The organism is Micromonospora sp. URMC 106 (assembly GCF_051386395.1).
Taxonomy (GTDB): Bacteria; Actinomycetota; Actinomycetes; order Mycobacteriales; family Micromonosporaceae; genus Micromonospora.
This window is the reverse complement of sequence record NZ_JBPQTP010000021.1, coordinates 1-56103: the sequence shown is the minus strand read 5'-3', so window position 1 is coordinate 56103 and position 56103 is coordinate 1. Positions and strand designations below refer to the sequence as shown.

Here is a 56103-nt window from a genome sequence, read left to right as displayed (position 1 = left end):
GCGCCGCCGCGGACGTCAGATGCTGCGCCGCAAGCGGTGTCCGAACGCACACGAGAACCGTACGCACAGTGGTCTCCTCTCCGCCCACGAGCAGACCACGGCCGAGTCGGGTCGCGAGGAGGTTCCCGGCAATCCTCCGAACTTTTCCGACAAGTAGGGCATAAGCCGCGAGTTGACCGAGGTTTTCGATCACAGAAGTGTGAGCCGGGGAAAGCTCGGGTAGGGAGCATCCAGGCCGGAAACGGCGCGCCTGCGCGGATCGCCGCCCGGACGCCGATTCACGTGGATCTGCGCGGTGCCGCGCGGGAGGAGGGGTGCTGATGTCGAACGTACGTAGACTGCCCGGACCCATCGTCGACCTCTGGGACTGGCAGCGGCTCGGTGCCTGCCGGGGCCGGGACAGCGCGCAGTTCTTCCACCCCGACGGCGAGCGCGGCTCGTCGCGCCTGCGCCGCGAGTCCGGCGCCAAGGCCGTCTGCCGCGCCTGCCCCGTCCGGGCCGAGTGCGCCGCGCACGCCCTCTCCGTCCGGGAGCCGTACGGCGTGTGGGGCGGCTTCAGCGAGTCGGAGCGGCTGCGGCTGCTCGCCGTCGGCTGGGAGGACCTGGCCGACCGCCGGCAGACGCGGGTCGACGTCGCCCGGCTGGAGGCCCGCCTGGGCCGGCCGCACAAGTCGACCGTCCCCGCCCAGCGCAAGATCGCCTGAGCCCGCGCCCGAGGACCACACCGACGCCGCGCCCCCGCCCCGGGGGGCGCGGCGTCCGCGTGTCCGGATCAACGGACGGCGGCCTCCGGTTCACGGACGAGCAGTCGCAGCCCGAAGCCGGCGACCCAGACGAACAGCGGGAACACGGCCACCCGTTCCATTCCGCCCACCCCGAACCCGGCGTCGACCCCGGCCAGGAACAGCACCGTCCCGGCCAGTCCCGTGACTCCCAGCGCCAGGCTCAGGCCACGCGTCTGACCCAGCACGGTGCCCCGACCGGCCAGCGCCGCCGCCAGCAGGCCGCCGTTGCCCACCACGAAGATCAGCAACGCGCCCAGGACGTGATTGTCCTCGTTGACGTCCGCCGGGTACGCCCCGGCCAGGACGTAGCCACCGCCGGCCGCGAGGACCGCCGACTGGACACACCGGGTCGCCGCGCCGCGCCCGAGCGCCGACCAGGTGAGCAGGACCCCGAGCGCCAGCAGGACGCCGGTGGCGACAAACGCCCCGTTCATCAGGTGGTGCCACGGCGAGCAGACCTCCCGCGGCCGGGCGGGATCCCACCACCCGCAACCGACGTTTCCGAGGTCGCTGATGTTGTGCGTGGTCCAGCGGTACGGCGGATGTCGCCAGGCCCGGCCGACGGCCACGTTGGCGACGAGGAAGAACGGCGCGACGAGCAACCAGCACGCGGCGCCTCGACGGATCGAAGGCATGCGTCCATCCCACCGCCAGCGGGCGCGGCACGCACTGGGCCTGGGTGGTGGTTCGGGGTGGGGCTGGGCATACCTCCGCCCGAGGCCCCACCCGCGACCGCGGACGGCCGCGCCCGACCGACACCGGCCGCGCAACGCACAGGGCGCGCCGTCGGCGAGGACGGCGCGCCCTGTGTCCCAGGTACGGCGAGGGTCAGAAGCCCGGGCCGTGCTGGTGGCCGTGACCGTGCCCGTGGCCGTGACCGCCGGCCGCGGCCGGCTCGGCCTTCTCCGGCTTCTCCACCACGAGGCTCTCCGTGGTGAGCAGCAGGCCGGCGATCGACGCGGCGTTGCTGACCGCGTTGCGGGTCACCTTCACCGGGTCGACGATGCCGGACTTCGCCAGGTCGACGTACTCGCCGGTGGCGGCGTCGAGGCCGTGACCCCACTCCTTGCCGACGACCTTCTGCACCACGACGTAGCCGTCGTGGCCGGCGTTCTGGGCGATCCAGCGCAGCGGCTCGACGAGCGCCTTGCGCACGATCGAGACGCCGACCTTCTCGTCGCCGGTGAAGCCGAGGTCGTCGTCGAGCGCCGGCAGGATCTGGGCCAGGGCGGCACCGCCGCCGGGGACCGTGCCCTCCTCGACCGCGGCCTTGGTCGCGGCGATCGCGTCCTCGATGCGGTGCTTGCGCTCCTTCATCTCGACCTCGGTCGCCGCGCCGACCTTGATGACCGCGATGCCGCCGGACAGCTTGGCCAGCCGCTCGGCGAGCTTCTCCCGGTCCCAGTCGGAGTCCGAGGCCTCGATCTCCTTGCGGATCTGGGCCACCCGGTCCGCGACCTCGCTGGCCTGGCCGCCGCCGTCGACGATGGTGGTGTTCTCCTTGTCGACCACCACGCGGCGGGCGCTGCCGAGCACCTCCAGGCCCACCTGGTCGAGCTTGTAGCCCAGCTCCGGGGCGACCAGCTCGGCGCCGGTGAGGATCGCCATGTCCTGGAGCATCGCCTTGCGGCGGTCGCCGAAGCCGGGGGCCTTGACCGCGCAGACCTTGAGGGTCTTGCGGATCGAGTTGACCACCAGGGTGGAGAGCGCCTGGCCCTCGACGTCCTCGGCGATGATCAGCAGCGGCTTGCTGTTCTGGAGGACCTTCTCCAGCAGCGGCAGCAGCTCCTCGATCGCCGAGATCTTCTGGGTGGTGATCAGGATGTACGGGTCCTCCAGGACCGACTCCTGACCCTCCACGTCGGTGACGAAGTTGGGCGAGATGAAGCCCTTGTCGAACTGGAGACCCTCGGTCACGTCCAGCTCGGTGTGCAGGGCGGAGCCCTCCTCGACGGTGATGACGCCGTCGCGGCCGACCCTCTCCATCGCCTCGGCGATCAGCTCACCGATGGTGGCGTCCTGCGCGGAGATCGTCGCGACGTGCGCGATCGACTCCTTGTCGGCCACCTCGACCGCGCGGCCGAGCAGCGCCTCGGAGACCTTGGCGGCCGCCGCGTCGATGCCCCGCTTGAGACCGGCCGGGTTGGCGCCGGCCGTGACGTTGCGCAGGCCCTCGCGGACCATCGCCTGGGCCAGCACGGTGGCGGTGGTGGTCCCGTCGCCGGCGACGTCGTTGGTCTTGGTCGCCACCTCCTTGACCAGCTGCGCGCCGAGGTTCTCGTAGGGGTTGGTGAGCTCGATCTCCTTGGCGATGGTCACGCCGTCGTTGGTGATCGTGGGCGCACCGAATTTCTTGTCCAGGACGACGTTGCGCCCGCGCGGGCCGAGGGTCACCTTGACCGCGTCCGCGAGGGCGTTGACACCGTGCTCGAGCAGGTGCCGGGCGTCGTCCGAGAAGCTCAGGATCTTCGCCATGAATGTCCCTTCGAAGCGACGCTGCCCCGGCCCGGCGAGCCGGACCGGGGCAACGACACTGATCGGTTGCTTACTTCTCGATGACCGCGAGGACGTCGCGGGCGGAGAGCACCAGGTACTCCTCGCCGGCGTACTTGACCTCGGTGCCGCCGTACTTCGAGTAGAGGACGGTGTCGCCGACCTTGACGTCGACCGGCACGCGGTTACCCTTGTCGTCGATCCGGCCCGGGCCGACAGCGAGGACGGTGCCCTCCTGCGGCTTCTCCTTGGCGGTGTCGGGGATCACGATGCCCGACGCCGTGGTGGTCTCAGCCTCGTTCGCCTGGACCACGATCCGGTCCTCGAGCGGCTTGATCGCAACCTTGGTCGCGGTAGTCACGGGCATACCCTCCTGGGGTACTGGTTTCGTTACCGGACGGCATGCCGACCGGCGTCAATCTGCCACATGCCACCGGGCGGGGCCGTCGTCGCGGGTGCCGGTCCGCCTGGCGTTCAGCGCCCGGACCTGACGGCCCGGAAGCTGGCACCCTCAGGGTGAGAGTGCTAATCGCAGGTTATTCCTCGGCTAGCACTCCGTCAAGGAGAGTGCCAACCCGCCGGGCGGCGCGTCGGGCCGGGCGGCGAGAATGACCGGGTGGACCTCGACCAGCTCGCCGCCCTGCGTACGCCCGAGGGGTCGGCCGCGCTCGCCGCGGCGGCGCGGGTGGCCGGCGGCGATCCGCTGGCCGCGGCGGCCGCGCTCCGCTCGGCCGGGATGCCGCCCGCGCTGGCGGCGGCCGCGCTCACCCAGGCCGAGCTGCGCCGCCGGGCGGTCGGCAAGTTCGGGCCGCCGGCGGCGGGGATGTTCCTGACCCGGGCGGGGCTGGAGCAGGCCACCCGCCGGCCGGTGGCCGACCGGCGGGCCGACCGGTTGCGCGCGGCCGGCGTGCGGGCCTTGGCCGACCTCGGCTGCGGCCTCGGCGCGGACGCGCTCGCCGCCGCCCGGGCCGGCATCCGGGTGTACGGAGTGGAGGCCGACCCGGTGACCGCCGCGATGGCCGCCGCCAACGCCGAGGCGGCTGGGCTGGCCGAGCTGTTCACGGTGGAGTGCGGCGACGCCACGGCCTTCGACGTGGGCCGGGTCGACGGGGTGTTCTGCGACCCGGCGCGGCGCAGGGCGGGCACCGGGCGGCGGATCTTCGACCCGAACGCCTACTCCCCGCCCTGGGACTTCGTCGTCGGGCTGGCCGGGCGGGTGCCGTACACGGTGGTGAAGGTGGCGCCCGGCATCGACCACGCGCTGATCCCGGCGGGCGCCGAGGCGGAGTGGGTGAGCGCGGACGGCGACCTGGTCGAGGCCGCGCTGTGGTGCGGCCGGCTCGCCCGGGTCCCCCGCCGGGCCACCCTGCTGCGCGGCGACGTCGCGCACGAGCTGACCGGCTCCGGCGACGCCGAGGCACCGGTCGGGCCGGCGCGCCGCTTCGTGTACGACCCGGACCCGGCGGTGGTCCGCGCGCACCTGGTCGCGGAGCTGGCCGACGCCCTCGACGCGACGCTGGCCGACCCGAGCATCGCCTACCTCTACGCGGACGCCCCGGCGGCGACCCCCTTCGCCCGCTGCCTGGAGGTCACCGACGTGCTGCCGTTCTCGCTCAAGCGGCTGCGGGCCCTGCTGCGGGACCGCCGGGTCGGACGCGTGGAGATCCTCAAGCGCGGGTCCGCGCTGGAGCCGGAGAAGCTGCGGCGGGACCTGCGGCTGGCCGGCGACGAGGCGGCCAGCCTGGTGCTCACCCGGGTGGCCGGCGCGCCGACGGTGCTGGTCTGCCGGCCGGTCGGATAGGCGCCGGCCCGGCCCGCGTCCGGCGCGCCGCGGCCGAGGCGTCCGGTCCCGTCCCGCCCCGGGGCTTGCGGCCGTCCTCCGCTTTCGCCGCCGCGCGACGCCGGGTTAGCGTGGCGGCCATGGCGGGACAGGGCACTCCGGCGACCGCGCTGCTGGCGAAGCGGAAGGTGACGCACCGCACCCATCCGTACGACGTCTCCCCGGACGCGCCGAACTACGGCGCGCTGGTCGCGGCGGCGCTGGGGGTGCCGCCCGAGCGGCTGTTCAAGTCGCTGGTCGCCGAGGTCGACGGCGCGCTCACCGTGGCGGTCGTGCCGGTGAGCGGCGAACTGGACCTCAAGGCGCTCGCGGCGGCGGTCGGCGGCAAGCGGGCCGCCCTGGCCGACCGCGCGGTCGCCGAACGGGCGACCGGCTACGTGCGCGGCGGCATCAGCCCGCTCGGGCAGCGCAAGCGTCTCCCCACGGTGCTCGACTCCTCGGCGCTCGACCACCCCACCGTGTACGTCTCGGCGGGCCGCCGCGGCCTCCAGGTCGAACTGGCCCCGGCCGACCTGGTGGCCCTGACGGACGCGCGGGTCGCCCCGCTGTCCACCCGCTGACGGGCGGCGGCCGGACGCGCGGGGCGGGTGCGGGGACGCGCGGGGGACGGCCCGCCGGCACGACGGATCCCTCCCCCGCGCCCCGCGAACGGATCAGGCCGCGCCGCGAACCCGGCCGACGTTGATCGTGCCGTTGTCGTCGTAGACCTCGGCGATCCGCTTGGAGACGCTACGCCGCCCCTGGGTGAACATCGGGACGTCGTTGTGCACGCGGACGTGGACGGCGCCGTGGTGCTCCGCGAAGACGTCGACGGGTGCGCCGTCGACGACCTCCGCGCAGATGCGCACGGTGCTCGTGCCGTCGTCCTCGACGTCGATGACGACGACGCCGCGGTCGGTTGGCAAAGGCATTTTGGGACTCCTCCCGATCAGCAGAACCTGTTACTCACATGTGTTCGGACATCACTCCCCGGTGCGAGTGCCGAGCCGGGACGGACGCCGGCCGCCGCCGAACATGACCCGGGTCCACTCGCCGACGTGGCAGAAGATGTCGCAACTGGTGGAGACGCCGAGCTTCGCGGGCACCCTCGACGCGGCGACGTGCCTGGACACCTCGCCCATCGAGTAGACGCTGTCGAGATCACGCCAGAGCGAGATGCTCCACACCGTCCGCTCCCGCCACCGCACCAGCAGCTTGATGCCGAGGAAACCCCTGGCATGGCGGCGGACGTCCCGCTTCACCCGGATGTGCAACAGCAGGACGACCAGCAGGCGCACCAGGTCACCACAGTGGAACCTGGTGATCACCACCTGCCCCTGGGTCGTGTCGGGTTCCAGAGTGGGGGTCACGTAGAAACGACGGTCACCACGAGGGCCACCGCCAGCAGCAGCATCGCCGCTCCGGAGACCCGTCGAACCCGACTCACCCATGCCCGGTCACTCCTTTGCTCGATCTCGGCGGCCTTCCTGGTCAGACTCCAGAGCGTGACCAGGAGGGTCACGGTGAGGGCCGTGACGACCAGCACCAGCGGCGCGGACCCGGGTGCGACGAGCACGACGCCCGCCGTGGCCAACCAGATCAGCGACGTGGTCTTCTGCGTGGTGAAGAGCAGACCAAGGTCGATTCCCCACACCACCCCGAGCGTGCCGGCCGGCAGGGTCCGAACCAGTCGCTGCGGCACCTGTCGCCAGATGTGCGGCGTCCGGTCGAGCAGGTCCAGGACGCCGAACAGCACCGCGAGCGCGACGAGGGCCACGACCCGCCATTCCTCGGGGACCAGTTCTCCGACCGCCGATCCGACCAGGTACACCGGAACGGCGAGGACCATTCCGGCGACGAGTCCGCCGACCGCGAGGCCCGCCAGGAATCGAAGTCCTTCAGGGACGTTCCGCCTCAACATAGGGCTGGCGACCCCAGCCATGGAGAGGCCTCAAGGACTGAGAATCTGCAGCACCGCTCCCGCGATGCCGACGACGAGCCAGACGACCATCGGTGGGCTCAGTTGTACTGGCAGTGGGCGGCGGATCCGGTGATGCTGCCCGAGCTGGTCTTCTTCTCGCAGCAGTTGCAGTGCAGGTAGGCGTTGACCGAGCAGTACCAGATGTACTTGTAGGTGGCCGAGCTGCACGTCGAGTACGAGATGTTCGGTGGGACGTAGACGAGGTTGCAGCACTGGTAGTTGCCGGCCATCGCCGGCGTCGAGCGGGCGAAGACCGCCCCCGACGCCACCAGACCGGCGGCGCCGATCTTGGCGAGGAAGCCTCGCCGGCTACCCCCGCGACGGCCTGTCGCCGTCATTTTCTCCTCACTCATTCCCCACAGCCTCCTTGACCGGGAAGACGGCGGCGCTGAGCGCCGCCATATCGGTGAACAACAATGCCGAAACCAGGCGCCCGTGCCGGAATACCAGCGCCGACGGGCTGGTCATGACGCCCAGTTCTCCAGCCACCCACTCACCGCCCACGTCGATGTGGTGCGGCATTGCCGACAGCTCGTGCCGGTTCATGAAGTCCTCGCCGCGTTCCTCGGTGATCGTCGAGATCAGGACCGCGAAGTCACGCGTGTCGGCCAGGTCGCCGATTTCACCGGCCGCCTTCTCGCAGCTGTTGCAGGAGGTGCTGAACACCAGCACCACCCGCAGGTCCGCGTCGGCGACCTCCGCCAGGCCGGCGGGCCAGTGTTCCGGCCGCGATCCGATCCGGGCCCCGTCGAGCAGCCGGACGGTGCCGCTGCCGCCGCCGGGCGCACCCGCGCCGTCCATACCGCCGGAGCGCGCGTACAGCTCGCCCAGCATCGCGAAGAGCACCACCACGGCGCCCGCGACCACCAGCAATCCGAACCCGAAGAGGTAACTCATCCAGCGATCTCCTTAGTCAGCTCCGCGCCGGCCGGGCGCGTTCGGGGCCGGACCAGGTCGACGACCATGCCGCGCCACAGCAGCAGGGCCATGCCCGCGACGAGACTCGCGGCCACGACGGCCATCCGGTCGGCCGGGAGGGCCGCCGGTGATTCCAGGAGGAGCACGACGCCGAAGCCCACGAGCGCGAGCCCGACGAGGACGTTCCGCGCACCGAGCGGACGGCTTTCGGGGCGACCGAAGCATCCGCAGGGCAACGTGGTCCTGCGCTGCCAACCCACGAGACCGGCCGCCGCGAAGCCGGCCCCCAGGGCGGCGGTCGCCGCCGCGGCGGCCGGGCGGCCGGCCGGCACGAGCAGGGCCGCACCGACGGCGGTCTCGACGACCGCGACCGCCCGCACCAGCGTGAGGGCCGTGCTGCGGCGCACGCGCAGGAGTTCCGTGAAGAGCTGGCGGGCGTGCTTGGGCGTGGCCAGCTTGCCGAGGCCGGAGCAGACGAGGACCGCCGAGACCAGGCAGGTCGACGCGGTGGCGAGGAGCTGGGTGGCGCTCATCGGCGCGACCGGTCGGAGCAGCGTTCAACACGCATGAAGACACCCCCGTGAGCTGCGTCGACAGCGCTCCCATGCGGAGGGAAACGTGAACGCATGTCGATGTATAGCGACCGATCTTCGTGGAACTTCTGCCCTGCGTCAAGAGATCGTCACGGAATGTGTTCCCGCCTGCGGCTACGCCGCCGAACCGTGGGACGACCCGCCCGGAGCGACGACGGCCACCGGGGCACCCCCGCAGGGAAGCGGCGACGGGCGTGTCGGCGGCGTTGCGGAATTGTTACCGCCGCCAACAAACTCCTCCCCCGGCCCTCTTGCGCGTGATGTGTGACGCGGAATACGTTGCCGGGCACAACAAACCGACCACCATCACTCCCCCACCCCCGAAAGGACCCTGCACATGCGCAAGGGCTTCCTCACCCTCGCCGCCGTGGGCCTGCTGGCCACCGGCGGTACGGCCGCCTGTGGTGACGACTCCGGCAGCGACCAGGCCGGCGGCACGAAGAAGGCGAAGATCGGCGTGATCCTCCCGGACAGCAAGTCCTCCGCGCGCTGGGAGAGCGCGGACCGCAGGTTCCTGGAGGAGGCGTTCAAGGCCGCCGGCGTCGAGTACAACATCCAGAACGCGCAGGGCGACAAGTCCAGCTTCTCCACCATCGCCGACGGCATGCTCACCGACGGCGTCACCGCGCTCATGATCGTCAACCTGGACTCCGGCACCGGCAAGGCCGTGCTGGAGAAGGCCAAGTCCCAGGGCGTCGCGACGATCGACTACGACCGGCTCACGCTGGGCGGCTCGGCCGAGTACTACGTCAGCTTCGACAACGAGGCCGTCGGCCGGCTCATGGGCGAGGGCGTCAGCAAGTGCCTCACCGACAAGAACGCGCAGAAGCCGGTGGTCGCGTACCTCAACGGCGCGCCGACCGACAACAACGCCACGCTGCTGAAGACCGGCTACGACTCGGTACTCAAGCCGAAGTTCGACGCCGGCGAGTACGTCAAGGGCCCGGACCAGGCCGTTCCCGAGTGGGACAACGCCCAGGCGGGCGGCATCTTCGAGCAGATGCTGACCCAGACCAGCGGCAAGATCAACGGTGTCGTGGCCGCCAACGACGGTCTCGGCAACGCCGCCATCTCCGTGCTCAAGAAGAACAAGCTCAACGGCAAGGTCCCCGTCACGGGCCAGGACGCCACCCCGCAGGCGTTGCAGAACATCCTCGCCGGGGACCAGTGCATGACGGTCTACAAGGCGGTCCGCGAGCAGGCGAAGGCAGCCGCCGAGCTGGCCATCGCCCTGGCCAACGGGGAGCGGAAGAGCACCGGGCAGACGGTCAAGGACCCGCAGAGCGGCCGTGACGTGGCCTCCGTGCTGCTCGCCCCGAAGGCAATCTACAAGGACAACGTCAAGGACGTCGTGGCCGACGGCTACGTCACCAAGGAGCAGCTCTGCACCGGTGCGTACGCCAAGCTCTGCGCCGACGCCGGCATCAGCTGACCTGACCGCGCGCTCCGCCGCTCACGCGCCGCCCGGCACGGGAACCCGTGCCGGGCGGCGCTGACCACGGGCGGAGCTCAGCGATCCTCCACATCTGGCGAAGGAGACCCCGTGTCAGCGACCCCCCTGTTGGAACTCCGTGGGATCGACAAGAGCTTCGGTCCCGTCCAGGTCCTGCGTGACGTCGACCTCACCGTCCACTCCGGCGAGGTGACCGCACTCGTCGGCGACAACGGCGCCGGCAAGTCGACGCTGGTCAAGTGCATCAGCGGCATTCATCCGGCCGACTCCGGCACCTTCCTCTTCGAGGGGCGACCGGTCAGCGTCAACACCCCGCGGGACGCCGCCGCGCTGGGCATCGAGGTCGTGTACCAGGACCTCGCGCTCTGCGACAACCTCGACATCGTGCAGAACATGTTCCTCGGCCGGGAGAAGCGCAACGGCCTCGTGCTCGACGAGCCGACCATGGAGCAGATGGCCGCCGAGACCCTCGCCGGGCTCTCCGTCCGCACCGTCAAGTCACTGCGCCAGCACGTCTCCAGCCTCTCCGGGGGCCAGCGCCAGACCGTGGCGATCGCCAAGGCGGTGCTGTGGAACAGCCGGCTGGTCATCCTGGACGAACCCACCGCGGCGCTCGGCGTCGCGCAGACCGCCCAGGTGCTCGAACTCGTACGCCGGCTCGCCGACAACGGCCTGGCCGTCGTCCTCATCTCGCACAACATGAACGACGTCTTCGCGGTCTCCGACCGGATCGCCGCGCTCTACCTCGGCCAACTGGCCGCCCAGGTGAAGACCACCGACATCACCCACTCCCAGGTGGTCGAACTGATCACCGTCGGCCGCTCCGGCACCCTCGGGCTGACCACCGAGCCGGCCGCGGGCCGCGACGCCGCCGACCCCACGTCAGGAGCCGTCCGATGACCGACACAGTGGTGAAGCAGCGCTTCCCGGCGGCCGTCACCCCGCCCCCCACCGTCGGGACCCATGTCCGCAACTACCTCGCCCGGGTGCGCGGCGGCGATCTCGGCTCGTTGCCGGCCGTCATCGGCCTGGTCGTCCTCTGCACGGTGTTCGCGATCGTGCGGCCGGTCTTCTTCTCCGCGGGCAACTTCGCCAACCTCTTCACCCAGGGCGCGGCCGTCACCGTGATCGCGATGGGGTTGATCTTCGTCCTGCTGCTGGGCGAGATCGACCTCTCGGCCGGTTTCGCCAGCGGCGTCTGCGCCGCCATCCTGGCCAACGTCGTGACCGTGCTCGGCTACCCCTGGTACGTGGCGGTGCTCGCCGCGCTCGGCACCGGAATGCTGATCGGGCTGACGCTCGGCGTCCTGGTCGCCAAGCTGGGCATCCCGTCCTTCGTGGTCACCCTGGCCGGCTTCCTGGCCTTCCAGGGCGTCGTGCTGCTGCTGATGGAGGAGGGCACCAACATCTCCATCGCCGACGAGGTGATCATCTCCATCGAGAACGACTGGGTGCCGCCGGCGGTCGGCTGGCTGCTCGCCGGCGTCGCGGTCGCGGGTTACGCCGCCGCCCAGCTGCTGCGGCAACGCAAGCGCGCCGGCCGCGGGCTGCAGACCGATCCCGCGGCGGTGGTGCTGGCGCGGATCGCGGGACTGGCCGTCGTCCTCGGCCTGGCCGTGTACGTGCTGAACCAGGAGCGCAGCATCAACCCGCTGATCACGTCGAACCGCGGCATGCCGATCGTCGTGCCCCTGATCGCCCTGCTCCTGGTCACCTGGACGTTCGTGCTGAACCGCACCGCGTACGGGCGGCACCTCTACGCCGTCGGCGGCAACCGGGAGGCCGCGCGCCGCGCCGGCATCAACGTCGACCGGATCCGGATCTCGGCCTTCGTCATCTGCTCCACCATGGCGGCGATCGGCGGCATCATCGCGGCCAGCCGGGACAGGTCGGTCGACCCGAACACCGGGGGCAGTAACGTCCTGCTGTACGCGGTCGGCGCGGCGGTGATCGGCGGGACCAGCCTCTTCGGCGGCAAGGGCCGGATGATCGACGCGGTGCTCGGCGGCGCGGTGGTGGCGGTCATCATCAACGGGATGAACCTGCTCAACCTCAGCTCGGGGCTGAAGTACGTCTTCACCGGACTGGTGCTGCTCCTCGCCGCCGGTGTGGACGCCCTCTCGCGCCGACGGTCCGCCGCGACCGGCACCCGCTGACGACCGCACGACCGGAGTGACGACACGATGCGCGCAGGACCCAGCCAGGACGAGATCCGCCGGCAGAACCTGGGCGCGTTGCTGCGGTACGTGCACGTGCACGGCGCCACCACCCGCGCGGAACTGACCACCACGCTGGGGCTCAACCGCAGCACGATCGGCGCGCTGACCGCCGACCTGGCCGGCGCGGGGCTGGTCACCGAGGGGACGCCGAAGGAGACCGGCCGGGCCGGACGACCGTCGCTGGTCGTCCGGCCCGAGTCGGAGCGGGTGCACGCGTACGCGTACAGCATCGAGGTGGACCGGCTGCGGGCCGCGCGGATCGGTCTCGGGGGCGCGGTGCTCGACCGCCGGGAGCTGGCCCGGCCCCGGGGTCTGACCGCCGCGGAGGCCGCCCCGCTGCTGGCCGGGGCGGTCAAGGAGATGCGGCAGGCCGTGCCGGCGGACGCGGTCTGCGTCGGCGCGGGCGTCGCGGTCTGCGGCATGGTCCGCCGCGACGACGGGCTGGTCCGGCTCGGCCCGACCACCGGCTGGGTGGACGAGCCGATCGGCGCGGCGCTCGGCGCCGAGCTCGGCTGCGAGGTGCCGGTCACGGTCGGCAACGTGGCCGACGTGGCGGCGTTCGCCGAGCACGCGCGCGGCGCGGCGGCCGGCTGCGACAACGTGATCTACCTGTACGGGGACGTCGGGGTCGGTGCCGGCATCATCGCCGGCGGGCGGCGGCTGACCGGGCACGGCGGCTACAGCGGCGAGGTCGGGCACATGGTGGTCGTCCGCGACGGCGCGCCCTGCGAGTGCGGCTCCCGGGGCTGCTGGGAGACCCAGATCGGCGAGCACGCGCTGCTGCGCGCCGCCGGCCGCTCCGAAGCGCGGGGCCGGGACGCCCTGCTGGCGCTCTTCGACGCCGCCGACCGGGGCGACGCCCGGGCGCAGACCGCGGTCCGCCAGGCCGGGGACTGGCTCGGCTTCGGGGTCGCCAACCTGGTCAACATCTTCAACCCGGAGATGGTCATCTTCGGCGGCACCATGCGGGACCTCTACCTCGCCGCGGCGGCCCAGGTGCGCAGCCGGCTCAACTCGATCGCCCTGCCGGCCTGCCTGGAGCACGTCCGGTTGCGCACCCCGAAGCTGGGCGACGACGCGGCGCTGATCGGCGCCGCCGAGCTGGCCTTCGAACGGCTGCTCGCCGACCCGCTCGACGCCGGCTGACCGGCACGCGCCCCCGCCCGCTCCTGGCCAGCCCGGTGGGCGGGCCGGTGAACTGATCGGCCGATCAATCCGTACCAGTGCGGGGACGGGCGGACGACGGGTGCGGCCGCCCGGCCCGGACGTGTCGGCCGGACCGAGGAGGCACCACAGACATGGCACCGCTCAGATCCGCCCGTCGCCGGCACCGGACCCGTCGCCTGGCGGTGCTGCTCGTCGCGATCGCCGCCGGGCTCGGGGTGCTGCCCGGCCTGGCCGTCGCCGCGCCGGTGGGCCAGCAGCTCAACGCCGCGGACGCCGCCCTGCTCAACGGGGTGCGGCTGGCCGGGCTCTGGGAGATGCCGGCCGGGCAGATGGCCGCCGAGAAGGGCCAGAGCGCCAAGGTACGCGAGATCGGCGCCGGCATCGCCACCGAGCACGAGGAGCTGGACCGGCTCACCGTCGAGGCGTCGAACAGGCTCGGGGCGACCATCCCAACCGACCCGACCGCCGAGCAGCGGGGCTGGCTGACCGAGATGCAGAACGCCTCCGGCGCCCGCTTCGACCAGATCTTCGTCACCCGGCTCCGGGTCGCGCACGGCAAGATCTTTCCGGTGATCGGGGCGGTGCGGGCCAGCACCCGGGACCCGGTCATCCGCAAGCTGGCCGAGGACGCCAACAGGTTCGTCCTGCACCACATGCAGATGCTGGAGAGCACCGGGCTGGTCCGTTGGCCGGAACTGCCGCCGGCCGCCCTGCCCGCGCCCGGCAACGACGGCCTGCTCGCCGCCGCGTCCGCCAACTCCGGCCCGCCGATCGGGGTCAGCAGCACGGTGGTCTGGCTGGTCTTCCTCGCCGCCCTGGGCACCGGCGGCATCGCCACCTACCGCATCCTCCGCCGCACCTGACCGCACCGCCGGTGCCGGCACGACCGACGCGGCCGGCGCCAGCGGGGTGGCGCGGGGTCGGCGCCGGCCGTGTCACGTCGGGCGGGCGGCGACGCCGGGTTGGGAACGACGACGGGCGCGGCTACTCGTTCGGCTCCGGTCCCAGCAGCCGGATCTCCTCGATGTCGAGGACCGCCTGCAGGTCCCGCAGCACGATGTCGTCGATCTCGTTCGTGTCCCGCAGCCTGGTGACCTCGCGGCGCTTGTGTTCGAGGACGGCCAGTCGCAGCCGCCGGTCGACGTCCCGGGCCCGCTCCGTCGACCGGCCCTCGTCGGCGGAGCGGGCGTCGTCGAGGTGCTGCTCGTAGTCCGCCCTGATCCGGTCGACCGCGTCGGGCGTGGCGCCGACCCGGTCGGCGACCTCGGGCAGCGCCGCGAGCGCGGCCTCGGTGGCGCGGATCCGGGCCAGGCGCAGTTCGTCGATCCGCCGGGTGTCGCCGACCAGGCCCGCCCACCCGACGACGGCCGGCAGCGTCGTGCCCTGGACCAGCATCGTGGTCAGGATGACCACGGCGGTCGCGAAGATGATCAGGTCACGCTCGTGCACGGGCGCGCCGGTGGAGGTCGTCACCGGCACCGCCAGGGCGGCCGCGAGGGAGACCGCCCCCCGGAACCCCGCCCACCCGGCCGCCGTACGGGCCCGCCAGTCGACCTGCTCGCCCTGCAGCGACGGGCGGCGGTTGGCGACCCGGAAGGCGAACGCCGCCAGATGGACCCAGAGCATCCGGGTCACCACGACCACGCCCGCCACCACCAGCCCGATCGTCAGCGCCCGCGCCATCGACAGGCTGGTCAGACCGCGCAGGGCCCGCGGGATCTGCATCCCGAGGAGCACGAACAGGCCCCCGTTGATCAGGAACGTGGCGAGGTCCCAGAAGGCGTACGCCAGCACGCGGGACCGGGCCCGGACGACCCGGGGGGCGGCGTAGGAGAGCATGAGGCCGGCGACCACCACCGCCAGCACCCCGCTGGCGTGGACGAGCTCGGCGAGGAGGAAGGCGACGAACGGCGTGAGGACACTCAGCCCGCCCTCGCGCAGCGGGTCGTCGAGGCGCCGCCGGATCAGGATGACCGCGCCGCCGACCAGCAGGCCGGCGAGGACGCCACCGACCGACGCCCCGACGAACCGCTCGGCCAGCCCGAGCGGTTCCGGCTCGGCGCCGCCGACGACCAGCCCGACCGCGACGGCGAAGAGCACCAGGGCGGTGCCGTCGTTGATCAGGCTCTCCGCGTGCAGGGTGGTCAGGATGCGGCGCGGCATCCGCTTGGCCAGGCCGGCAACCGCCGCGGCGTCGGTCGGCGCGAGCACCGCCCCGAGCACCCAGGCGGCGGCCGGGTCGACGCCGAGGCGCTGCGCCACCATCGACACCGCGACCGTCGTCGCCACCACCAGCCCCACCGCGAGCAGCGCGATCACCAGGAGGTTGGTGCGGATCTCGCGCAGGCTGGTGGTGATGCTCTCCCGGTAGAGGATCGCCGGCAGGAACAGCAGCAGCACCACCTCCGGCTCCAGCACCACGTGGGACAGCGGCGGCAGCAGCGCCAGCAGCGCGCCCATCGTGATGAGCAGGACCGGGGGCGCCACGCTGTACCGCCCGCCGAGGGTGGTGCCGACCAGCACCGTGACGCCCAGCACCACGATCAGTTCGAGACCGCCCACGTCGCACCCCCGTCACCCGCCGGCCGGCGCCGCGGTGGCGGGTGCGCCGCCCGCCTGCCGCTGGCAACATCGTGGTACGGCACATGGACGCGGCACCGCCGAACCACCGAACGGGTGACGGACCGCGCGGTGTCGGGCCCGGAGCCCCGCCGGGGGGTGACGGAACCCGCGCGGCGTCAGGAGCGGGCGCCCCGCCGGGGTGATGGGCCGCGCGGTGTCAGGAGCGGGCGCCCCGCCGGGGTGACGGGCCGCGCGGTGTCAGGAGCGGGCGCCCCGCCGGGGTGACGGGCCGCGTGGCGTCAGGAGCGGGTGCCGTGCCAGGAGCGCCAGAGAGCCGCGTAGGAACCCCCGGCGGCGACCAGTTCGTCGTGCGGGCCGATCTCGGTGATCCGGCCGTCCTCGACGACCGCGACCCGGTCGGCGTCGTGCGCCGAGAAGAGCCGGTGCGCGATGGCGATCACCGTCCGGCCCCGGAGCACGGCGGCCAGGGAACGCTCCAGGTGCCGGGCGGCCCGGGGGTCGATCAGCGAGGTGGCCTCGTCCAGCACCAGGGTGTGCGGGTCGGCCAGCACCAGCCGGGCCAGCGCCAACTGCTGCGCCTGCGCGGGCGACAGCGCTTGCCCGCCCGCGCCGACCACCGTGTCGAGGCCCTCCGGCAGCGCGTCGGCCCAGTCCAGCGCGTCGACGGCGGCCAGCGCCGAGCGGACGGCCGCCTCGTCCGCGCCCGGCCGGACCATCGCCACGTTGTCCCGCAGGGTGCCGATGAAGACGTGGTGCTCCTGGGTGACCAGCGCGACGTGCGTCCGCAGTTCGGCCAGGGGCAGCTCGTCGAGCCGCCGCCCGGCCACGGTGACCGAGCCGGAGCGGGGCGCGTGCACCCCGGCGAGCAGCCGGCCGAGGGTGGACTTGCCGGCGCCCGAGGGGCCGACCATGGCCAGCTTCTCCCCCGGCTCCGGCACCAGGGTCACCCCGTGCAGCACGTCCCGCCCCTCCCGGTACGCGTACCGGACGTCCCGGGCGGCGAGCTGCCGGTCGGCCGCCGGCCCGGCTGCGTCCGTCGAGTGGGGCCGGGCGGTGGCCGGGGAGGTGGCGTCGGCCACCCCGAGCAGCCGGGCCAGCGAGGCGCCGCCGACCTGCAACTCGTCCAGCCAGGAGAGCAGCCGGTCGACCGGGTCGATCAGTTGCTGCACGTACAGCGTGGCGGCGGTGACCTCGCCGAGGCTCACCCACCCCTTCAGGTAGAACCAGCCGCCGATGATCAGCGTGGCGACCACCGGCAACACGTAGCCGATCTCGGTGACCGGGAAGAACACCGTGCGCAGCCGCAGGGTGTAGCGCTCGGCCGCGTACGACCGGCGGATGTCGGCGTCGGTGCGGGCCCGGCGGCGCGCCTGCTGCCGCAGCGCCTCGGTGGTGCGCGAGCCCTCGACGGTCTCGCTGATCCCGTCGGTGATGTCGGAGTAGGCGGCGTTCTCCCGCAGGTAGCCGTCCGGGGCGCGGCGCAGGTACCACCGGGTGCCGGCCCACAGCAGCGGCACCGCGACCAGGCAGGGCAGCGCGAGCAGCGGGTTGACCAGGAGCAGCGCGCCGACGATGAAGCAACCGGTGACGACCGCGATCAGCGTCTCCGGCACCGCGAACCGGACCGTCCGGGACAGCGCGGAGACGTCCCGGGACGTCCGGGTGAGCAGGTCGCCCGTGCCGGCCCGCTCCACGGTGGCCAGCGGCAGCGCCAGGATCCGGTCGACGAACTCCTCGCGCAGCTCGGCCAGCACCCGCTCGCCGAGCCGCGCCGACGCCAGGTGGGCGAACCGGACCAGCACCGACTGCGCCAGCACGAAGCCGGCGATCAGCAGCGCGATCCGGTCGACGGTGACGCCGGTCGTGCCCCGGGAGATCCCCTCGACCAGGTCGCCGAGCAGCCGCGGCGCGACCAGGCCGGCCGCGGCGGCCAGGGCGTGCAGGCCGAGCGCGACGGCGAGCGGCCTCGGGTGCCGGCGGGCCAGCGTACGGGCGTAGCGCCGCACCTGGTCCGCGTCGGCGACCGGCAGTGCGGTGGCCATCAGTCCTCCCCCCGGCTGACCGTCGCCCGGTAGCGCGGTTCGCCGTCGAGCAGCGCGGCGTGTGTCCCCTCGGCCGTCGCCTTGCCGTCCTCCACGAAGATCACGTGGTCGGCGCGGCTCAGCACGAGCGGGCTGGTGGTGCAGACCAGCGTGGTCCGGCCCGCCCGGGCCGAGGCGAGCCGCTCGGCGATGCGGGCCTCGGTGTGCGCGTCCACGGCGCTGGTCGGCTCGACCAGCAGCAGGGTCTCCGGGTCGGCGACCAGCGCCCGGGCCAGCCGCAGCCGCTGCTGCTGGCCGCCGGAGAACTCGCGCCCGCGCTCGGCGACGACGCTGCCCAGCCCGTCGGGCAGGGCCTCGACGATGTCCGTCGCGCTCGCCGCCGCCAGCGCCGCCGCGATCGCCGCGTCGTCGGCCCGGTCGTGCGGGTCCAGCTCCGCGCGGAGCCGGCCGGTGAACAGGTGGGCGTCGTTGTCGCCCACCAGGATCCGCTCCCGCACCGTGGCCAGCGGCAGCCCGCGCAGCGGTACGCCGTGCAGCGTCGCGTCCGAGTCGACGTACCGGCCGAGGCGGTCCACGATCGCCGACGCGTCCTCGGGCGCGGTCGCGGCGAGCGCGGTGAACCGGCCGGGCCGCACCGTCACGCCGGACTCCACGTCCACCAGCTCGCCCGGGCCGTCCGGCAGGGCCGCCGGGTGGGGCGGGTCGACCAGCTCCGGGGTGAGCCGCAGCAGCCGCACCACGCGCCGGGCGGCGACGTGCCCCCGGGTCAGCTTGTCCACCGCCTCGGTGAGCTGCCGCAGCGGGCTGACCAGGAACGCGGTGTAGCCGTAGAACGCCACGAGCTGACCGGCGGTGATCTCGCCGCGCAGCGCGAACCGGGCGCCGAGCCAGGTGACCAGCACCAGGAACGCGCCGGGGAGCAGCACCTGCGCCGCCTCCAGCAGCGACTCGACCCGGGCGACCCGTAGGCCGTCGGCCCGCAGCGCCTGGGACCGCGCCCGGTAGCGGGCGGAGAGCATCGGCTCGCCGCCGACGCCGCGCAGCACCCGCAGCCCGGAGACGATGTCGCCGGCGCGGGTGGTCAGCGCCCCCTCGGAGTCCCGGTACGCCTGCTGCTGCCGGTGCAGCGGCCGGATGAGCAGCCCGACCACCGCCATCAGCAGCGGCACGCCGAGCACGACGACCAGCCCGAGCGGCACGGACGCGCCGAGCAGGATCACGCCCACGGTCACGATCGCGACGATCGCGCCGGTGCCCCGGGCGGTGATGTCGATCGCCGAGCCGATCTGGCTGATGTCGGCGGTGCCGATGCTCACCACCTCGCCGGCGGCCACCCGGCGGGGCAGCGCGGCGCCGAGCCGGTTCGCCGCGCCCACGGTGAGCTGCACCGTGCGGTACGCGGCGGCGAGGAAGTTGTGCACCGCGCAGCGGTGCCGCAGGATCCCGGCGGCCGCCTGGAGCACGCCCAGCCCGAGCAGCACCAGCCCCCAGGTGACCAGCGCGTCCTCGTCGCGGCGGGTGAGCCCGTCGACGGCCCGGCCGACGGCCGCCGGCACCAGCGCCTGGGCGACCATCCAGACGACGCCGAGCGCGATGCCGACGGTGAGCAGCACCTTGTGCCGCCCGGCCAGCCACACGAGGTAGCGGGTCGCCGAGCGGGTGTCGGGTACGCCGGGGTCGCCGGCCGGTGAGTAGGACATGGCCTGTCGACGCTAGGTGGCGGCCCGGTCGGCCCGCCAACCAATTACCGCTGCGACGTGCCGCACCGCACGTCCCCGCACGTCCCCGCGCGGCCGGTGCTCAGCGGTCGACCTGGGTGAAGTCCCACGAGTGGGGCGCGCGGGCGAGCAGCATCGCGGGCGGCGCCGGCAGCGGGCGCGGGTTGCTGCGCCACTTGGAGATGACCACCACGCGGTGGTCGGTGGAGGAGAACACCTCGCTGGAGAGGTGCATCGGGTCGTGCTCGAACTCCGGCAGCGCGGTGTCGCAGACCCAGGTGATCAGGTCGGCGACGCCGTACGGCTCCGCCCGCGCCTCCCACATCCGCACGATCACGTCAGCCGTCCTCGGGGTTCAGACGCTGACCGTCGTCAGCGGCATGGCGGAGTCGGCGGGCAGGTCCAGCCGGCTCGGCGCGACCCCCGAGGCGACCAGGTGCGAGCCGAGCGCGGCGACCATCGCGCCGTTGTCCGTGCAGAGCTTGGGCCGGGGCACCCGGACGCGGATGCCGTCCTTGGCGGCGCGGTGCTCGGCCATCGCCCGCAGCCGGGAGTTGGCCGCCACGCCCCCGCCGATGACCAGCGTCTGCACGCCGTTGGCCCGGCAGGCGTCCAGCGCCTTGCGCACCAGCACGTCGCAGACCGCCTCCTGGAAGGACGCGGCGACGTCGGCGACGGGCACCGGCTCGCCGGCCCGCTGCCGCGCCTCGACCCAGCGGGCCACCGCCGTCTTCAGGCCGGAGAACGAGAAGTCGTAGCGGTGGGCGGCGAGGTCCTTGGCGGCGGTCAGCCCGCGCGGGAAGCCGATGGCGGCGGGGTCGCCGGCCCGAGCCTCCCGGTCGATGTACGGCCCACCGGGGAACGGCAGGCCGAGCAGCCGGGCCACCTTGTCGAACGCCTCACCGGCCGCGTCGTCGATGGTGGCGCCGAGCGGGGTGACGCCCCGGGCCAGGTCGTCGACGAGGAGCAGGGAGGAGTGCCCGCCGGAGACCAGCAGGGCGATCGCCGGCTCGGGCAGCGGGCCGTGCTCCAGGGTGTCCACGGCGACGTGCGCGGCCAGGTGGTTGACGCCGTAGACCGGCTTCTCGGCGGCGAGCGCGTAGCCCTTCGCGGCGGCCACCCCGACCAGCAGCGCGCCGGCCAGCCCCGGGCCGGAGGTGACCGCGATCGCGTCGATGTCGGCGAGGGTCACCCCCGCCTCCTTCAACGCCCGGTCCATGGTCGGCACGATGGCCTCCAGGTGGGCCCGGCTGGCCACCTCGGGCACCACGCCACCGAACCGGGCGTGCTGCTCGACGCTGGAGGCGAGCGCGTCGGCCAACAGGGTGTGCCCCCGCACGATGCCGACCCCGGTCTCGTCGCAGGAGGTCTCGATGCCGAGGATCAGGGGTTCGTCATTCATCGCTCACATCCTGCGGGCGCCGCATGACCAGCGCGTCGGTGTTGCTCGGTTGGTAGTACCCGCGCCGCACGCCGATCGGCTCGAAGCCGTACGACGCGTAGAGCTTCTGGGCGGGGGCGTTGTCGGCCGCGACCTCCAGCAGGGTGCTGCGGGCGCCGAGCCGGGCCGCCTCGGCGAGCAGCGCCTCCAGCAACGCCCGGCCGACGCCGCGCCGCTGGGCGTCCCGGCGCACCGCGATGTTCTGCACCCACGCCTCGTCGGGCGGGGCCGCGGTGAGCCCGGCGTAGCCCAGCACCGTGCCGTCGTCGTCGGTGGCGACCAGGTAGAAGTGCCCGTTGGCCAGCTCGTTCCAGAACATCGCCGCCGACCACTGCTCGGCGCCGAAGAGGTCCGCCTCGATCGGCAGCACCTCGTCGATGTGCCACCACCGGAACCGCGCCAGCCGGACGCGCGTCACGGCAGGACCGGCTTGCGCGCCGTGGCCGCAACGGCGTCCGGGCGGCGCAGGTAGAGCGGGGTGAGCGCCTCGCCGGGGGCGCCGGCGCGGATCCGCTCGGCGGCCAGGGCCGCCAGCACGCCGGCGTCCGGGTAGCGCGGCTCGGCCCGCACGGGCAGGCCGAGGGCGTCCGCGTACCGGTGCGCGCCGTCGCCGACCGCGACCGTGACGGCCAGGCCGCGGGCGCGCTCGGCGGCGACCGCCGGGGCGGAGACCTCCGGCCCGACGATCCGCTGGCCCGCGCCGTCGTAGACCGCCCAGTAGACCTCCCGGCGGCGCGCGTCGCTCGCCGCCAGCACCGGCTCGCCGGCGGCCGCCGGGTGGCCGATGGCGTCCAGCGAGCAGACGCCGTACGTCGGGACGCCCAGCACCTGGCCCATGGTGGCGGCGGTGACCAGCCCCACCCGCAGCCCGGTGAACGGGCCGGGGCCGAGCCCGGCGACGATCGCCCCCAGGTCGGCCGGGCGGGCGTCGACGTCGGCGAGCACCGCGTCGACCTGCGGGGCGAGCAGTTCGCCGTGGGCGCGGGCGTCGACCGTGCAGCGGTGCGCCCGGGTCGTGACGCCGGCCGCCGTGACCTCCACCAGCGCCGCCGTCACCGCGGGCGTCGAGCTGTCCACCACCAGTACGAGCACGGTAAGCCAGCGTAGTCGCCCCGGTCGTCGGCCCCGGCGACGCGGGTCAGCTCGGGGTGCGGAACTTGCGCCGGAAGGCCGGCAGGAGCCAGGGGCGCCGCCCGCTGATGCGCACCTTGCCGGTGAGCACCGCCCGGGCCTGGCTGATCCGGCCGAACATCATCAGGTTGAGCGTGGCGGGGTCGTGGTCGATCCGGACGTCGGGCCGGGCGTCCGGCTCCGCGAAGGACACCCGGCCCCGGTGCAGGAGCAGCCGGACCGGGGCCGCGTACGCCGAGCGGAACTCGACGACGACCCGCCGCTCGTTCGGCGGCGGGCCGCCGTCGATCAGCCGTCCGTAGCCGTGCCGGACCACGCCGGCCAGGAACAGCTCCAGGAAGAGCACGGCGTGCCGGTTCGGGATCTCCCACGGCAGCCCGGTGGCGCGGGAGATGTCGTGGCCGTGGATGAGCACCTCGTTGACCAGGTGGGCGCAGAGCCCGGCGAGAGGGACCTGCGCCCCGCCGAGCCACGGCACGGTCTCGTCGGGGCGCCGCCCCTCGCAGGCGACCAGGAACTGCTTCACGTCGGTCTGCAACCGGTCGAGCAGGAGCTGCGGGTCGCGCTCGGTGAGGTGGCCGAGCAGCACGTCGTTGAAGTCCGCCACCGTGTCGACGGTGGTCTCGGGAAGCAGCCCGTCGAAACCCGGCACCGGGGGGAGCGGTCGCTCCGGGTCCACCAGGCAGACGTACAACCAGGCGATGCTGCCGACGTGGGTGAGCGTGTCCGCCACCGACCAGTCGGCCGTGGCCATTGCCTCCGGCGGGGCGGCGCGGACCAGATCGACGAAGCGGTCGGTCTGGTCCGCCAGGGCCGTCCGCGCCACCTGCCACCGTTCGTCGCTGACCGCCGCCGTCATCCGCCGCCTCCCGGCTCGCCGACCCGCTGGAGGCAACAGGCTACAGCGGACGGTGACCGCCCGATGACCCGCAGCTTGCGGACTTCGTCAGCCGGCCGAACGCTCCCAGTCGATCGTGGGCAGGCCGGCGTCGGCGAGGGCCTTGTTGGCCGCGCTGAACGGGCGGCTGCCCAGGAAGCCGCGCGGGTTCATCGGGCTGGGGTGCCCCGCCTCCAGCACCACGTGCTGCGGGTTGGTGACCAGGGCGGCCTTCTTGCGCGCGTAGCCGCCCCAGAGCAGGAAGACCACCCGGGAGTCGAGCACGTCGAGCGCGCGGATGGTGGCGTCGGTGAACTCCTCCCAACCGCGGTTGGCGTGCGAGCCGGGCGTGGCCTCGCGGACGGTGAGCACCGAGTTGAGCAGCAGGACGCCCTGCGCCGCCCAGCCGCTCAGGTTGCCGCTGCGGGGCTTCGGCACGCCGAGATCCTCGCCGAGCTCCTTGAAGACGTTGCGCAGCGACGGCGGCACGCTGACGCCCTCCCGCACGCTGAAGCTGAGCCCGTGCGCCTGCCCCGCCTTGTGGTAGGGATCCTGCCCGAGGATCAGCACCCGACAGTCGGCCGGCGCGCAGAGCCGGTAGGCCGAGAAGAGGTCGTCGACCGGCGGGAAGACGGTGCGGGTCGCGTATTCCCCGGCGACGAACTCGGCCAGCGCGGCCGTGCGGGCCGGGTCGAGGTGCGGGGTGAGCACGGCACGCCAGTCCTCGGGCAGCAGCGCCAGCAGGTCCAGGGTGGGGGCGTCGTCGGGCATCGGCAACCTTTCGCCTGTCGGGTCCGTCCCGCGCACTCTAGGCAGCCGGTACGACAGCGCTCACGCGAGGGCCGCCAGGCGCTGCGCCCAGTCGCCGCCGACCGGCTCCAGCTCGACCACCCGGGTGTCGTCGTCGCGCCGGTCGACGCGCACCCGCAGGTGGGCCTCGACCAGCTGCTCGACCAGGCCCTCGCCCCACTCGACCACGGTCACCGACTCGTCCACCGAGGCGTCCAGGTCGAGGTCGTCGATCTCGGCGCGCGGGTCGGCCGCGTCGCCCAGCCGATACGCGTCGGCGTGCACCAGCGCCACCGTGCCGCTGCGGGCCGGGTCGGGCCGGTGTACCCGGGCGATCACGAAGGTGGGCGAGGTGATGTCGCCGAGCACCCCGAGCCCGGCCCCGATGCCCTGGGTCAGCGCGGTCTTGCCGGCGCCGAGCGGCCCGGTCAGCAGCAGCAGGTCGCCGGCGCGCAGCAGCCCGGCCAGCCGCCGCCCGAACGCGCGGGTGTCGTCGACCGTCGGCAACTCGACGACGTGGGTCACAGCGCCTCCAGGAAGCGCGTGAGCGCCTCGTTGACCTCGTCGGCGTGCTCCAGCATCACCACGTGCCCGCTGTCGGAGATCTTGACGAACTCGGCGTGCGGCAGCCGCCGGACGATCTCCTCGGAGTGCGTCACGGGGGTGATCATGTCCTTGTCGCCGACGATCACCAGCACGGGGGTGCCCGCCAGCGCGGCGAGCGCCGGGTACCGGGAGTGGGTCGCCAGCGTGCGCAGGTAGCGGGTCACCGTGTCGGCGGACGTGCGGGAGTTCATCGTCTCCACGTACGACACCAGGGCGGGGCTGGGGTGGCGGGTGCCGAAGCCGTACCTGCGGGTGAGCAGCCAGGCCACGTTGGTGGTGGACTTGCGGGCCCGGTCGATCACCGTGCCGCCGTAGCGGGTGACGTTGCCGACCAGGTGCAGCACCGGCGCGCCGACCCGGCCGAGCAGGGCGGGTGCGACCAGCTTGGTCTCGGCGAGCAGGCCGCCGGAGGTGGCCATCAGCACGGTGCCCACCACCCGGTCGCCGAACAGCTCCGGGAACAGCTCGGCGAAGGCCATGATGGTCATCCCGCCCATCGAGTGGCCGATCAGCACGAGCGGCCCCTCCGGGGCGGTGCGGTCGATCACCTCGCGCAGCGTCCGGCCGAGCGCGGTGAGGTCGTACTCGCCGGTCTCCAGTCGCCCGGACCGGCCGTGCCCGGGCTGGTCGTACGCGACGATGCGGTGCTCGCCCCGCTCGGCGAGCGCCTTGCGCTGGAAGTGGAAGGTGCCCATGTCCAGGCAGAAGCCGTGCACCAGCACCACGGTCGGGTTGCCGGGCTTCGGCCGGGTCGGCTCGACCACCTCGACGTGGATGTCGGTGCCGTCGGGCATCTCCAGCCGGAACGACTCGTCGTACCGCTGGTCGTCGAAGACCTCGGCGGCGTACCGGTCGGTGGGGTCGGACTTGAGCTTGCGGACCAGGGCGCGTTCGGTGGCGACGCCGGCCGCGAGCCCGGCGGCGGCGACCCCCACGGCGGCCAGCGCGCCGACGGCGGCCCTGGCCTGCCCGGAGCGGGGCAGCGGGATCCGGCGACGGTACGTCACGGGCGCTCGCCGTCGTAGACGCGGGGCACCCGGGTGCTGCCGAAGCGGGTGACGATCTCGTAGTTGATGGTGCCGACCGCCTCGGCCCAGTCGTCGGCGGTGGGCTCGCCGTCGGCGCCGCTGCCGAAGAGGGTGACGACGTCGCCGGCGGCCACCGGGTCGTCCCCGCAGTCGAGCACGAACTGGTCCATGCAGACCCGGCCCGAGATCCGCCGCCGCCGGCCGCCGAGCTGCACCGGCCCGCTGTTGGAGGCGTGCCGGGGCACCCCGTCGGCGTAGCCGAGCGGCACCACGGCCAGGTTCGCCTCCCGCTCGGTGGTGTAGGTGTGCCCGTACGAGACGCCGGAGCCGGCGGGGACGCGCTTGGCGAGCATCACCCGCGCCCGCGCGGTCATCGCCGGGCGCAGCCCGTAGCTCTCGCCGGCCACCGGGGAGAGGCCGTAGACGGCCAGCCCGGGCCGGACCAGGTCGAAGTGGGTGTCCGGCCGGGTCAGCGTGGCGGCCGAGTTGGCCAGGTGCCGGTAGCGCGGGCGCAGGCCGGCCTGCTCGGCCATGCCCAGGCCCTCGTGGAAGACGGCGAGCTGGCGGTCGATGGTCGGGTGGCCGGGCGAGTCCGCGTAGACGAAGTGGCTCCACACCCCGACCACCTCGACCAGGCCGTCGGCCTGCGCCTTGGCGGCGGCGTCGAGCAGGGCCGGCCAGTCGGCGACGGTCGCGCCACCACGGGACAGCCCGGTGTCGATCTTGAGGTGCAGCCGGGCCGGCCGCCCGGCGGCGCGACCCGCCGCCACCATCTCGTCGAGCTGGGGCAGGCTCGCGACGCCCAGGTCGACCCCGGCGGAGACGCCCTCGTGCAGCGGCAGCCCCGGCGCGAGGAGCCAGGCCAGCACCGGCGCGGTGATCCCGGCCCGGCGCAGCGTCAGCGCCTCGTCCAGCGTGCAGACGCCCAGCCAGTCCGCCCCGGCGTCGAGCGCGGCGCGGGCGGCCGGGACCATGCCGTGGCCGTAGCCGTCGCCCTTGACCACCGCCATCAGCTCGGCGGCGGTGCCGGCCCGGAGCCGGCTCACGTTCTCGCGGATCGCGTCCAGATCCACCCGCACCTCGGCCTGCCACATGCCCCCAGCCTACTTTCCGCGCTGATCTCCGCGGCCGGGGCCGGCGGAGCCGGCGCCGCCCGGGCAGCCGGGGCGCGGTCAGCCGAGGCGGGCGAGGACCGGCCGGAGGGCGTCGGCCACGTCGGGCGCGGTCACCGGCCCACCCCGGGCCGTCTCCCGGCCGGCCAGCCCGTGCAGGTACGCGGCCGCGGCCGCCGCGCGCTCGGGGGCCAGCCCGGCTGCCAGCAGCGAGCCGAGCAGCCCGGCCAGCACGTCGCCGGTGCCTCCGGTGGCCAGCGCCGGGCTGCCGGTCGGGTTGACGTACGCCCGGCCGTCCGGCGTGCCGATCACCGTGCGGTCCCCCTTGAGCAGCACCACGGCGTTCATCCACGCGGCCAGCCGGAGCGTGGCCCCCACCCGGTCGGCCCCCGGGCTCTCCCCGCAGAGCCGGGTGAACTCGCGGTCGTGCGGGGTGACCACGATCGGGGCGTCCCGCCTGCGCAGCCGGTCCGCGAGCGAGCCGTCGACCAGCAGGCTCAGCGCGTCGGCGTCGAGCACCACGGGCACCGGGGCGGCGAGCACGGCGCGCAGCTCCCCGGCCGCGTCCTCGCCGGTGCCCAGCCCGGAGCCGCACACCCACGCCTGCACCCGCCCGGCGTCGGCGACCCGGCCCGTCGCGATCACCGACGGGTGCCGGTGCAGCACGTCGGCCCGGGCGGAGCCGGCGTAGCGGACCATTCCGGTCGGGCCGGCCAGCGCCCCGGCCACGGAGAGCACCGCCGCGCCGGGATAGGTCGCCGAGCCGGTCGCGACACCCACCACCCCCCGGGTGTACTTCTCCGAGGCCGGGCCGAGCCGGGGCCACCACCCGGCGACGTCCGACCACTCGGTCACGCGCAGCGCCGGGCTGCCGCGCAGCCACGGCTCCAGCCCGATGTCGACCAGCTCCACCTGGCCGGCGAGCGCGGCGGCCGGGCCCACCACCAGGGCGGGCTTCAGCGCGCCGAAGGTGACCGTCACGTCGGCGCGGACGGCGCTGGGTCGCCCGGAGGCGGTCAGCGGCACGTGCCCGGTGTCGACCGCGACGCCGCTGGGCACGTCCACCGCGACCACGGTCGCCGGGGCGCCGTCGCGCCCGCAGTGCCGCACCAGGCTGGCGGCGAGCTGGTCGGCGGTGTCCCGCAGCCCGCCACGACCGCCGATGCCGACGATGCCGTCCAGCACCATGTCGACCGTCGCCGGCGGCCGGTCCACGATCCGCCCGCCGGCGGCCCGCAGCGCGGCCAGCCCTTCGGCGTGCGCCCGGCCGGGGGTGAGCAGCAGCGCCGAGACGGCCGCGCCGCGGCGGGCCAGGTGCGCGCCGGCCAGGAGCGTGTCGCCGCCGTTGTCGCCGGAGCCGACCAGCAGCAGCACCCGGGCGGCGTAGACCCCGCCCCGGTCGGCGAGGAGCAGCGCGCAGCGGCGGGCCAGCCCGGCGGCGGCCCGCTTCATCAGCGTCCCGGGCGGGAGGGTGGCCATCAGTCCCGCCTCCGCCGCGCGTACGTCCGCGACCCGCCACACCGGTCTCACGCCACCGCCCCCGTCCGACGTCCCGGCGCGCCGCGTCGGCGCGCCCCGATCACCGTTCCGCCACCACCATGGCCGAGGCGATCCCGCCGTCGTGGGACAACGAGAGATGCCAGCGGTTGACCCCGCGCTCGGTGGCCGCCGCCGCGACCGTGCCGGAGACGGTCAGCCAGGGACGGCCGTCCGGGTCCGGCACGATCTCGCAGTCGTGCCAGCTCAGCCCGGCCGGTGCGCCGAGCGCCTTGGCGACGGCCTCCTTGGCCGCGAAGCGCGCGGCCAGCGACTCGGGCGAGCGCGGGTTGCCGGAGCTGGTGTAGCGCTCGGCCTCCGTGAAGAGCCGGTCGGCGAGCAGCGGCGTCCGTGCCAGGGCCCTGGCGAACCGCTCGACCAGGACGACGTCGATGCCGACAGCGACGATCACGGGCTCACCCTACCGGCGCGGGCGGCCGCACATTAGCCGCCGGCGCCGGGCGGGGCAACGCCTGTGGACGACGGGTGTACGCCCGCCAGGGCCGCCGTCCACAGGGCGCCCGCCCGGGTGTGGACGCCGCCTAGCGTCCCGGTCGTCGATGTTCCGCGAGGCGACGGGGGGCGAGGATGACCGAGGAGCCGATCACCGTACGACCCGACGCGCTGCGCCGGGCCGCGAGGGCGTTCGACGACGACGCGTACCGGCTGGCGCACGGGCTGGCCGGGGTGACCGGGCTGGTGGTGCCGGCCCCGGAGTGGGCGGCCGGGGCGGCGCTGACCGGTCTGGAGTCGGCGGTGCACGCCTGGTTCGGCGGGCTGGCCGCCCGGGTGGCCGAGACTGCCGGGGCGGTGCGCGCGGTGGCGGAGGCGTACGAGGCGGTGGACGACCGGGCGGCCGGCCGGCTCGCCGCCCTGCCCCGGTGACCGCGCTGGCGGCCGGCGGACACGGGCCGGCACCGACGACGAGCCGAACCGGGCCGACACCAACGACGGGCCGAACCGGGCCGACACCGGCGGCGAGCCGGAACGAGCCGACAACGACGACCGGCGGCCCCCGGCCGGCGCCCGGGCAGGCGGGTCGAGCCGCTGCCGGCCCGCCTGCTCCGACGCCGGCGGCGGGTCGGACCGGGCCCGCCACGCGGCCGGCCCACCCTGCCGACCGGGCGGCGGCCGTGGGCTACCGCCAGCTCTGGGCGGCCGACCCGGGCGCGTGGCGGGCCGCCGGGGCGGCCTGGCGCGGGCTGACCGATCCGGTCGGGCGCCGGGCCGGCGAACTGTCCGCCGACGCGGCGGCGCTGCGCGCCGACTGGTCCGGCGGGGCGGCCGGGGCCGCCGACGCCCGGCTCGCGGCGCTGCGCGCCGAGCTGACCACGGTCTCCCCCGCCCTCATCGAGGTCGACCAGGTGCTGGCCGAGTTCGCCGACCGGCTGGGGGCGGCCAAGGCCCGGCTCGCCGCCGCGGTGACGGCCGCGGACGGCGCCGGTCTGCTGGTCGACCGGCAGGGTCGGGTCTCGGCCGACCCCGCCCGCGCGCCGACCACCCCACGGTCGGGGCAGGTCGCGGCCGGGGTGGGCGCGGCGATCCGGGAGGCGCTGGAGCTGGCCGGGGCCGCCGACCGGGAGGCGGCCGGCCGGCTGGACGCCCTGGCCGCGGCCGCCCGGTCGACGTGGGTCGCCCCGCCGCCGCCCGGCCGACCCCCGCCCGGCGCGGGCCCCACCGCCGTGCGGGCGTGGTGGGCCGGGCTCACTCCCGCGCAGCGCCGGTGGCTGGTGGCGCACGAGCCGGGGCTGGTCGGCCGCCTCGACGGAGTGCCGGTGGCCGACCGCGACCAGGCCAACCGGCTGTTGCTCGGGGCCCGGCGGGAGGAACTGCTCGCGGCGCGTCGGCGGCTGCTGGAGCGGGTGCCCCGCGGGCCGGTCGAGCTGGCCGGGCTGCTCCGGGTCGACAAGGCGCTGGCGGGCCTGGACGCGCTGGCCGGTCGCCTGGCCGCCGGCGAGGCGCCCCGGGCGTACCTGCTGGGGCTGGGCACGGCCGGCGAGGGGCGCGCGGTCGTGGCGCTGGGCAACCCGGACCGGTCGGCGCAGGTGCTGACGTACGTTCCCGGGATGACCGCCGGCCTGGGCGACGCGACCGGCGAACTGGGCCGGGCGGCCCGGGTGCTGTCCCGCTGCGCCGCCCTGGCCCCCGGGGAGGAGACCGCGGCGGTGCTCTGGTTGGACTACGACGCCCCCGACTTCCTGCACGAGGCGGCCTGGCCGGGGCAGGCCCGGGACGCCGCGCCGGCGCTGCACCGCTTCCAGGAGGGGCTGCGGGCGACCCACGAGGGGCCGCCGGGCCGGCAGACCGTGCTGGGCCACAGCTACGGCTCGCTGGTGGTCGGCACGGCGGCGCGCGACCACGGGCTCGCCGCCGACGCCCTGGTCTTCGTCGGCTCGCCCGGGGTGGGGGTCGCGCACGCCGCCGAGCTGCGGCTGCCTCCGGGGCAGGTCTGGGCGAGCACCGCGTCGGACGACGTGATCCGGCTGGCCCGGCCGCCGGACGAGGTGGCCCGGCAGGCCCTGCGCGCCGCGTCGCCACTGACGGTCGCCGGGCCGGGGCGGGAGTTGTGGTTCGGCCACGACCCCAGCCACCCGGCTTTCGGCGGGCACACCTTCCCCAGCGGCCGGCACGGCCACAGCGGCTACTGGGCGCCCGACAACCCGGCGCTGGACGGCATGGCCCGGGTCGTGCTGGGCCGCTGACCGCGACCGTCGACCGGGGCCCGAGGCACGCGCCACCGACCGCGACGCGCGCCGGGCACGTGTCGGGCCCGGCCACCGCGCGGTGGCCGGGGCCGGCGCGACGGCGGTACGGACTACTCGACGGTGACCGACTTGGCCAGGTTGCGGGGTTGGTCCACGTCGTGCCCCCGGGCTGCGGCGATCTCGGCGGCGAGGACCTGCAACGGCACGGTGGTGACCAGCGGCGCGAGCAGGGTCGGCGTACGCGGCACGTAGATCAGGTGGTCGGCGTAGCGGACGACCGCCTCGTCGCCCTCCTCCGCGATCACGATCGTCCGGGCGCCGCGCGCCCGCACCTCCTGGATGTTGGAGACCACCTTGTCGTGCAGCATGCCCCGGCCCACCGGCGACGGAACGATGCAGATCACCGGGGTGCCCTTGTCGATCAGGGCGATCGGGCCGTGCTTCAGCTCGCCGGCGGCGAAGCCCTCGGCGTGCATGTACGCCAGCTCCTTGAGCTTGAGCGCGCCCTCCAGGGCCACCGGGTAGCCCACGTGCCGGCCGATGAAGAGCACGGTCGGCTCGGACCGCAGGTCGCGGGCCAGCTCGCGGACGGGCTCGATGCGCGCCAGCAGCTCGCGCAGCTTGCCCGGCATCTGGTGGAGCTGTTCCACCACGGCGGCCACCTCGTCGGCGAACTTGATGCCGCGCACCTGGGCCAGGTGCAGGCCGATCAGGTAGCAGGCGACGAGCTGGGTGAGAAACGCCTTGGTCGAGGCGACGGCGATCTCGGGCCCACCGTGGGTGTAGAGGACCGCGTCGGACTCGCGGGGGATGGTGGAGCCGTTGGTGTTGCAGATCGCCAGCACGCGGGCCTTCTGCTCCTTGGCGTGCCGCAGCGCCATCAGGGTGTCCATCGTCTCGCCGGACTGCGAGATCACCACGATCAGCGTGGACCGGTCGAGGACCGGGTCGCGGTAGCGGAACTCGCTGGCCAGCTCCACCTCGCAGGGGATCCGGGTCCAGTGCTCGATGGCGTACTTGGCGACCAGCCCGGAGTGGTACGCGGTGCCGCAGGCGACGATGAAGATCTTGTCGACGTCGCGCAGATCCTGGTCGCTGAGGCGGACCTCGTCGAGCATGATCTCGCCGGAGTCGGTGAGCCGGCCGAGCAGCGTGTCCGCGACGGCCTGCGGCTGCTCCTCGATCTCCTTGAGCATGAACCAGTCGTAACCGCCCTTCTCGGCGGCCGAGGAGTCCCAGTCGATGTGGAAGTCCTTGCCGCTGGCGGGCTGGCCGGCGAAGTCGGTGATCTCGATGGTGTCGCCGGTGATGAGGACGATCTGGTCTTGGCCCAGCTCCACCGCGTCGCGGGTGTGCTCGATGAACGCGGCCACGTCGCTGGCGAGGTAGTTCTCCCCGTCGCCCCGGCCCACGACCAGCGGCGAGTTGCGCCGTGCGCCGACGACGGCGCCGGGCACCGCCGCGTCGACGGCGAGCAGGGTGAACGCTCCCTCCAGCCGCTGGCACACCACGCGCATGCCGGCGGCGAGCAGTTGCGGACCCTCGGGGTGGCCGGCGGCGCGCAGGTCGGCCAGCGCGGCGGAGAGCAGGTGCGCGGCGCACTCGGTGTCGGTGTCGCTGGCGAACTGGACGCCGTCGGCCTCCAGCTCGGCGCGGAGCTTCGCGAAGTTCTCGATGATGCCGTTGTGGATCACCGCGACCCGGCCGTCGGGGGCGAGGTGAGGGTGGGCGTTGCGGTCGGTGGGGCCGCCGTGGGTGGCCCAGCGGGTGTGCCCGATGCCGGTGGTGCCGTCCCCGATGCCGATGGGGCTGGCCGCGCAGGACGTCGGGTCCTCGGCGGCCCGCTCGGAGAGCACCTTCTCCAGGTTGGCCAGCTTGCCGGCCTTCTTCTCGGTCAGCAGCTCGCCGTCGCAGACGATGGCGACGCCGGCCGAGTCGTAGCCGCGGTACTCCAGCCGCCGCAGTCCGTCCAGCACGATGCCGAGCGCCGGGCGCGCCCCGGCGTAACCCACGATTCCACACATGTCCCGCAGCCTAACCCAGTTCCGCTCATCGCGCGTGCGCGAAAGCCGGGTAATCGATCACTGAATTTGAGCGATCGGGGCGGACCTGGGCATCGTCCACGACCTCGGACCCCGGTCGCCACGGCGGCTCCGAGCGGGCTGAACCTCCCGACAGGAGCGCGGTTGCGCAAAAGCGCACATACCCGCCATACTCCGACCGCCTGACCGCCCCCACCGCCAGGGAAACGATGTCGACACCGTCCGCAACACCGCATCCCCACGCCCGCCGGCTGCTGCGGACCGCCCGTTCGCTCGCTGTGCTCGCCGCCCTCGTCACGTCGGCCTCCTGCACGGCCGAGGCACCGGCGGCCGCACCCCCGACCTCCGCGCCACCGGCCACCGCGAGCGCCACCCCCGGTCCGAGCTGGCCGGCGACCGTCGTCTACGAGGCCACCGGCACCGGGCCGGCCGACATCGAGTACTACGACGCCGCCGGGCAGTTCCGCCAGCTCAGCGGGAAGAAGCTGCCGTGGCGGCTGAGCTTCGTGAGCGACGGCTCGACGCAGCGGATGGTGGTCGTCACCCAGCGCACCGACGGCGCGCCCACGATGGGCTGCCGGGTGACCATCGGCGGCACGGAGACCGGCCCGCCGAAGATCTCCAACGGCGGATGGCGAGCCACCTGCGCCGGTTGACGCCGCGCTCGCCTCGCGACGCCGCGTCATCCGCGTGGTGCGCCCACGGTCCCGGCGACGGCGGCCCCTAGGCTGACCGGATGACGACGACCGCCGATGTCGACCCGCTGGTGGCCCGGATGCGCCCGTTCGGGACGACCGTCTTCGCCGAGATGTCCGCCCTCGCCGTACGCACCGGCGCGGTCAACCTGGGTCAGGGCTTCCCGGACAGCGACGGGCCGCCCGAGATGCTCGCCGCCGCGGCCGAGGCGCTGCGCGGCGGCCAGAACCAGTACCCGCCGGGCCCCGGCATCCCGGCCCTGCGCGCGGCGGTGGCGGCGCACCAGCGCCGGTTCTGGGGGCTGGAGTACGACCCGGACGGCGAGATCGTGGTGACGGCGGGCGCCACCGAGGCGATCGCCGCGGCGGTCCTCGGGCTCTGCGAGCCGGGTGACGAGGTGGTCTGCTTCGAGCCGTACTACGACTCGTACGCCGCCTCGATCGCGCTGGCCGGCGCGGTGCGGCGGCCCGTCACGCTGCGCCCCGACGCCGACGGCCGGTACGCCTTCGACCCGGCCGCCCTGCGCGCCGCGTTCGGCCCGCGCACCCGACTGGTGTTGCTGAACTCGCCGCACAACCCGACGGGCAAGGTGTTCACCCCCGACGAGCTGGCCCTGGTCGCCGAGCTGTGCCAGGAGCACGGCGCGTACGCGGTGACCGACGAGGTGTACGAGCACCTGGTCTTCACCGACACCGCCGCCGACCACGTGCCGCTGGCCACCCTGCCCGGAATGCGCGAGCGGACGCTGCGGATCTCCTCGGCCGGCAAGACGTTCTCCTGCACGGGCTGGAAGGTCGGCTGGGCGAGCGGCCCGGCGGCGCTGGTCTCGGCGGTGCTGCGGGTGAAGCAGTTCCTCACCTTCGTCAACGCCGCGCCGTTGCAGCCGGCCGTCGCGGTGGCCCTGGCCCTGCCGGACGACTACTTCACCGGCTTCCGCGACAGCATGCAGGCCCGCCGGGACCAGCTCGTCGGCGGGCTGACGGACGCCGGGTTCGAGGTGCTCGCGCCGGAGGGGACGTACTTCGTCACCGCCGACGTCACCGCGCTGGGCGGGCGGGACGGGGTGGAGTTCTGCCGCTCGCTGCCCGAGCGGTGCGGGGTGGTCGCGGTCCCGACCCAGGTGTTCTACGACGACCCCGACGCGGGCCGGCACCTGATCCGCTTCGCCTTCTGCAAGCGCCCCGAGGTGCTGACCGAGGCGGTCACCCGGCTGCGCCGGCTGCCGGGGAGCTGATCCCGCGCCATCAGCCGAAGGCGCGGTCGATCGCTGCCCCCACACTCCGACGGCCCGCCCGCCGGATCGACGAGGCCGGCGAAAGCGATCTCTTCGGCGGCCGCCGGGCCGCTGCGCAGCGACGATCGAGCGGGCGGCCCGGAGCGGCGGCGCAGTGGAGTCGCCCGCCCGCTGTCGAGCTGATGTCGCAGACGATTCGCCGGGTGGGGTCGGTCACCCGTCCTGATGTCGCAGACGACTCAGCTCGACAGGGCGCCGACGGCCCCTGACCGTTCGGGTCAGACCGGCGTGGCCGGGCCAGGCGGGGCCGACCACGCCGGCCGGCCGGATCACGCGGGGCCGACCACGCCGGCCGGCCGGATCACGCGGGGCCGACCACGCCGGCCGGCCGGGTCACGCGGGGCCAGCCACGCCGGCCGGCCGGGTCACGCGGGGCTGGCCACGCGGACCGCGTCGGCGATGCGTTCGGCCGTCTCGCGGGCGACGTCCTCCGTGGCGGCCTCGACCATGACCCGGACCAGGGGCTCGGTGCCGGACGGGCGGAGCAGCACGCGGCCGGTCTCCCCCAGCTCGGCCTCGGCCCGCTCGACCTCGGCGCGCACGGCGGGCGCGGCCGCGCCGACCGTACGGTCGCCGACGGGGACGTTGACCAGCACCTGCGGCAGCCGGGTGAGCACGCCGGCCAGCTCGGCCAGGGACTTCCCGGTCGCCGCCATCCGCGACATCAGGTGCAGCCCGGTCAGCACGCCGTCGCCGGTGGTGGCGTACGCGGGCATCACGATGTGCCCGCTCTGCTCGCCGCCCAGCGCCAGCCCGGACGCCCGCAGCTCCTCCAGCACGTACCGGTCGCCGACCTTGGTCTCGACCAGCCGAATGCCCTCGCGGGACATCGCGAGACGCAGGCCCAGGTTGCTCATGACGGTCGCGACCAGCGTGTCCTGCGTCAGCGTGCCGGCCTCCCGCATGGCGAGGGCGAGGATCGCCATCACCTGGTCGCCGTCGACCTCGTCGCCGTCGGCGGTCACCGCGACGCACCGGTCGGCGTCGCCGTCGTGGGCGATGCCCAGGTGCGCGCCGTGCTCGACCACCGCGGCCCGCAGTGCCTCGATGTGGTTGGAGCCGCACTCGTCGTTGATGTTGAGGCCGTCCGGCTCGGCATGGATGGCGACGACCTCGGCCCCCGCCTCCCGGTACGCCACGGGGGCCACCTCGGCGGCGGCGCCGTTGGCGCAGTCGACCACGACCTTGATCCCGTCCAGTCGGTGCGGCACCGTGCCGACCAGGTGCTGCACGTAGTGGTCGGCGCCGTCGAGCAGGTCGTGCACCCGGCCGACGCCGGCGCCGACCGGCCGCTCCCACGCGGTGGTGGCGTTCGCCTCGACGGCCGCCTCGATCTTCATCTCGATCTCGTCCGGCAGCTTGTGCCCGCCGGCGGCGAAGAGCTTGATGCCGTTGTCGGGCATCGGGTTGTGCGAGGCGGAGAGCATCACGCCCAGGTCGGCCTTGGCCTCGGCGGTGAGGAACGCCACGGCCGGGGTCGGCAGCACGCCCACCCGGACCACGTTGGCGCCGGCACTGGTGAGCCCCGCCACGACGGCGGCCTCCAGCATCTCGCCGCTGGCCCGGGTGTCCCGCCCGACCACGGCGAGCGGGGGATGGCTCCGGTCCGACTCGGCGAGCGTGTGCGCGGCGGCGACCGCCACCGCCAGCGCCAACTCGGGCGTGAGATCCGCGTTCGCGCGCCCGCGTACGCCGTCCGTGCCGAACAACCGGCCCATACCGCCAACCTCCGAAGAAACGGTCCAGGAAAGGCGAACGGCCGGGCCCACCTCCCGTCGAGGGGAGGCGGACCCGGCCGTCCGTCAGTAGTACAACGTGCCGCTGAAGATCAGCGCTTCGAGTACTGGGGAGCCTTACGGGCCTTCTTGAGGCCGTACTTCTTGCTTTCCTTGACCCGGGCGTCCCGGGTGAGGAAGCCGGCCTTCTTCAGCGCCGGACGGTCGTCCGGCTCGCTGACGATCAGGGCCCGGGCGATGGCCAGCCGGAGCGCGCCGGCCTGACCCGTGGTGCCGCCGCCGCGCAGGTTGGCGATGACGTCGAACGCCTCCGGCTTCTCGGCGGTGACCAGCGGGTCCTTGATCAGCTGCTGGTGCACCTTGCTCGGGAAGTAGGCCTCGAGGTCGCGGCCGTTGCAGGTGATCTTGCCGGTGCCCGGCACGATGCGGACCCGGACGATGGCCTCCTTGCGGCGACCCACGGTCTGGATCGGCCGGTCACCACGAGGCGCGCGGGCGACGGGCGCCGGCGCCTCGGTGGCCTCGGGGGCAACCTCGGTGGCGGTGATGTCGGTCATGCTGATTCCTTCGCCCGCGCTCACTGCGCGATCTGCTTGATCTCGAACGGCACCGGCTGCTGCGCGCCGTGCGGGTGCTCGGCACCGGCGTAGACCTTCAGCTTCTTGATGAGCTTACGGCCGAGCTTGTTGTGCGGGAGCATCCCCTTGACGGCGAGCTCGATGGCCCGCTCGGGACGCTTGGTCAGCAGCTCTTCGTAGCCGACCTGCTTCAGACCACCCGGGTAACCGGAGTGGCGGTAGGCGATCTTCTGCTGCCGCTTGTTGCCGGTCAGCGCCACCTTGCCCGCGTTCACGATGACGACGAAGTCGCCCGTGTCGACGTGCGGCGCGAAAGTCGGCTTGTGCTTGCCGCGCAGCAGCGTGGCGGCGTGGGTGGCCAGGCGGCCCAGCACGACATCAGAGGCGTCGATGACGTGCCACTGACGCTCGATCTCACCCGGCTTCGGGCTGTACGTACGCACAGGTCTACCTTGTCTCGTCGTCGGTCTGGGGTCGCGCGCCGAGGTGACCGGGCGCGCACGAACGACCAAGCGTACCTCAGGCGGCACGCCTCTGGATGTCGTACAACAGCAGGCAACGATACCCGCCGCCCCGTCGGCAGGTCAAAACGGGGTGCCGCACGCCTGACCTGCGGCGGAGTCATGGCCCGGGTCACACCCCGGCCAGCCTGCGCGGGCCCGGCCGCAGGTAGACCAACCACGTCACCCCGAAACACACAGCGTAGGCCACGACGAACGCGACATACGCCGCGTCCGCGCTGCCCTGGGTGAGGAACGACTGCCGGAACGCGACGTTCACCAGCACCCCGCCCGAGGCCCCGACCGCGCCGGCGATGCCGATCAGCGCCCCGGTCATCCGCACGGCCCAGCGCTCGGCGGTCGCCGCGTCCCGCCGGCCGGCGTCGACCGCGGCCGTCGCCCGGGCCCGGAAGACCGCCGGGATCATCTTGTACGTCGACCCGTTGCCGATCCCGGAGAAGACGAAGAGCGACAGGAAGCCCAGCAGGTAGAGCCCGAACGACCGCTCCCGGGCGGCGAAGAGCACCAGCGAGGCGCCGGCCGCCATGGCGACGAAGTTCCAGAACGTCACCCGGGCCCCGCCGAGCCGGTCGGCGAGGTGCCCGCCGACGGGCCGGATCAGCGAGCCGATCAGCGGGCCGAGGAAGGTCAGCCAGGCGGCGTCGACCGGGGTCGGGAAGCGCTCGGCGAACTGGAGCTGGAGCACCTGGCCGAAGGCGAAGCCGAAGCCGATGAAGGAGCCGAAGGTGCCGATGTAGAGCAGCGACATGACCCAGGTGTGCGGGTCGCGCGCGGCCTCGCGCAGCGCGCCGGGCTCGTTGCGCGCCGCCGGGATGTTGTCCAGCCCGCGCGCCGCCGCCAGCGCGGCCAACACGATCAGCGGCAGGTAGACCGCCGGCACCAGCCGGGGGTACGCGGCGCCCGCCGTCGCCAGCACCGCCAGCCCGACCAGCTGCACCGCCGGCACGCCGAGGTTGCCGCCCCCGGCGTTCAGCCCGAGCGCCCGCCCCTTGAGCCGTTGGGGGAAGAACAGGTTGATGTTCGCCATGGAGGAGGCGAAGTTGCCGCCGCCCACGCCGGTCAGGCAGGCCAACACCATCAGCGTGGTGTAGGAGACGCCCGGCTCCAGCAGGACGGTCATCGGCACGGCCGGTACGAGCAGCAGCAGTGCGCTGACGATCGTCCAGTTCCGCCCGCCGAAGCGGGCCACGGCCAACGTGTAGGGCAGCCGCAGCACCGCCCCCAACGCGGCGGGCACGGCGGTGAGCAGGAACTTCCCCGCCGGGTCGATGCCGTACTCCGGGCCGAGGAAGAGCACGGTCACCGACCAGAGGCTCCACACGGAGAAGCCCACGTGCTCGGCGAAGATCGAGACCCAGAGGTTGCGCCGGGCGATCGGCGCCCCGGTCGTACGCCAGAACTCCGGGTCCTCGGGGCGCCAGTCGTCGATGCGGCGCCGGCGCCCGGCGGCGGCCGGGGCGGCCTCGGCCAGGGGTGTGGTGGGGGCCAGTGTGCTCACGGCGACTCCTCCTCGTCGGGGTGACCTGGAGGAACGCTAGGAATGCGGGATTACCCCGCGGTGCCCGTCGCGGGTCGGGCCGGAAACGGAGATCGCACCTCGGCCGGGCGGCGCCGGTGAGATGTCAGAGCTGTTGCAGGATGCGCAGCGCCCGCTCGACCCTGAGCATGGTCTCGGTGTCGGCGACGTCCACGCACTCGGTGAACCACTTCTTCATCGGCGAGGAGAGCCGGTCGGGCATCACCACGTACGCGCCCATCGGCACCGCCAGGGGCGAGTCGCGCAGCAGCGCCTCCTCGACCACCTCGGCCACGATGACGATCGGCACGTCGGTGGAGTTGTAGACGTCGGAGCTGATCACCAGCCCGAGCCGTTCCCGGGCGCCGTCGATGCGCCAGACCTCGCCCCTACGCAGCACGCGGGCGACCGCCGAAGAGCACGTCGTCGACCATGCCCACCTCGCGGGCGTCGGCGAGGGCGGCGGATTCGAGGTCGATCCCGGCCCGGCCGACGGCGGCGGCGTGCGCGGTGAAGACCTCGCGCAGCGCCTTCTCCCGGGCCGCCTGGTCCATCCACGCCGACAGGGAGAGCCCTTCGCGCTTGGCGAACCGCCGGGCCTCCTCGATCGTCTCGTCCGAGAACGACAGGGTCACCTTGGCAGTCATGCCGTGCAGACTACCCAGCGGTATGACCGCCAGTCATCCCGCCGGCACCCGCTATTCGCGCCGGCCGCCGAACACGGCAAACCGCCACTGCTTGAAGAAGCAGTCGACGTCGACCAGGCCCGCCTCGGCCAGCCAACGACACTGCTCGGCGACGGGCGCCGGCCGGTCGTACGCCATCCGCCCCTCGGCGGCGGCGATCTCGTCGGCGTCGGAACCGAGCGCCGCGACCCGCGCCAGCCACACCTCGTGGTAGCGCCGGTCCAGGGCGGGCGTGGGGCCGGCGACCTGCTCCGCGTTGACGAAGACGCCCTTGGGGGCCAGCGTCGCCGCCACCCGCCGGTAGAGGTCGCGCTTGCCGGCGTCGTCGAGGTGGTGGATGGCCAGCGCGCTGACCACCGCGTCGTAACGGCCGGCGGGCAGCGGGGCGGCCAGGTCGGCCCGGACCGTGCGGTGCGCCACCCCGCGGGCCCGCAGGTGGTCGGCGGCGACGGCCAGCATGGCCGGCGCGGCGTCGACCAGGGTCAGCCGGATCCCCGGCACCGCCGCCGCGAACAGCAGCGACAACAGCCCGGTGCCCGCGCCCAGGTCCAACACCTCCGGGGTACGCCCCGCGGCGAGCGCGGCCCGCAGCGGCGGCGCGGCCACCTCGACGGCGGTGCCGTAGAACGCGTCGAAGCAGGGCACCAGCCGGCGGCGGGCCTCGTCGTAGCTGCCGGCCACCGCGTCGAACGCCTCGGCCACACCCATGTCTTCTCTCCCAAATTCCGGGAATGTTGTCTCATATTGTAAACGATGCGAGCCGACCGGCTGCCGTCGTGCGGTGTGAGGGGCTCTTGACAGGACCGAAACAAACGAGACCCGGAGCGGAAACCGCCCGCCGGCACGCTTTGCCGACATGACAGACGGTGCACGGGCGACGACTCGGCCGGGGCGGACGCCCCGGGAGGTGGCGACGCACTGCCCGTACTGCGCCCTCCAGTGCGGCATGACCCTGCGCGAGGAGGCCGGCCGGGTGGCGGTGCTCCCCCGGCAGTTCCCCACCAACCGGGGCGGCCTGTGCCAGAAGGGCTGGACCGCCGCCGAACTGCTCGACCATCCCGAGCGGTTGACCACCCCGCTGCTCCGCGACCCGCACACCGGCGAGCTGCGCCCGGCGAGCTGGGACGCCGCCCTCGACCGGATCGTCGCCGGCCTCCGCGCCGTCCAGGACGGACACGGCCGGGACGCGGTCGCCGTCTTCGGCGGCGGCGGGCTCACCAACGAGAAGGCGTACGCGCTGGGCAAGTTCGCCCGGGTGGCGCTGCGCACGAAGCACATCGACTACAACGGCCGGTTCTGCATGTCCTCGGCGGCGGCGGCCGGGATGCGCGCCTTCGGCGTCGACCGGGGCCTGCCGTTCCCGCTGGCCGACCTGGGGCGGGCCGACACGCTGCTGCTGGTCGGCGCGAACCCGGCGGAGACCATGCCCCCGCTGGTGCGCTGGCTGACCGAGCAGCGCGAGCGCGGCGGCCGGCTGATCGTGGTCGACCCCCGGGTCACCGCCACCGCCCGGCAGGCCGACCTGCACCTGCAACCCCTGCCCGGCACCGACCTGGCGGTGGCGAACGCGCTGCTGCACATCGCGCTCACCGAGGGCTGGATCGACAAGGACTACGTGGCCGCCCGCACCACCGGCTTCGAGGCGGTCCGCCGCGGCGTGGCGGGCTGGTGGCCGGCCCGCGCCGAGGCGCTCTCCGGGGTGCCGGTGGCCGACCTGGAGGCGACCGCCCGAGCCCTCGGCACCGCCGAGCGCGTGATCGTCCTGACCGCGCGCGGCGCCGAGCAGCACGCCAAGGGCGTCGACACGGTCACCGGCTTCGTCAACCTGGCGCTCGCCCTCGGCCTGCCCGGCCGCCCCGGCTCCGGCTACGGCTGCCTGACCGGCCAGGGCAACGGGCAGGGCGGGCGGGAGCACGGGCAGAAGGCCGACCAGCTCCCCGGCTACCGGAGGATCGACGACCCGGCCGCCCGGGAGCACGTCGCCGGGGTCTGGGGGGTCCCGGCAGACGAACTGCCCGGCCCCGGCGTGCCCGCTTACCAGCTACTGGACTCGCTGGGCACGCCGGCCGGGCCGAAGGCGCTGCTGGTGTTCGGATCCAACCCGGTGGTCTCCGCGCCGCGGGCCGGCCGCGTCGAGGGCCGGCTGCGCGACCTCGACCTGCTCGTGGTCGCCGACTTCCTGCTCTCCGAGACGGCCGCGCTGGCCGACGTGGTGCTGCCCACCGCGCAGTGGGCCGAGGAGGACGGCACGATGACCAACCTGGAGGGTCGGGTGCTGCGCCGCCGCGCCCTGCGCCCACCGCCTCCCGGCGTCCGTACCGACCTGGAGATCCTCGCCGACCTGGCGGAGCGGCTGGCCGCCGTCGAGCGGCCCGGTGCAGCCGCCCCGGCGGGCCGGTTCCCCACCGACCCGCGGGGCGTCTTCACCGAGCTGCGACGGGCCTCGGCCGGCGGGACCGCCGACTACGCCGGGGTGAGCTGGGAGCGGATCGACGCGCACGACGGCGTCTTCTGGCCGTGCCCGACCGAGGACGGGCCGGACACCCCCCGGCTCTTCGCCGATCGCTTCGCCACCCCCGACGGGCGGGCCCGGTTCCACCCGGTGGAGCACCGGCCGGCGGCCGAGGAGGTCTGCGCCGACTATCCGCTGCACTTCACCACCGGCCGGGTGCTCGCGCAGTACCAGTCCGGCACCCAGACCCGCCGGGTCGCCGCGCTGCGCCGGGCCGCCCCGGACGCCTTCGTCGAACTGCATCCCGACCTGGCCGACCGGCTCGGCATCGGCGACGGCGAACCGGTGCGGGTGGTCTCCCGCCGGGGGGAGTTGCGGGCACCGGCCCGGCTCAGCACCAGCATCCGGCCGGACACCGTCTTCGCGCCGTTCCACTGGGGCGGCGCCGCGCGAGCCAACTCGGTGACCAACGACGCCGTCGACCCGGTCTCCGGGATGCCGGAGTTCAAGATCTGCGCCGTCCGGCTGGAGAGGGTGGAAACGCCATGAGCGAGCGGAGCGAGCGAATCATCGGGCACCGCACGGTCACCACTGATGGCCGACCGGAGCGCGGCGGAGGTCGGTCGTGACCGAACGGGTGGTGATCGTGGGCAACGGGATGGCCGGCGCCCGGCTGGCCACCGAGCTGCACGCCCGGGGCGGGGACCGCAAGGTCACCGTGCTCGGGGCGGAACCGCACCGGGCGTACAACCGGATCATGCTCTCCACGCTGCTCGCGGGCAAGATCGGCGAGGCGGACGTGGAGCTGGCCGAGGCCGCCGGGCAGGGAGTCGACCTGCGCACCGGGGTGACCGTCACCGCGATCGACCCGGCCGCCGGCGCGGTCCGCACCGACGACGGCGACCGCATCGCGTACGACCACCTGGTGCTCGCCACCGGCAGCCGGGCCGTGGTGCCCCCGCTGCCCGGGCTGGAGGGGCCCGAGCTGCCGGAGCGGGTGGTCCCGTTCCGCACCCTCGACGACTGCCGGCGGATCCTCGCCGTCGCCGACGGCGCGCGCAGCGCCCTGGTGCTCGGCGGCGGGCTGCTCGGGCTGGAGGCGGCCCGCGGGCTCGCCGCCCGGGGCCTGGACGTCGGGGTGGTGCACCCGGTGCCGTACCTGATGGAACGGCAGCTCGACCCGGCCGGCGCGGCCGTGCTGGCCGGCACGCTCGCGGGCCTCGGGGTGACCACCCACCTGGCCGTGTCGGCCACCCGGGTGGTCACCGACGCCGACGGGGTCCGCCTCGACCTGGCCGACGGCCGGTCGCTCGCCGCCGACCTGCTGGTCATCTCCTGCGGGGTACGCCCCGACACCGCCCTCGCCGCCGCGGCCGGGCTGGCCGTGGAGCGCGGCGTGCTGGTCGACGACCGGCTGCGCACCAGCGACCCGCGGATCTCGGCGATCGGCGACTGCGCGCAGCACGACGGCGCCCTCACCGGGCTGGTCGCCCCGGCCTGGGCGCAGGCGCGGGTGGTGGCGCAGGTGCTCACCGGCGAGGACCCGCTGGCCCGCTACCGGCCCCGTCCGGTGGTGACCCGGCTCAAGGCGGCCGGCATCGACCTCGCCGCGATGGGCGACCCGGCGGACGGCGGGGCGGGCGAGGAGCTGACCTTCGCCGACCCCGCCCGCGGCACGTACGCCCGGCTGCGCATCCACGACGAGCGGTTGACCGCCGCCATCCTGCTCGGCGACAACCCGGCGGTCGGCACGGTCATCCAGCTCTTCGACCGGGGTCAGCCGGTGCCGGCCGACCGGCGGTCCCTGCTGCTCGGCCGGGCCTTCGGCGCGGCCCCGGCGGCGCCCGCCGCGTCCCCGGCGCTGATGCCGGACGCGGCGACCGTCTGCCAGTGCAACAGCGTCAGCAAGGGCGCGCTGGTGAGCTGCTGGCGTTCCGGGGCCCGGACGGTCGACGCCGTGGTGGCGGCCACCCGGGCCGGCACCGGCTGCGGCGGCTGCCGGGACGCGGTCGCCGGCATCGTCGGCTGGCTCTCCGAGGTGGATTCAGTGGAGGTGACGCGATGAGCGAGCGAATCAGCAGGCTCGGCACACAGCGGAGGGCCGTCATGAGCGCGCGAAGCGAGCGAATCAGCAGACTCGGCGCGACGGTGCCTCATGACGGCACGCGGCGGAGCGGAGGGCCGTCATGAGCGCCGGCAGGCTGGTCGTCGTCGGCAACGGCATGGTCGGGCAGCGCTTCGTCGACGCGCTGCGCGCCCGCGACCCCGAGGGGCGGTGGCGGATCACCGTGCTCGCCGAGGAGACCCGTCCGGCGTACGACCGGGTGCGGCTCTCGGCGTTCTTCGACGGGGTGGGCGCCGAGGAGCTGAACCTGCACACCCCCGACGACGGGGTGGCGCTGCGTCTGGGCGAGCCGGCGACGGAGATCGACCGGGAGCGGCGGGTGGTGCGCACGGCGGCCGGCGAGCACCCGTACGACGCGCTGGTGCTGGCCACCGGCTCGTACGCCTTCGTGCCGCCGGTGGCCGGGGCGACCCTGCCGGGGGTCTTCGTCTACCGCACGCTCGACGACCTGGTGGCGATCCGGGAGCACGCGCGCGGCCGGCGCACCGGCGCGGTGATCGGCGGCGGGCTGCTCGGGCTGGAGGCGGCGAACGCGCTGCGGCTGCTCGGGCTGGACACCAGCGTGGTGGAGTTCGCGCCCCGGCTGATGCCCGTGCAGGTGGACACGGCCGGCGGCGCGATGCTCCGCCGGTACGTCGACGAGCTGGGCGTGACCACCCACCTGGGCGTGGCCACCACCGCCGTGCGGCCCGGCCCGGACGGCACCGTCGCCGGCCTGGAGCTGGCCGACGGCACGGTGGTCGACGCCGACCTGGTGGTGGTGGCGGCCGGCATCCGGCCCCGCGACGAGCTGGCCCGGGCGGCCGGGCTGGCGCTCGGCCCGCGCGGCGGGGTGCTGGTCGACGGCGCCTGCCGGACGGCCGACGAGCGGATCTGGGCGGTCGGCGAGTGCGCGGCGGTCGACGGCACCTGCCACGGCCTGGTCGCCCCCGGCTACGCGATGGCCGAGGTGGTCGCCGACCGGCTGGTCGGCGGGGCGGCCACCTTCCCCGGCGCGGACACCGCCACCAAGCTCAAGCTGCTCGGCGTGGACGTGGCCTCGTTCGGCGACGCGCACGGCACCACCCCGGGCTGCCTGGACGTCACGTTCACCGACCCGGCCACCCGGGTGTACGCCAAGCTGGTCCTCTCCGACGACGCGAAGACCCTGCTCGGCGGGGTGCTGGTCGGCGACGCGAGCGCCTACCCGACGCTGCGGGCCAGCGTCGGCGGGCCGCTGCCGGGTCCCCCGCTGGCGCTGCTGGCCCCCTCCGGCGCGGCGGGCGCGGGGGCCGGCGCCCTGCCCGCCACCGCCCAGGTCTGCTCGTGCAACGCGGTGACCCGCGCCGACATCGACGACGCGATCGCCGGCGGCTGCGCGGACGTGCCGGGGCTGAAGGCGTGCACTCGGGCGGGCACCAGCTGCGGCTCCTGCGTGCCGATGCTCAAGCAGCTCCTCGACGCGGCCGGGGTGAAGCAGTCCACCGCGCTGTGCGAGCACTTCGACGCCAGCCGGCAGGAGCTGTTCGACATCGTCCGGGTGCGCGGCATCCGCACCTTCTCGCAGCTCATCGCCGAGCACGGCCGGGGGCGCGGCTGTGACATCTGCAAGCCGGTGGTGGCCTCGATCCTCGCCTCGCTCGGCACCGGGCACGTGCTGGACGGGGAGCAGGCGTCGCTGCAGGACACCAACGACCACTTCCTGGCCAACCTGCAACGCGACGGCAGCTACTCGGTGGTGCCCCGGATCCCCGGCGGCGAGATCACCCCGGAGAAGCTGATCGTGATCGGCGAGGTGGCCCGGGACTTCCAGCTCTACACGAAGATCACCGGTGGGCAGCGGATCGACCTGTTCGGGGCCCGGGTCGAGCAGCTGCCGCAGATCTGGCGCCGGCTGGTCGACGCCGGCTTCGAGTCCGGCCACGCGTACGGCAAGGCGCTGCGCACGGTGAAGTCCTGCGTCGGCGAGACCTGGTGCCGGTACGGGGTGCAGGACTCGGTCGGGCTGGCCATCGCCCTGGAGCTGCGCTACCGGGGGCTGCGCGCCCCACACAAGATCAAGTCGGCGGTGTCGGGCTGCGCCCGCGAGTGCGCCGAGGCCCGCAGCAAGGACTTCGGCATCATCGCCACCGAGACCGGCTGGAACCTCTACGTCGGCGGCAACGGCGGCTTCCGGCCCCGCCACGCCGACCTCTTCGCCACCGACCTGTCCACGGAGGCGCTGATCCAGCTGATCGACAGGTTCCTGATGTACTACATCCGCACCGCCGACCGGCTGCAACGCACCGCCGCCTGGATCGAGGCGATGGACGGCGGGCTGGACCACCTCCGCGCGGTCGTCGTGGACGACTCCCTCGGCCTCTGCGCCGAGCTCGACGCCGCCATGGCCCGGCACGTCGACTCGTACTCGGACGAGTGGCGGGACGTGCTGGAGGACCCGGTCCGGCTGCGCCGGTTCGCCTCCTTCGTCAACGCCCCCGAGGTACCCGACCCGTCGATCGCCTTCGCGCTCGAACGGGGCCAGCCGGTCCCGGCGGGCCGCGCGCCCGTCGCCGAGGGCCGGCAGCCGGTCGCGCTCGGGATGCCGGAGGTGCGGCGGTGACCACCACGACACTCGGACTGCCGGAGGTACGGCGATGACCATCACGATGACGACGCCCGCCGCTACGCGCTGCTGGACGCCCGTCTGCCCGCTCGACCGGCTGGAGCCCGACCGGGGCGTCGCGGCGCTCGTCGACGGCGTGCAGGTGGCCCTCTTCCGCACCGCCGACGGGCTGTTCGCCCTCGACAACCTCGACCCGGTCGGCGGGGCGTACGTGTTGTCGAGGGGGATCGTCGGCAGCCGGGGCGGGGTGCCCACGATCGCCTCGCCGCTGCACAAGCAGGTGTACGACCTGCGCACCGGGGTCTGTCTGGACCTGCCCGGGGTCGCCGTGCCCCGGCACGAGGTGCGCTGCCGGGACGGACTGGTCGAGGTGCGGCTGCGACAGGAGGGGTGAATGCGCGACGAACTGGCCGGCTTCACCATCGGGGTGACCGCCGACCGTCGGCGGGACGAACTCGCCGCGCTGCTCCAGCGGCGTGGCGCCCGGGTGGTGATCGCCCCGGCCCTGCGGATCGTGCCGCTGGCCGACGACACCGACCTGCGCGAGGCCACCCGCGCCTGCCTGGACCGGCCGCCGGACATCCTGATGGCCAACACCGGCATCGGGATGCGCGGCTGGCTGGAGGCCGCCGAGGGCTGGGGGCTGGCCGAGCCGCTGCGCAGCGTCCTCGCCGACGCGTACGTGGTGGCCCGCGGCCCCAAGGCGCGCGGGGCGATCCGGGCCGCCGGCCTGCACGACCAGTGGTCGCCGGACTCGGAGAGCTGCGACGAGGTGGTCGACCACCTCTGCCGGCGCGGCGTGGCCGGGCAGGTGATCGCCATGCAGCTGCACGGCGAGCGGCAGCCGGAGTGCACGATGGCGCTGGAGGCGGCCGGGGCCACCGTGATCGAGGTGCCGGTCTACCGGTGGGCGCCACCGACCGACCCGGCCCCGCTGCACCGCCTGATCGACCTGGTCGCCGGCCGGCTGGTCGACGCCGTCACGTTCACCTCGGCACCGGCGGCGGAGGCGCTGCTGCGCGCCGCCGGTGACCGCTCCGACGCGGTGCTGGACGCGTTCCGGCACGACGTGCTCGCCAGTTGCGTGGGGGCGGTCACCGCGGAACCGCTGCTGCGGCGCGGCGTGCCGGTCAGCGCGCCGACCCGGGCCCGGCTGGGCGCCCTGGTCCGGACCATCGTCGACGAGCTGCCGCGCCGCACGGTCACCCTGAAGGCGGCCGGCCACCTGCTCACCCTGCGCGGGCACGCCGCCGTGGTCGACGGCGAGCTGCGTCCGCTCGCCCCGGCGCCGATGGCGGTGCTCCGGGCGCTGGCCCTCTCCCCGGGCCGGGTGCTGTCCCGCACCGCGCTGCTGCGGACGCTGCCGCGCGGCGCCGACGAGCACGCCGTGGAGATGGCGGTGGCCCGGCTGCGCGCCGGGCTGCGCGCACCCCGCGTGGTGCAGACCGTCGTCAAGCGCGGCTACCGGCTCCGGGTGGACTGACGCGGGGGCCGCCGGGCGCGCCCCGGCCCGGGCTCACGCCGAGGGGTGGCGGCCCCCGCCGTCCGCTCAGCCGACCGGCGCCGGGTATCCCCGGCCGTGCTCGGCCTGGAGGCGGATCATGGCGTGCTCCACGACGGTCACCAGCACCTGCTTGACCGACTCCCGGTGCCGGGCGTCGGTCATCACCAGCGGCACGTCCGGCGAGATGGCCAGCGCCTCGCGGACCTCCTCCAGCTCGTACTGCGGCGCGCCGTCGAACCGGTTCAACGCCACCACGTACGGCAGTTTGCGGTTCTCGAAGTAGTCCAGCGGCGCGAAGGCGTCGGTGATCCGGCGGGTGTCGACGAGGACGGCCGCGCCCACGGCGCCCCGGATGATCTCGTCCCACATGAACCAGAACCGGGTCTGGCCCGGCGTGCCGAAGAGGTAGAGGATCAGGTCCTGGGCCATGGTGATCCGGCCGAAGTCCATGGCGACCGTGGTGGTCTCCTTGCCGGGCACCTTGGACGGGTCGTCGATGCCGACGCCGGCCGCGGTCATCACCGCCTCGGTTCTCAGCGGGGTGATCTCCGAGATCGCGCCGACCAGGGTCGTCTTGCCCACGCCGAAGCCGCCCGCGACCACGATCTTCGCGGAGATGATTCCCCGGTTCTGGCGGGCCCCGGCGGGGTCATAGCCTGCGAAGTCCACTTAGCACCCTTCCAAGGATTTCCATCCGCTCCTCGAACCCCTCGGCGGGAGCGGCAGTGTGTAGCGTCAGCAGGCTCTCGGCCACCATGTCGGCGACCAGCACCCGGGTGACGCCCAGCGGCATCCGGGTGTACGCGGCGATCTCGGCCAGCGACTGTGCCCGCCCCTCACAGACGGTGGCGATGCGGTGCTTGTCGTGCCCCGCGAAACGGGACTCCGCGACCTGGGTCGGGCTGGCCGACAGGACCGCCTCCAGGGCGATGTCCATCTGGGCCTCGGTCCGACCGCGGGTGACCGCGTACGGCCGCACGAGCGCGCCGCGCGGGTCCACGCGCCGTTGGTCCATCCGCGATCACCTCCTCTCCCGGCCGGGCCCGCGGGCACCGGTCTTCTCGTCCCTGGCCGACGCGCAGCCCGCGTCACGCCCCGGCTACGACCGCACGGCGTCCCGCGGCAACGGCACCAGGGCCGCGCCGACGCGCTCCACCAGGAGCGCCATCTCGTAACCCACCTGCCCGACGTCGCAGCTGCGGGCCGCCAACACGGCCATCGACGACCCGTCGCTGATCGACATCAGGAAGAGGTAGCCGCTGTCCATCTCGATGACGGTCTGCAGCACGCCGCCGGCGCTGAACATCCGGGCGGCGCCCTCGGTCAGGCTGACCACGCCCGAGGTGATCGCCGCGAGCTGGTCCGCCCGGTCCGCGGGCAGGTCCCGCGAGGAGGCGAGCAGCAGCCCGTCGGCCGACACCGCCACCACGTGGGCGATGCCCGCCACGCTGTCGGCGAAGTTGGTGAGCAGCCAACTCATGTCCTGCATGGCCGCTGGCCTGTTCATCGACTCGTCTCCTTGGTCGAGGTGCTGTTCTGGTCCGTTCCGGCCGCCCGGCCGCGCTGCACGCCGCGGTGGTAGGCCGACAACAGGCCCCGTACTTCGTCCGGGGTGCGCCGGCTGCGGTCGCGGCCGCCCCGGGGCTCGATGCCGCCGGGCACGAGCTGCGCCTGCGGCACCCGCTTGGGCAGCCCGGAGCGGGTGGTGCCGGCAGCGGGCGGCTCGGCGGCCCGGCTGGCCCGGGACCAGCCCTCGTCGGCCGCCGTCCGCCAGGCGTTCGCGTCGGTGGCGGCGGCCCCCGGCGCCGGCTCCGCGACCGGCGTCGGGGCTGGCGTCGCGGGGGCGGCTTCCGCCGCCGCGGGTCGCGCCGGGGCCGGCGGGGTGTACGACGGCGGTGGCGGCTGCGCGGGCGGCGGGGTGGCCGTGCTGCCCGGCGTACGCGTGGGCAGCCGCGGCGGGCGCGACTCGGCCGTCGGCGGCTGTGCCGTGGCCGGCGCCCCGGCGGACTGCTGTGCCTGTGGCGACTGGCTGAAGTCCGGACGGGTGAAGATCGCGGTGGCGTCGTTGCCGTGCGACCGGAACCACACCGCCTCCATCTCCCGGAAGATCGGCGCCTCGGCCGGCAGTTCGGGACGCGGGGTGATCGGCGCGGCCGGGGCGAGCGGGGCGGTGGCGGCCAGGTTGGCGCCGAGGCCCCGGCCCACGCCCGGGTCGGCGCCGAATCCGCCGGCCGTGGCGGGCGTGCCGGCGGTCGGCATCGGGGTGGTGGCCGAGGACCCGGCGACCGGGCCGACCGGCAGGACCGGCGCGGCCGGCGCGCCGGTCTCCCCGCCGGGGACGCGCTTGGGCAGCGGCTCGACCGTGGGGTAGGCGACGGTCGGCGTGCCGACCGAGCTGCCACCGCCGCCGGCGGCGAAGGCCGGCTTGGCCGGCGCCGCCGGGGCGGTCGACGGCGATCCGGTCAGGCCGCCGGCCTGCACCGGGGACGTGGTGTCCCGCGCCTGCTCCGGCGCCTGCCACGGCGCCGGGGCGGACCGCCACTGGTCCGTCAGGGTGGCCGAGGCGGCCCGTCCCGCCCCGGCGAGCGGCTCGCCGAGGCCGACGGGGGTGAGCGGCGTCTGCTCGACCGCGAGCGGCTGCCGGGGCCGGGTGATCTGCTGGTCCCGGCTGTGGACCGGGGGCAGCACCACCGTCGCGGCGGGGAGCGTCACCTGGGCGACGGTGCCGCCCTCCACGTTGCGGCGCAGCTCCACCCGGATGCCGTAGCGGGAGGCGAGCCGGCTGACCACGGCCAGACCCATCAGCCGGAACGCCGCGACGTCGACGCTCGGCGGGGCGGCCAGCCGCCGGTTGAGCGAGTCCAGCTGCTCGTCGGTGAGGCCGAGGCCCCGGTCCTCCACCTGGATGAGCACGTAGTCCCGGATCCGCCGGCCGTCGGCGACCACGGTCGTGGTCGGCGGCGAGAAGCGGGTGGCGTTGTCCAGCAGCTCCGCGACGAGCCGGACGACGTCGTTGACCGCGTGCGCGGCCACCGAGATGTCGGTGTCGACCGTGCCGAACTCGATGCGGTTGTAGAGCTCCACCTCGGACTGCGCGGCGCGCAGCACGTCCACCAGGAGGGCGTCGTCGCGGCGCGGCACGGCGGAGTCGGCGCCGGCCAGGACGAGCAGGTTCTCGTCGTTGCGGCGCATCCGGGTGGCCAGGTGGTCCAGCTCGAAGAGCTGCGCCAGCCGCTTCGGGTCCTCCTCGCCGCGCTCGATCGCGTCCAGCTCGCCGATCATCCGGTCGACCAGGGTCTGACTGCGCCGGGCCAGGTTGAGGAACATCGCCGAGACGCTGGTGCGCAGCGCGGCCTGCTCGGCCGCCACGCGGACCGCCTCGCGGTGTACGACGTTGAAGGCGAGCGCCACCTGGCCGACCTCGTCGCGGGTGTTGAGCTGGATCGGGTCGCGCACCTGGCGGACGATCTCGTCGACGCCGCCGTCGCCGACGTTGCCGACGTTCTGCAGCCGCTGCACGGCGTCCGGCAGGTCGTGGTTGGCCACCGAGAGGGCGCCCTCCCGCAGCCGGCGCAGCGAGTGGTTGAGCGAGCGGGCCAGCACCACGGCGAGGGTCACCGCGATGACGAGCGTGAGCAGCACCAGCACCGACTCGATGACGGCCTGCTGGATGACGTCCGAGCGGGCCTGGTCGGCCTGGGCGAGCAGCTGGTCCTGGAGCCGGATCTCGGCCCACCGCATGAGGTCGTTGACCGCGCCGACGGCGGCGGAGGCGTCCTGGGCGGTCACCAGCGGGCGCTGCCCGACCGAGCGGGTGATGTCGGCGGCGACCCGGTCGGCGAGGGTGACCGCGTCGCCGGAGACGGTGCTGTCGACCAGGGCGCGCTGGGCCGGGTCGGCGGCCAGGGAGAAGGCGAGCAGCGCCTCCTGCTGGCCGGTCAGGGTGGCGACGAACGAGGAGAACTGCTCCTCGTCGAGCTGGCCGGCGGTCAGCGCGGTGAAGGCGACCGACTGCTCCTCGGCGACGGCCGCCTTGGCGCGGGCGAACGCGGCGACCGCGCGCCGGGCGTCGGCCAGCCGCTCCTCGCCGGGCAGTTGGGCGAGCCCGTCGCCGTACGCGACCAGGTCGGTGATGATGACCCCGTAGCGCAGCGCCGCCTCGGCGACCGCCATCTGCTGGCGGTCCAGCACCTTCTGCCGGGTGCCGTCGAGCGTCTCCAGGTGCTCGTCGATGGCCGCCAGCCGGTCCCGGACGGCGGCCGGGACCTCGCCGATCCGCCCGCGCTCGGCCCGGTAGGCGTCGATCCGCGCGTCGGTGCTGCGCACCCGCAGGTTGTACGTGTCGGCCTTCTGCGGCGCGGCCAGGAAGGCGGACGCCGCCATCCGCTCGGCGTGCAGGTCCTGGGTCAGCGCGGAGATGTCGATGGAGAGCGCGGTGAGCGCCCGGGCCCTGGTGGCGTCGAGGGCGCCCTCGCCGATGGAGACGAGCCGGACGGCGGCCAGCGCGAGCACCGCGGCGACCGGCACCACCAGGATCAGCGCCAGCTTCGACCGGATCCGCGCGTCGCGCAGCCGGAACAGGCGGCGACGCTTCGGCCCCCCGGTTTCGCCGCTGTCGGGCAGGGTCGTCGGTCCGGTGCTCACGACATCGCCTCCGTCGTTTCTTCCACGCCTGCCCCGCCGACTCGCGCCCGGTGCAGCGGACTGCGCCACACGCGGCACGGCCGCGATTTCATCAGAAGCGATCCTGTTTGGGAAGCCGCAGTGGGGTAGGAAACGGTCGGACGGCACGCATCCCGTGATCCGGTCAACTAATACCTTCATTTCCCCATGCCCGTGAACAGGGCATGTAACTCCAGAGTGGTCGTCCATGTCGGATTAGTAAGCGCTTGCAAAGTTCTCGTGACCCCACCATGTGGGATGCGCGTCCCGAAACGCCTCCGACCCCCGCGCTTGACCGCAGAGCCCGGCGTTGGCAAGGTTTTGCAGGCTTCGCGCACACCGTACGGCAGACCGATCCCGTTCCTCCACTGAGGACGGACAACCCGGCGGTGACCGGGCAGCGCCCGGGCCGCATCTGGAGGACTGAGTTGAGCCCCATCCGCTCCGCGACCGCCGCGGCGCTCGCATCGGCCGTACTGGCCACCACGCTCACCGGCTGCCAGTTCGGCGCCGACGAGCAGGACACCAGTCCCATCGTCATCGCGGCGGACCTCGAACTCTCCGGCGCGGCGGCGCCCGTCGGGAAGGCGTACCAGCGGGCTCTGGAACTGAAGATCGAACAACTTAACTCCTCGGGCGCGCTGAACGGCCGGAGGATCGAACTCAAGGTGAAGGACAACCGGTCCGACGCGGCCGAGTCGCTGCGGAACATCGGTGACTTCTCCGACGATTCCCGAGTCAGCGCGATCATCATGGGCGGCTGCAACGAATGCGCGGTCGGCGCCGCGCGGACCATCAACGAGAAGCGCATTCCCACCATTGCGCTCGCCTCGTCCAGCGCGGTGTCCAGTCCGGTCGCCGAGCGGCGCTACGTGTTCAAGCTCGCCCCGAACGCGGCCGACAGCGCCGCCGCCCTCGCCATCGAGATGCGGCGGAAGGGCGTCACCAAGGCCGCCGTGTTGTACAGCGACGACGACTACGGCCGCGAGGGGCTGGCCGCGCTGCGCGCCGAGTTCGCCAAGAGGGGCATCAAGCCGCCGCGCGAGGAGTCGGTCAAGACCACCGACACCGAGGTCGGCGAGCAGGTCAAGGCGCTGACCGAGGACAAGCCGGACGCGCTGGTGGTGTGGACCCCGCCGGAGCAGGCCGCGCTCGCCGCCACCGCGGCCCAGCAGGCCAAGTTCAAGGGCTCGCTCTTCTTCGACGCGGCGGCCGCCGGCGACCTCTTCCTCGGCGCCGCCGCCCGGGCGACCGAGCGCGCGACGCTGGTCTTCACCCAGACCATGGTGATCGACGACGTCATCGCGACCACCCCGGCCAAGGCCGCCCGCCGGCAGTGGTTCCAGGACTACACGGCCCGGTTCGGCGGCTACAACGGCTCCTCCTCGTTCGCCGCCGACGCGGTGCAGCTCATCGCCGACGCCGAACTGCGCGCCGGCGGCGAGCCCGGCCGGGTCGACCGCGACGGCATCCGGGACGTGCTGGAGACGTCGCAGATGGACGGGCTGTCCGGGCCGATCCGGATGACGCCCGACAACCACTCCGGCCTGATGCCCCAGGCTCTCACCACCCTGGTCGCCCGCAACGGCCGGTGGCGCCTCGCGGGCTGACGGTGGTCGACGGTGTGGCCCGCCGTACCCGGCTGCGGGCGGTCAGGCTTGATCCCCGCGCCGGGCACGGCGGCCACACCTCGGGCCGGTCCGGCGGTCCCCCGGTCGACGACCGGTCACTGGTCGTCGCGGGTGACCGGTCGACCGTCGGTCACCGAGCCGACGTGGTGGCCCGGACCCAGGGCAGCGCGAGCCGCTCGACCAGGGACAGGGCGCTGTAGAGCGCGATGCTCATCAGCGCGATCAGCACGATCGCCGCCCAGGCGGTCGCGGTGTCCCCGACGCCGTTGTACTGCAGGATCTGATAGCCCAGCCCCGGCTTGTCGGAGTAGAACTCCCCGATCACCGCACCGATCGCGGCCAGCGGCATCGCCACCTTCAGGCCCACGAAGACCTGCGGCAGCGCGGCCGGGAAGCGCACCTTGCGGAACGACTGCCACCACGACGCGTTCAGCGACCTGGCCAGCTCGGCCAGGTCCGCCGGGGTGGTGGTGAGACCGGTCGCGGTGGAGAGCACGATCGGGAAGAAGCAGAGCAGGAACACCATGGTCAGGATGGGCTTCTCCCCCCAGCCGACCGAGACCACCAGCAGCGGGCCGAGGGCGATCTTCGGCACCGCGTTCACCGCCACCAGCAGCGGCGAGAACATCCGCTCGACGTGGCGGGACGCGGCCAGGGCCATCCCGATGAGCACTCCGGTGACCGCCGAGAGCAGGAAGCCGACCGACGTCAGCACGGTGGTCGTCCCCAGCGCCGGCAGCAGCACGTCGGCCGAGGCCGTCAGCGAACTCCACACCGCCTGCGGCGGCGGCAGGGACGCCGGGTGCACCAGCTCCAGCACGGACGTGACCAGCCACCAGACGGCCAGCGTGATCACCGCACCGAACAGCGGCAGGCCGACGGCCATCGGGGAGCCGGCGGCCCGGCGGGTGGTCGCGGCAGCCGGCGCCGTGGTGGGCGTCGCCACCGCGGGGGCGACGGTCTCGCGCTCCGCCCCGGTGCCACCGGCGCGGGTACCGGTCGTCTCCGTCACAAGTTCTCCTCTCCTGCCGGCCGGGGCCGGCACGCGGCGGGGGGGGGGGGGGGGGGGGGGGCGGGGGG

55 protein-coding genes (1 of these 55 only partly in view) are annotated in these 56103 nt (G+C 74.3%); 18 read left to right on the top strand and 37 right to left on the bottom strand.

Annotated features, from left to right (window positions below):
• Positions 1-67 carry the 5' portion of a response regulator transcription factor gene (locus tag ACSNOB_RS10115; RefSeq protein WP_436686342.1) on the bottom strand. It extends 761 nt beyond the left edge of the window, so the window shows 67 of its 828 coding nt (coding positions 1-67); it begins with the start codon at positions 65-67; its stop codon lies off the left edge, out of view.
• Positions 68-320: 253 nt separating this feature from the next.
• Between ACSNOB_RS10115 and ACSNOB_RS10110 the strand changes: the two genes are divergently transcribed.
• A complete protein-coding gene (locus ACSNOB_RS10110) occupies positions 321-704 on the top strand; it encodes a WhiB family transcriptional regulator (protein WP_393105474.1) in 384 nt (127 codons plus the stop codon).
• Between the two features lie 68 nt (positions 705-772).
• Here ACSNOB_RS10110 and ACSNOB_RS10105 read toward each other — a convergent pair whose 3' ends face one another.
• The 3 genes from ACSNOB_RS10105 to groES form a co-directional block, all read right to left on the bottom strand.
• A complete protein-coding gene (locus ACSNOB_RS10105) occupies positions 773-1420 on the bottom strand; it encodes a DUF998 domain-containing protein (RefSeq protein ID WP_436686341.1) in 648 nt (215 codons plus the stop codon).
• A gap of 193 nt (positions 1421-1613) precedes the next feature.
• The gene (gene groL / locus ACSNOB_RS10100) at positions 1614-3260 is read right to left on the bottom strand and encodes a chaperonin GroEL (protein WP_436686340.1); all 1647 of its coding nucleotides are present in this window, start codon (positions 3258-3260) and stop codon (positions 1614-1616) included.
• 70 nt (positions 3261-3330) lie between these two features.
• Positions 3331-3645, bottom strand: a complete 315-nt coding sequence (gene groES / locus ACSNOB_RS10095) for a co-chaperone GroES (protein ID WP_088998427.1) — start codon at positions 3643-3645, stop codon at positions 3331-3333.
• Positions 3646-3894: 249 nt separating this feature from the next.
• Here groES and ACSNOB_RS10090 point away from each other — a divergent pair, with 249 nt between their 5' ends.
• Both ACSNOB_RS10090 and ybaK read left to right on the top strand, forming a co-directional pair.
• Positions 3895-5079, top strand: coding sequence for a THUMP-like domain-containing protein (locus tag ACSNOB_RS10090; protein WP_436686338.1), 1185 nt, complete (start codon positions 3895-3897; stop codon positions 5077-5079).
• 119 nt (positions 5080-5198) lie between these two features.
• Positions 5199-5678: a Cys-tRNA(Pro) deacylase gene (ybaK, locus tag ACSNOB_RS10085; protein WP_436686337.1), complete on the top strand. Its 480-nt coding sequence runs from the start codon at positions 5199-5201 to the stop codon at positions 5676-5678.
• A 93-nt stretch (positions 5679-5771) separates the two neighbouring features.
• Here ybaK and ACSNOB_RS10080 read toward each other — a convergent pair whose 3' ends face one another.
• From ACSNOB_RS10080 to ACSNOB_RS10055, 6 genes are all read right to left on the bottom strand, one after another.
• Positions 5772-6029 (bottom strand): hypothetical protein, encoded by a 258-nt coding sequence (locus ACSNOB_RS10080; protein ID WP_393105482.1) that lies wholly within the window; start codon positions 6027-6029, stop codon positions 5772-5774.
• 51 nt (positions 6030-6080) lie between these two features.
• On the bottom strand, positions 6081-6467 hold the full coding sequence (locus tag ACSNOB_RS10075) for a hypothetical protein (RefSeq protein ID WP_436686336.1): 387 nt from the start codon (positions 6465-6467) through the stop codon (positions 6081-6083).
• Positions 6464-7039, bottom strand: coding sequence for a hypothetical protein (locus ACSNOB_RS10070; protein WP_436686335.1), 576 nt, complete (start codon positions 7037-7039; stop codon positions 6464-6466). Before ACSNOB_RS10070 ends, ACSNOB_RS10075 begins: the two co-directional genes overlap by 4 nt.
• A gap of 77 nt (positions 7040-7116) precedes the next feature.
• Positions 7117-7431: a hypothetical protein gene (locus tag ACSNOB_RS10065; protein WP_393105488.1), complete on the bottom strand. Its 315-nt coding sequence runs from the start codon at positions 7429-7431 to the stop codon at positions 7117-7119.
• Positions 7424-7975 (bottom strand): hypothetical protein, encoded by a 552-nt coding sequence (locus ACSNOB_RS10060; protein WP_393105490.1) that lies wholly within the window; start codon positions 7973-7975, stop codon positions 7424-7426. The genes ACSNOB_RS10065 and ACSNOB_RS10060 overlap by 8 nt, the downstream gene beginning before the upstream one ends.
• Positions 7972-8529, bottom strand: coding sequence for a MauE/DoxX family redox-associated membrane protein (locus ACSNOB_RS10055; protein WP_436686333.1), 558 nt, complete (start codon positions 8527-8529; stop codon positions 7972-7974). The genes ACSNOB_RS10060 and ACSNOB_RS10055 overlap by 4 nt, the downstream gene beginning before the upstream one ends.
• Positions 8530-8926: 397 nt before the next feature.
• On the opposite strand from ACSNOB_RS10055, the gene ACSNOB_RS10050 reads away from it, so the two are divergent.
• From ACSNOB_RS10050 to ACSNOB_RS10030, 5 genes are all read left to right on the top strand, one after another.
• Entirely contained in the window at positions 8927-10021 is a 1095-nt protein-coding gene (locus tag ACSNOB_RS10050) for a sugar ABC transporter substrate-binding protein (RefSeq protein ID WP_436686332.1), read from the top strand.
• A gap of 111 nt (positions 10022-10132) precedes the next feature.
• Entirely contained in the window at positions 10133-10942 is an 810-nt protein-coding gene (locus ACSNOB_RS10045; RefSeq protein ID WP_393105496.1) for an ATP-binding cassette domain-containing protein, read from the top strand.
• A complete protein-coding gene (locus ACSNOB_RS10040) occupies positions 10939-12198 on the top strand; it encodes a sugar ABC transporter permease (RefSeq protein WP_436686330.1) in 1260 nt (419 codons plus the stop codon). The genes ACSNOB_RS10045 and ACSNOB_RS10040 overlap by 4 nt, the downstream gene beginning before the upstream one ends.
• Positions 12199-12225: 27 nt before the next feature.
• Positions 12226-13407 (top strand): ROK family protein, encoded by a 1182-nt coding sequence (locus ACSNOB_RS10035; RefSeq protein WP_436686329.1) that lies wholly within the window; start codon positions 12226-12228, stop codon positions 13405-13407.
• Between the two features lie 152 nt (positions 13408-13559).
• Entirely contained in the window at positions 13560-14291 is a 732-nt protein-coding gene (locus ACSNOB_RS10030; RefSeq protein ID WP_436686328.1) for a DUF4142 domain-containing protein, read from the top strand.
• A 121-nt stretch (positions 14292-14412) separates the two neighbouring features.
• Here ACSNOB_RS10030 and ACSNOB_RS10025 read toward each other — a convergent pair whose 3' ends face one another.
• From ACSNOB_RS10025 to ACSNOB_RS09960, 14 genes are all read right to left on the bottom strand, one after another.
• Positions 14413-15990, bottom strand: a complete 1578-nt coding sequence (locus ACSNOB_RS10025; protein WP_436686327.1) for a Na+/H+ antiporter — start codon at positions 15988-15990, stop codon at positions 14413-14415.
• Between the two features lie 299 nt (positions 15991-16289).
• Complete coding sequence (locus ACSNOB_RS10020; protein ID WP_436686325.1) at positions 16290-18053, bottom strand: ABC transporter ATP-binding protein; 1764 nt, start codon at positions 18051-18053, stop codon at positions 16290-16292.
• Positions 18053-19753: an ABC transporter transmembrane domain-containing protein gene (locus ACSNOB_RS10015; protein ID WP_436686324.1), complete on the bottom strand. Its 1701-nt coding sequence runs from the start codon at positions 19751-19753 to the stop codon at positions 18053-18055. Before ACSNOB_RS10015 ends, ACSNOB_RS10020 begins: the two co-directional genes overlap by 1 nt.
• Positions 19754-19853: 100 nt before the next feature.
• Positions 19854-20108, bottom strand: a complete 255-nt coding sequence (locus tag ACSNOB_RS10010) for a hypothetical protein (RefSeq protein ID WP_436686323.1) — start codon at positions 20106-20108, stop codon at positions 19854-19856.
• Between the two features lie 18 nt (positions 20109-20126).
• Entirely contained in the window at positions 20127-21173 is a 1047-nt protein-coding gene (gene tsaD, locus ACSNOB_RS10005) for a tRNA (adenosine(37)-N6)-threonylcarbamoyltransferase complex transferase subunit TsaD (protein ID WP_393105512.1), read from the bottom strand.
• Positions 21166-21630, bottom strand: a complete 465-nt coding sequence (rimI, locus tag ACSNOB_RS10000; RefSeq protein ID WP_436686322.1) for a ribosomal protein S18-alanine N-acetyltransferase — start codon at positions 21628-21630, stop codon at positions 21166-21168. Before rimI ends, tsaD begins: the two co-directional genes overlap by 8 nt.
• Complete coding sequence (gene tsaB / locus ACSNOB_RS09995; RefSeq protein ID WP_436686321.1) at positions 21627-22304, bottom strand: tRNA (adenosine(37)-N6)-threonylcarbamoyltransferase complex dimerization subunit type 1 TsaB; 678 nt, start codon at positions 22302-22304, stop codon at positions 21627-21629. Before tsaB ends, rimI begins: the two co-directional genes overlap by 4 nt.
• Positions 22305-22350: 46 nt before the next feature.
• Entirely contained in the window at positions 22351-23202 is an 852-nt protein-coding gene (locus tag ACSNOB_RS09990; RefSeq protein ID WP_436686319.1) for a maleylpyruvate isomerase family mycothiol-dependent enzyme, read from the bottom strand.
• 87 nt (positions 23203-23289) lie between these two features.
• The gene (gene ung, locus ACSNOB_RS09985) at positions 23290-23991 is read right to left on the bottom strand and encodes a uracil-DNA glycosylase (protein WP_436686318.1); all 702 of its coding nucleotides are present in this window, start codon (positions 23989-23991) and stop codon (positions 23290-23292) included.
• Between the two features lie 60 nt (positions 23992-24051).
• Positions 24052-24534 carry a tRNA (adenosine(37)-N6)-threonylcarbamoyltransferase complex ATPase subunit type 1 TsaE gene (gene tsaE / locus ACSNOB_RS09980; RefSeq protein WP_436686316.1) on the bottom strand — a complete coding sequence of 161 codons (483 nt, stop codon included), beginning with the start codon at positions 24532-24534 and terminating at the stop codon, positions 24052-24054.
• Positions 24531-25622, bottom strand: a complete 1092-nt coding sequence (locus ACSNOB_RS09975; RefSeq protein WP_436686314.1) for an alpha/beta fold hydrolase — start codon at positions 25620-25622, stop codon at positions 24531-24533. Before ACSNOB_RS09975 ends, tsaE begins: the two co-directional genes overlap by 4 nt.
• The gene (gene alr / locus ACSNOB_RS09970) at positions 25619-26737 is read right to left on the bottom strand and encodes an alanine racemase (protein WP_436686313.1); all 1119 of its coding nucleotides are present in this window, start codon (positions 26735-26737) and stop codon (positions 25619-25621) included. Before alr ends, ACSNOB_RS09975 begins: the two co-directional genes overlap by 4 nt.
• Before the next feature lie 78 nt (positions 26738-26815).
• Entirely contained in the window at positions 26816-28285 is a 1470-nt protein-coding gene (locus ACSNOB_RS09965; RefSeq protein WP_436686311.1) for an NAD(P)H-hydrate dehydratase, read from the bottom strand.
• 49 nt (positions 28286-28334) lie between these two features.
• Positions 28335-28703, bottom strand: coding sequence for a holo-ACP synthase (locus ACSNOB_RS09960; protein ID WP_350704088.1), 369 nt, complete (start codon positions 28701-28703; stop codon positions 28335-28337).
• 176 nt (positions 28704-28879) lie between these two features.
• On the opposite strand from ACSNOB_RS09960, the gene ACSNOB_RS09955 reads away from it, so the two are divergent.
• Positions 28880-29176, top strand: a complete 297-nt coding sequence (locus ACSNOB_RS09955) for a hypothetical protein (protein WP_436686310.1) — start codon at positions 28880-28882, stop codon at positions 29174-29176.
• Positions 29177-29424: 248 nt separating this feature from the next.
• Entirely contained in the window at positions 29425-30993 is a 1569-nt protein-coding gene (locus ACSNOB_RS09950) for an alpha/beta hydrolase (protein WP_436686309.1), read from the top strand.
• A 113-nt stretch (positions 30994-31106) separates the two neighbouring features.
• On the opposite strand, the gene glmS is transcribed toward ACSNOB_RS09950, so the two are convergent.
• Complete coding sequence (gene glmS / locus ACSNOB_RS09945) at positions 31107-33020, bottom strand: glutamine--fructose-6-phosphate transaminase (isomerizing) (protein WP_436686308.1); 1914 nt, start codon at positions 33018-33020, stop codon at positions 31107-31109.
• Between the two features lie 227 nt (positions 33021-33247).
• On the opposite strand from glmS, the gene ACSNOB_RS09940 reads away from it, so the two are divergent.
• Positions 33248-33694, top strand: a complete 447-nt coding sequence (locus ACSNOB_RS09940; RefSeq protein WP_436686306.1) for an MmpS family transport accessory protein — start codon at positions 33248-33250, stop codon at positions 33692-33694.
• An 80-nt stretch (positions 33695-33774) separates the two neighbouring features.
• The gene (locus tag ACSNOB_RS09935) at positions 33775-34968 is read left to right on the top strand and encodes a pyridoxal phosphate-dependent aminotransferase (protein WP_436686305.1); all 1194 of its coding nucleotides are present in this window, start codon (positions 33775-33777) and stop codon (positions 34966-34968) included.
• Between the two features lie 425 nt (positions 34969-35393).
• Here ACSNOB_RS09935 and glmM read toward each other — a convergent pair whose 3' ends face one another.
• The 7 genes from glmM to ACSNOB_RS09900 form a co-directional block, all read right to left on the bottom strand.
• Positions 35394-36746 carry a phosphoglucosamine mutase gene (glmM, locus tag ACSNOB_RS09930; protein WP_436686304.1) on the bottom strand — a complete coding sequence of 451 codons (1353 nt, stop codon included), beginning with the start codon at positions 36744-36746 and terminating at the stop codon, positions 35394-35396.
• Positions 36747-36856: 110 nt separating this feature from the next.
• Positions 36857-37321, bottom strand: coding sequence for a 30S ribosomal protein S9 (gene rpsI, locus ACSNOB_RS09925; protein WP_018784602.1), 465 nt, complete (start codon positions 37319-37321; stop codon positions 36857-36859).
• A gap of 20 nt (positions 37322-37341) precedes the next feature.
• Positions 37342-37785, bottom strand: a complete 444-nt coding sequence (rplM, locus tag ACSNOB_RS09920; protein ID WP_393105540.1) for a 50S ribosomal protein L13 — start codon at positions 37783-37785, stop codon at positions 37342-37344.
• A gap of 190 nt (positions 37786-37975) precedes the next feature.
• The gene (locus tag ACSNOB_RS09915; protein WP_436686303.1) at positions 37976-39361 is read right to left on the bottom strand and encodes an MFS transporter; all 1386 of its coding nucleotides are present in this window, start codon (positions 39359-39361) and stop codon (positions 37976-37978) included.
• 124 nt (positions 39362-39485) lie between these two features.
• Positions 39486-39779, bottom strand: a complete 294-nt coding sequence (locus ACSNOB_RS09910; RefSeq protein ID WP_436686301.1) for a type II toxin-antitoxin system PemK/MazF family toxin — start codon at positions 39777-39779, stop codon at positions 39486-39488.
• Positions 39769-40026 (bottom strand): DUF6364 family protein, encoded by a 258-nt coding sequence (locus ACSNOB_RS09905; RefSeq protein WP_436686299.1) that lies wholly within the window; start codon positions 40024-40026, stop codon positions 39769-39771. Before ACSNOB_RS09905 ends, ACSNOB_RS09910 begins: the two co-directional genes overlap by 11 nt.
• A gap of 51 nt (positions 40027-40077) precedes the next feature.
• Complete coding sequence (locus ACSNOB_RS09900) at positions 40078-40773, bottom strand: class I SAM-dependent methyltransferase (RefSeq protein WP_436686297.1); 696 nt, start codon at positions 40771-40773, stop codon at positions 40078-40080.
• A 238-nt stretch (positions 40774-41011) separates the two neighbouring features.
• On the opposite strand from ACSNOB_RS09900, the gene ACSNOB_RS09895 reads away from it, so the two are divergent.
• The 5 genes from ACSNOB_RS09895 (at position 41012) to ACSNOB_RS09875 (ending at position 48709) form a co-directional block, all read left to right on the top strand.
• Positions 41012-43066, top strand: coding sequence for a molybdopterin oxidoreductase family protein (locus tag ACSNOB_RS09895; protein ID WP_436686361.1), 2055 nt, complete (start codon positions 41012-41014; stop codon positions 43064-43066).
• 76 nt (positions 43067-43142) lie between these two features.
• A complete protein-coding gene (locus ACSNOB_RS09890; RefSeq protein ID WP_436686295.1) occupies positions 43143-44582 on the top strand; it encodes an FAD-dependent oxidoreductase in 1440 nt (479 codons plus the stop codon).
• A 121-nt stretch (positions 44583-44703) separates the two neighbouring features.
• The gene (gene nirB, locus ACSNOB_RS09885; RefSeq protein ID WP_436686293.1) at positions 44704-47223 is read left to right on the top strand and encodes a nitrite reductase large subunit NirB; all 2520 of its coding nucleotides are present in this window, start codon (positions 44704-44706) and stop codon (positions 47221-47223) included.
• A 34-nt stretch (positions 47224-47257) separates the two neighbouring features.
• Complete coding sequence (gene nirD / locus ACSNOB_RS09880) at positions 47258-47620, top strand: nitrite reductase small subunit NirD (protein WP_436686291.1); 363 nt, start codon at positions 47258-47260, stop codon at positions 47618-47620.
• Positions 47621-48709: a uroporphyrinogen-III synthase gene (locus ACSNOB_RS09875; protein ID WP_436686289.1), complete on the top strand. Its 1089-nt coding sequence runs from the start codon at positions 47621-47623 to the stop codon at positions 48707-48709.
• 66 nt (positions 48710-48775) lie between these two features.
• Here ACSNOB_RS09875 and ACSNOB_RS09870 read toward each other — a convergent pair whose 3' ends face one another.
• The 4 genes from ACSNOB_RS09870 to ACSNOB_RS09855 form a co-directional block, all read right to left on the bottom strand.
• Positions 48776-49399 (bottom strand): GTP-binding protein, encoded by a 624-nt coding sequence (locus tag ACSNOB_RS09870; protein ID WP_393105555.1) that lies wholly within the window; start codon positions 49397-49399, stop codon positions 48776-48778.
• Positions 49380-49745, bottom strand: coding sequence for a DUF742 domain-containing protein (locus ACSNOB_RS09865; RefSeq protein ID WP_393105557.1), 366 nt, complete (start codon positions 49743-49745; stop codon positions 49380-49382). Before ACSNOB_RS09865 ends, ACSNOB_RS09870 begins: the two co-directional genes overlap by 20 nt.
• Before the next feature lie 84 nt (positions 49746-49829).
• A complete protein-coding gene (locus tag ACSNOB_RS09860) occupies positions 49830-50237 on the bottom strand; it encodes a roadblock/LC7 domain-containing protein (protein WP_067359650.1) in 408 nt (135 codons plus the stop codon).
• Positions 50234-53374 (bottom strand): nitrate- and nitrite sensing domain-containing protein, encoded by a 3141-nt coding sequence (locus ACSNOB_RS09855; protein WP_436686288.1) that lies wholly within the window; start codon positions 53372-53374, stop codon positions 50234-50236. The genes ACSNOB_RS09860 and ACSNOB_RS09855 overlap by 4 nt, the downstream gene beginning before the upstream one ends.
• A 446-nt stretch (positions 53375-53820) precedes the next feature.
• Between ACSNOB_RS09855 and ACSNOB_RS09850 the strand changes: the two genes are divergently transcribed.
• A complete protein-coding gene (locus tag ACSNOB_RS09850; RefSeq protein WP_393105561.1) occupies positions 53821-55002 on the top strand; it encodes an ABC transporter substrate-binding protein in 1182 nt (393 codons plus the stop codon).
• A 151-nt stretch (positions 55003-55153) separates the two neighbouring features.
• On the opposite strand, the gene ACSNOB_RS09845 is transcribed toward ACSNOB_RS09850, so the two are convergent.
• On the bottom strand, positions 55154-55969 hold the full coding sequence (locus ACSNOB_RS09845) for an ABC transporter permease (RefSeq protein ID WP_436686360.1): 816 nt from the start codon (positions 55967-55969) through the stop codon (positions 55154-55156).
• Positions 55970-56103 lie beyond the last annotated feature (134 nt).

Bases quoted from the DNA above. Each gene is read 5' to 3' on its own strand.
- ACSNOB_RS10110 (WP_393105474.1), top strand. From the start codon at position 321: ATGTCGAACGTACGTAGACTGCCCGGACCCATCGTCGACCTCTGGGAC.
- ACSNOB_RS10105 (WP_436686341.1), bottom strand. From the start codon at position 1,420: ATGCCTTCGATCCGTCGAGGCGCCGCGTGCTGGTTGCTCGTCGCGCCG.
- groL (WP_436686340.1), bottom strand. From the start codon at position 3,260: ATGGCGAAGATCCTGAGCTTCTCGGACGACGCCCGGCACCTGCTCGAG.
- groES (WP_088998427.1), bottom strand. From the start codon at position 3,645: ATGCCCGTGACTACCGCGACCAAGGTTGCGATCAAGCCGCTCGAGGAC.
- ybaK (WP_436686337.1), top strand. From the start codon at position 5,199: ATGGCGGGACAGGGCACTCCGGCGACCGCGCTGCTGGCGAAGCGGAAG.
- ACSNOB_RS10080 (WP_393105482.1), bottom strand. From the start codon at position 6,029: ATGCCTTTGCCAACCGACCGCGGCGTCGTCGTCATCGACGTCGAGGAC.
- ACSNOB_RS10070 (WP_436686335.1), bottom strand. From the start codon at position 7,039: ATGGCTGGGGTCGCCAGCCCTATGTTGAGGCGGAACGTCCCTGAAGGA.
- ACSNOB_RS10065 (WP_393105488.1), bottom strand. From the start codon at position 7,431: ATGAGTGAGGAGAAAATGACGGCGACAGGCCGTCGCGGGGGTAGCCGG.
- ACSNOB_RS10060 (WP_393105490.1), bottom strand. From the start codon at position 7,975: ATGAGTTACCTCTTCGGGTTCGGATTGCTGGTGGTCGCGGGCGCCGTG.
- ACSNOB_RS10055 (WP_436686333.1), bottom strand. From the start codon at position 8,529: ATGAGCGCCACCCAGCTCCTCGCCACCGCGTCGACCTGCCTGGTCTCG.
- ACSNOB_RS10050 (WP_436686332.1), top strand. From the start codon at position 8,927: ATGCGCAAGGGCTTCCTCACCCTCGCCGCCGTGGGCCTGCTGGCCACC.
- ACSNOB_RS10040 (WP_436686330.1), top strand. From the start codon at position 10,939: ATGACCGACACAGTGGTGAAGCAGCGCTTCCCGGCGGCCGTCACCCCG.
- ACSNOB_RS10035 (WP_436686329.1), top strand. From the start codon at position 12,226: ATGCGCGCAGGACCCAGCCAGGACGAGATCCGCCGGCAGAACCTGGGC.
- ACSNOB_RS10030 (WP_436686328.1), top strand. From the start codon at position 13,560: ATGGCACCGCTCAGATCCGCCCGTCGCCGGCACCGGACCCGTCGCCTG.
- ACSNOB_RS10020 (WP_436686325.1), bottom strand. From the start codon at position 18,053: ATGGCCACCGCACTGCCGGTCGCCGACGCGGACCAGGTGCGGCGCTAC.
- ACSNOB_RS10015 (WP_436686324.1), bottom strand. From the start codon at position 19,753: ATGTCCTACTCACCGGCCGGCGACCCCGGCGTACCCGACACCCGCTCG.
- tsaD (WP_393105512.1), bottom strand. From the start codon at position 21,173: ATGAATGACGAACCCCTGATCCTCGGCATCGAGACCTCCTGCGACGAG.
- ACSNOB_RS09990 (WP_436686319.1), bottom strand. From the start codon at position 23,202: ATGACGGCGGCGGTCAGCGACGAACGGTGGCAGGTGGCGCGGACGGCC.
- ung (WP_436686318.1), bottom strand. From the start codon at position 23,991: ATGCCCGACGACGCCCCCACCCTGGACCTGCTGGCGCTGCTGCCCGAG.
- alr (WP_436686313.1), bottom strand. From the start codon at position 26,737: ATGTGGCAGGCCGAGGTGCGGGTGGATCTGGACGCGATCCGCGAGAAC.
- ACSNOB_RS09955 (WP_436686310.1), top strand. From the start codon at position 28,880: ATGACCGAGGAGCCGATCACCGTACGACCCGACGCGCTGCGCCGGGCC.
- glmS (WP_436686308.1), bottom strand. From the start codon at position 33,020: ATGTGTGGAATCGTGGGTTACGCCGGGGCGCGCCCGGCGCTCGGCATC.
- ACSNOB_RS09940 (WP_436686306.1), top strand. From the start codon at position 33,248: ATGTCGACACCGTCCGCAACACCGCATCCCCACGCCCGCCGGCTGCTG.
- ACSNOB_RS09935 (WP_436686305.1), top strand. From the start codon at position 33,775: ATGACGACGACCGCCGATGTCGACCCGCTGGTGGCCCGGATGCGCCCG.
- glmM (WP_436686304.1), bottom strand. From the start codon at position 36,746: ATGGGCCGGTTGTTCGGCACGGACGGCGTACGCGGGCGCGCGAACGCG.
- rpsI (WP_018784602.1), bottom strand. From the start codon at position 37,321: ATGACCGACATCACCGCCACCGAGGTTGCCCCCGAGGCCACCGAGGCG.
- ACSNOB_RS09905 (WP_436686299.1), bottom strand. From the start codon at position 40,026: ATGACTGCCAAGGTGACCCTGTCGTTCTCGGACGAGACGATCGAGGAG.
- ACSNOB_RS09900 (WP_436686297.1), bottom strand. From the start codon at position 40,773: ATGGGTGTGGCCGAGGCGTTCGACGCGGTGGCCGGCAGCTACGACGAG.
- ACSNOB_RS09895 (WP_436686361.1), top strand. From the start codon at position 41,012: ATGACCCTGCGCGAGGAGGCCGGCCGGGTGGCGGTGCTCCCCCGGCAG.
- nirB (WP_436686293.1), top strand. From the start codon at position 44,704: ATGAGCGCCGGCAGGCTGGTCGTCGTCGGCAACGGCATGGTCGGGCAG.
- nirD (WP_436686291.1), top strand. From the start codon at position 47,258: ATGACCATCACGATGACGACGCCCGCCGCTACGCGCTGCTGGACGCCC.
- ACSNOB_RS09875 (WP_436686289.1), top strand. From the start codon at position 47,621: ATGCGCGACGAACTGGCCGGCTTCACCATCGGGGTGACCGCCGACCGT.
- ACSNOB_RS09865 (WP_393105557.1), bottom strand. From the start codon at position 49,745: ATGGACCAACGGCGCGTGGACCCGCGCGGCGCGCTCGTGCGGCCGTAC.
- ACSNOB_RS09860 (WP_067359650.1), bottom strand. From the start codon at position 50,237: ATGAACAGGCCAGCGGCCATGCAGGACATGAGTTGGCTGCTCACCAAC.